This is a genomic window from Terribacillus halophilus, from assembly GCF_900162685.1.
GTDB lineage: Bacteria > Bacillota > Bacilli > Bacillales > Amphibacillaceae > Terribacillus > Terribacillus halophilus_A.
This window is the reverse complement of the sequence record NZ_LT727828.1, coordinates 1797549-1848229: the sequence shown is the minus strand read 5'-3', so window position 1 is coordinate 1848229 and position 50681 is coordinate 1797549. Positions and strand designations below refer to the sequence as shown.

The 50681-nt window shown below is 41.2% G+C and carries 48 protein-coding genes and 6 pseudogenes (1 of these 54 only partly in view); 38 read left to right on the top strand and 16 right to left on the bottom strand.

All coding sequences use genetic code 11. From position 1 onward, the window contains the following. Positions 1-464 precede the first annotated feature (464 nt). Together B1K52_RS13995 and B1K52_RS13990 are read left to right on the top strand one after the other, a co-directional pair. Entirely contained in the window at positions 465-998 is a 534-nt protein-coding gene (locus B1K52_RS13995) for an RNA polymerase sigma factor (RefSeq protein ID WP_256855924.1), read from the top strand. Then, positions 982-2037, top strand: a complete 1056-nt coding sequence (locus B1K52_RS13990; RefSeq protein WP_077309260.1) for a DUF4179 domain-containing protein — start codon at positions 982-984, stop codon at positions 2035-2037. The genes B1K52_RS13995 and B1K52_RS13990 overlap by 17 nt, the downstream gene beginning before the upstream one ends. 98 nt (positions 2038-2135) lie before the next feature. Here B1K52_RS13990 and B1K52_RS13985 read toward each other — a convergent pair whose 3' ends face one another. Further along, positions 2136-2771, bottom strand: a complete 636-nt coding sequence (locus tag B1K52_RS13985) for a hypothetical protein (protein WP_077309258.1) — start codon at positions 2769-2771, stop codon at positions 2136-2138. Between the two features lie 164 nt (positions 2772-2935). Here B1K52_RS13985 and B1K52_RS13980 point away from each other — a divergent pair, with 164 nt between their 5' ends. The 5 genes and pseudogenes from B1K52_RS13980 to B1K52_RS13965 all read left to right on the top strand — a co-directional run bounded on the left by B1K52_RS13980 (position 2936) and on the right by B1K52_RS13965 (position 6658). Then, on the top strand, positions 2936-3895 hold the full coding sequence (locus B1K52_RS13980; RefSeq protein ID WP_373022650.1) for a TRM11 family SAM-dependent methyltransferase: 960 nt from the start codon (positions 2936-2938) through the stop codon (positions 3893-3895). Positions 3896-4699: 804 nt separating this feature from the next. Further along, positions 4700-4816 (top strand): aminopeptidase, encoded by a 117-nt coding sequence (locus B1K52_RS18330; protein WP_256855923.1) that lies wholly within the window; start codon positions 4700-4702, stop codon positions 4814-4816. Positions 4817-4946: 130 nt separating this feature from the next. After that, positions 4947-5099, top strand: a pseudogene (locus tag B1K52_RS18325) (aminopeptidase); the annotation flags it as partial. 179 nt (positions 5100-5278) lie between these two features. Then, a pseudogene (locus B1K52_RS18320) lies at positions 5279-5707 on the top strand (aminopeptidase). Between the two features lie 249 nt (positions 5708-5956). After that, complete coding sequence (locus B1K52_RS13965; RefSeq protein ID WP_077310607.1) at positions 5957-6658, top strand: cupin domain-containing protein; 702 nt, start codon at positions 5957-5959, stop codon at positions 6656-6658. 102 nt (positions 6659-6760) lie between these two features. On the opposite strand, the gene B1K52_RS13960 is transcribed toward B1K52_RS13965, so the two are convergent. From B1K52_RS13960 to B1K52_RS13945, 4 genes are all read right to left on the bottom strand, one after another. Then, entirely contained in the window at positions 6761-7123 is a 363-nt protein-coding gene (locus B1K52_RS13960) for a rhodanese-like domain-containing protein (protein ID WP_077309252.1), read from the bottom strand. Positions 7124-7143: 20 nt separating this feature from the next. Continuing rightward, entirely contained in the window at positions 7144-7623 is a 480-nt protein-coding gene (locus B1K52_RS13955; RefSeq protein WP_077309250.1) for a DsrE/DsrF/DrsH-like family protein, read from the bottom strand. A 44-nt stretch (positions 7624-7667) separates the two neighbouring features. Then, on the bottom strand, positions 7668-7895 hold the full coding sequence (locus B1K52_RS13950; protein WP_077309248.1) for a sulfurtransferase TusA family protein: 228 nt from the start codon (positions 7893-7895) through the stop codon (positions 7668-7670). A 125-nt stretch (positions 7896-8020) separates the two neighbouring features. Then, positions 8021-8281 (bottom strand): metal-sensitive transcriptional regulator, encoded by a 261-nt coding sequence (locus B1K52_RS13945; protein WP_077309246.1) that lies wholly within the window; start codon positions 8279-8281, stop codon positions 8021-8023. Positions 8282-8866: 585 nt separating this feature from the next. On the opposite strand from B1K52_RS13945, the gene B1K52_RS13940 reads away from it, so the two are divergent. The 6 genes and pseudogenes from B1K52_RS13940 (at position 8867) to B1K52_RS13915 (ending at position 12418) form a co-directional block, all read left to right on the top strand. Continuing rightward, complete coding sequence (locus B1K52_RS13940) at positions 8867-9181, top strand: rhodanese-like domain-containing protein (RefSeq protein ID WP_077309244.1); 315 nt, start codon at positions 8867-8869, stop codon at positions 9179-9181. 20 nt (positions 9182-9201) lie between these two features. After that, positions 9202-9774 (top strand): sulfurtransferase TusA family protein, encoded by a 573-nt coding sequence (locus B1K52_RS13935; protein ID WP_077309242.1) that lies wholly within the window; start codon positions 9202-9204, stop codon positions 9772-9774. Between the two features lie 24 nt (positions 9775-9798). After that, positions 9799-10193, top strand: a pseudogene (locus B1K52_RS13930) (DsrE/DsrF/DrsH-like family protein). A gap of 14 nt (positions 10194-10207) precedes the next feature. After that, a complete protein-coding gene (locus tag B1K52_RS13925) occupies positions 10208-11332 on the top strand; it encodes an MBL fold metallo-hydrolase (RefSeq protein ID WP_077309240.1) in 1125 nt (374 codons plus the stop codon). Positions 11333-11358: 26 nt separating this feature from the next. Further along, positions 11359-11586 (top strand): sulfurtransferase TusA family protein, encoded by a 228-nt coding sequence (locus B1K52_RS13920; RefSeq protein WP_077309238.1) that lies wholly within the window; start codon positions 11359-11361, stop codon positions 11584-11586. Between the two features lie 52 nt (positions 11587-11638). Beyond that, entirely contained in the window at positions 11639-12418 is a 780-nt protein-coding gene (locus B1K52_RS13915) for a sulfite exporter TauE/SafE family protein (protein ID WP_077309235.1), read from the top strand. 289 nt (positions 12419-12707) lie between these two features. On the opposite strand, the gene B1K52_RS13910 is transcribed toward B1K52_RS13915, so the two are convergent. Further along, positions 12708-13121, bottom strand: a complete 414-nt coding sequence (locus tag B1K52_RS13910; RefSeq protein WP_077309233.1) for a MarR family winged helix-turn-helix transcriptional regulator — start codon at positions 13119-13121, stop codon at positions 12708-12710. 147 nt (positions 13122-13268) lie between these two features. Between B1K52_RS13910 and B1K52_RS13905 the strand changes: the two are divergent. The 3 genes and pseudogenes from B1K52_RS13905 to B1K52_RS13895 all read left to right on the top strand — a co-directional run bounded on the left by B1K52_RS13905 (position 13269) and on the right by B1K52_RS13895 (position 15437). Beyond that, positions 13269-14396, top strand: a pseudogene (locus tag B1K52_RS13905) (NADH-dependent flavin oxidoreductase). 71 nt (positions 14397-14467) lie between these two features. Further along, the gene (locus tag B1K52_RS13900) at positions 14468-14872 is read left to right on the top strand and encodes a DoxX family protein (RefSeq protein ID WP_077309231.1); all 405 of its coding nucleotides are present in this window, start codon (positions 14468-14470) and stop codon (positions 14870-14872) included. A gap of 31 nt (positions 14873-14903) precedes the next feature. Then, on the top strand, positions 14904-15437 hold the full coding sequence (locus tag B1K52_RS13895) for a VOC family protein (protein WP_077309229.1): 534 nt from the start codon (positions 14904-14906) through the stop codon (positions 15435-15437). Positions 15438-15499: 62 nt separating this feature from the next. Here the strand turns inward: B1K52_RS13895 and B1K52_RS13890 are convergent, their stop codons facing one another. The 3 genes from B1K52_RS13890 to B1K52_RS13880 all read right to left on the bottom strand — a co-directional run bounded on the left by B1K52_RS13890 (position 15500) and on the right by B1K52_RS13880 (position 19963). Further along, positions 15500-16546: an NADH:flavin oxidoreductase/NADH oxidase gene (locus B1K52_RS13890; RefSeq protein ID WP_077309227.1), complete on the bottom strand. Its 1047-nt coding sequence runs from the start codon at positions 16544-16546 to the stop codon at positions 15500-15502. A gap of 413 nt (positions 16547-16959) precedes the next feature. Continuing rightward, positions 16960-19584: a heavy metal translocating P-type ATPase gene (locus B1K52_RS13885; RefSeq protein ID WP_077309225.1), complete on the bottom strand. Its 2625-nt coding sequence runs from the start codon at positions 19582-19584 to the stop codon at positions 16960-16962. A gap of 13 nt (positions 19585-19597) precedes the next feature. Continuing rightward, positions 19598-19963 carry an ArsR/SmtB family transcription factor gene (locus B1K52_RS13880; RefSeq protein WP_077309223.1) on the bottom strand — a complete coding sequence of 122 codons (366 nt, stop codon included), beginning with the start codon at positions 19961-19963 and terminating at the stop codon, positions 19598-19600. A gap of 310 nt (positions 19964-20273) precedes the next feature. On the opposite strand from B1K52_RS13880, the gene B1K52_RS13875 reads away from it, so the two are divergent. After that, positions 20274-21602 (top strand): LLM class flavin-dependent oxidoreductase, encoded by a 1329-nt coding sequence (locus B1K52_RS13875; RefSeq protein ID WP_077309221.1) that lies wholly within the window; start codon positions 20274-20276, stop codon positions 21600-21602. A 58-nt stretch (positions 21603-21660) separates the two neighbouring features. Here B1K52_RS13875 and B1K52_RS13870 read toward each other — a convergent pair. Both B1K52_RS13870 and B1K52_RS13865 read right to left on the bottom strand, forming a co-directional pair. Further along, positions 21661-22541, bottom strand: a pseudogene (locus B1K52_RS13870) (IS3 family transposase). 121 nt (positions 22542-22662) lie between these two features. Continuing rightward, positions 22663-23577, bottom strand: a complete 915-nt coding sequence (locus tag B1K52_RS13865) for a LysR family transcriptional regulator (RefSeq protein WP_077309219.1) — start codon at positions 23575-23577, stop codon at positions 22663-22665. A gap of 145 nt (positions 23578-23722) precedes the next feature. Here B1K52_RS13865 and ssuE point away from each other — a divergent pair, with 145 nt between their 5' ends. From ssuE to B1K52_RS13825, 8 genes are read left to right on the top strand one after another with little or no spacing between them, the layout of a single operon-like run. Then, the gene (gene ssuE, locus B1K52_RS13860) at positions 23723-24283 is read left to right on the top strand and encodes an NADPH-dependent FMN reductase (protein ID WP_077309217.1); all 561 of its coding nucleotides are present in this window, start codon (positions 23723-23725) and stop codon (positions 24281-24283) included. Beyond that, a complete protein-coding gene (locus tag B1K52_RS13855; protein ID WP_077309215.1) occupies positions 24258-25289 on the top strand; it encodes an LLM class flavin-dependent oxidoreductase in 1032 nt (343 codons plus the stop codon). Before ssuE ends, B1K52_RS13855 begins: the two co-directional genes overlap by 26 nt. Beyond that, the gene (locus B1K52_RS13850) at positions 25289-25552 is read left to right on the top strand and encodes a glutaredoxin family protein (RefSeq protein ID WP_077309213.1); all 264 of its coding nucleotides are present in this window, start codon (positions 25289-25291) and stop codon (positions 25550-25552) included. Before B1K52_RS13855 ends, B1K52_RS13850 begins: the two co-directional genes overlap by 1 nt. Positions 25553-25566: 14 nt before the next feature. Beyond that, positions 25567-26133: a GNAT family N-acetyltransferase gene (locus B1K52_RS13845; protein WP_077309211.1), complete on the top strand. Its 567-nt coding sequence runs from the start codon at positions 25567-25569 to the stop codon at positions 26131-26133. 15 nt (positions 26134-26148) lie between these two features. Further along, the gene (locus tag B1K52_RS13840) at positions 26149-26910 is read left to right on the top strand and encodes an amino acid ABC transporter permease (protein ID WP_077309209.1); all 762 of its coding nucleotides are present in this window, start codon (positions 26149-26151) and stop codon (positions 26908-26910) included. Between the two features lie 21 nt (positions 26911-26931). Next, entirely contained in the window at positions 26932-27765 is an 834-nt protein-coding gene (locus tag B1K52_RS13835; protein ID WP_077309207.1) for a transporter substrate-binding domain-containing protein, read from the top strand. A gap of 15 nt (positions 27766-27780) precedes the next feature. Next, positions 27781-28491 (top strand): amino acid ABC transporter permease, encoded by a 711-nt coding sequence (locus B1K52_RS13830; protein WP_077309205.1) that lies wholly within the window; start codon positions 27781-27783, stop codon positions 28489-28491. Continuing rightward, positions 28488-29222: an amino acid ABC transporter ATP-binding protein gene (locus tag B1K52_RS13825; protein ID WP_077309203.1), complete on the top strand. Its 735-nt coding sequence runs from the start codon at positions 28488-28490 to the stop codon at positions 29220-29222. The genes B1K52_RS13830 and B1K52_RS13825 overlap by 4 nt, the downstream gene beginning before the upstream one ends. Positions 29223-29784: 562 nt before the next feature. Here B1K52_RS13825 and B1K52_RS13820 read toward each other — a convergent pair. Then, positions 29785-30183, bottom strand: a complete 399-nt coding sequence (locus tag B1K52_RS13820; protein ID WP_077309201.1) for a helix-turn-helix domain-containing protein — start codon at positions 30181-30183, stop codon at positions 29785-29787. Between the two features lie 968 nt (positions 30184-31151). On the opposite strand from B1K52_RS13820, the gene B1K52_RS13815 reads away from it, so the two are divergent. Beyond that, on the top strand, positions 31152-32156 hold the full coding sequence (locus B1K52_RS13815; RefSeq protein ID WP_077310606.1) for an LLM class flavin-dependent oxidoreductase: 1005 nt from the start codon (positions 31152-31154) through the stop codon (positions 32154-32156). A 41-nt stretch (positions 32157-32197) separates the two neighbouring features. Here B1K52_RS13815 and msrA read toward each other — a convergent pair whose 3' ends face one another. Beyond that, positions 32198-32728 (bottom strand): peptide-methionine (S)-S-oxide reductase MsrA, encoded by a 531-nt coding sequence (msrA, locus tag B1K52_RS13810; protein ID WP_077309199.1) that lies wholly within the window; start codon positions 32726-32728, stop codon positions 32198-32200. Between the two features lie 65 nt (positions 32729-32793). On the opposite strand from msrA, the gene B1K52_RS13805 reads away from it, so the two are divergent. From B1K52_RS13805 to B1K52_RS13795, 3 genes are read left to right on the top strand one after another with little or no spacing between them, the layout of a single operon-like run. Then, positions 32794-33312: a 5'-3' exonuclease gene (locus B1K52_RS13805; protein ID WP_444851938.1), complete on the top strand. Its 519-nt coding sequence runs from the start codon at positions 32794-32796 to the stop codon at positions 33310-33312. A 26-nt stretch (positions 33313-33338) separates the two neighbouring features. Next, the gene (locus B1K52_RS13800) at positions 33339-34202 is read left to right on the top strand and encodes a glutamate synthase central domain-containing protein (RefSeq protein ID WP_077309195.1); all 864 of its coding nucleotides are present in this window, start codon (positions 33339-33341) and stop codon (positions 34200-34202) included. Beyond that, positions 34142-34825, top strand: coding sequence for a 5'-3' exonuclease (locus B1K52_RS13795; RefSeq protein WP_077309193.1), 684 nt, complete (start codon positions 34142-34144; stop codon positions 34823-34825). The genes B1K52_RS13800 and B1K52_RS13795 overlap by 61 nt, the downstream gene beginning before the upstream one ends. A 37-nt stretch (positions 34826-34862) precedes the next feature. On the opposite strand, the gene B1K52_RS13790 is transcribed toward B1K52_RS13795, so the two are convergent. Continuing rightward, positions 34863-35765 carry a glutamate biosynthesis transcriptional regulator GltC gene (locus B1K52_RS13790; RefSeq protein WP_077309191.1) on the bottom strand — a complete coding sequence of 301 codons (903 nt, stop codon included), beginning with the start codon at positions 35763-35765 and terminating at the stop codon, positions 34863-34865. Between the two features lie 82 nt (positions 35766-35847). Between B1K52_RS13790 and B1K52_RS13785 the strand changes: the two genes are divergently transcribed. The 3 genes from B1K52_RS13785 (at position 35848) to B1K52_RS13775 (ending at position 42488) form a co-directional block, all read left to right on the top strand. Continuing rightward, positions 35848-39525 (top strand): glutamate synthase-related protein, encoded by a 3678-nt coding sequence (locus B1K52_RS13785; RefSeq protein WP_373022504.1) that lies wholly within the window; start codon positions 35848-35850, stop codon positions 39523-39525. A gap of 15 nt (positions 39526-39540) precedes the next feature. Then, positions 39541-41025, top strand: a complete 1485-nt coding sequence (locus B1K52_RS13780) for a glutamate synthase subunit beta (RefSeq protein WP_077309187.1) — start codon at positions 39541-39543, stop codon at positions 41023-41025. A 167-nt stretch (positions 41026-41192) separates the two neighbouring features. Beyond that, positions 41193-42488 (top strand): globin-coupled sensor protein, encoded by a 1296-nt coding sequence (locus B1K52_RS13775; RefSeq protein ID WP_179106560.1) that lies wholly within the window; start codon positions 41193-41195, stop codon positions 42486-42488. 28 nt (positions 42489-42516) lie between these two features. Here B1K52_RS13775 and B1K52_RS13770 read toward each other — a convergent pair whose 3' ends face one another. Continuing rightward, positions 42517-42834: a hypothetical protein gene (locus B1K52_RS13770; RefSeq protein ID WP_077309183.1), complete on the bottom strand. Its 318-nt coding sequence runs from the start codon at positions 42832-42834 to the stop codon at positions 42517-42519. Positions 42835-43048: 214 nt separating this feature from the next. Here B1K52_RS13770 and B1K52_RS13765 point away from each other — a divergent pair, with 214 nt between their 5' ends. From B1K52_RS13765 to B1K52_RS13750, 5 genes are all read left to right on the top strand, one after another. After that, on the top strand, positions 43049-44122 hold the full coding sequence (locus tag B1K52_RS13765; RefSeq protein WP_077309181.1) for a branched-chain amino acid aminotransferase: 1074 nt from the start codon (positions 43049-43051) through the stop codon (positions 44120-44122). 309 nt (positions 44123-44431) lie between these two features. Then, positions 44432-45868: a serine hydrolase domain-containing protein gene (locus tag B1K52_RS13760; protein ID WP_077309179.1), complete on the top strand. Its 1437-nt coding sequence runs from the start codon at positions 44432-44434 to the stop codon at positions 45866-45868. A gap of 188 nt (positions 45869-46056) precedes the next feature. Next, positions 46057-47154: a glutamate 5-kinase gene (gene proB / locus B1K52_RS13755; RefSeq protein ID WP_077309177.1), complete on the top strand. Its 1098-nt coding sequence runs from the start codon at positions 46057-46059 to the stop codon at positions 47152-47154. Positions 47155-47222: 68 nt separating this feature from the next. Further along, positions 47223-47351 carry a hypothetical protein gene (locus tag B1K52_RS18315; RefSeq protein ID WP_256855921.1) on the top strand — a complete coding sequence of 43 codons (129 nt, stop codon included), beginning with the start codon at positions 47223-47225 and terminating at the stop codon, positions 47349-47351. A gap of 12 nt (positions 47352-47363) precedes the next feature. After that, on the top strand, positions 47364-48158 hold the full coding sequence (locus B1K52_RS13750) for an SDR family oxidoreductase (protein ID WP_077309175.1): 795 nt from the start codon (positions 47364-47366) through the stop codon (positions 48156-48158). On the opposite strand, the pseudogene B1K52_RS13745 reads toward B1K52_RS13750, so the two are convergent. Next, positions 48152-50081: pseudogene (locus B1K52_RS13745) on the bottom strand (terpene cyclase/mutase family protein). The gene B1K52_RS13750 and the pseudogene B1K52_RS13745 sit on opposite strands and share 7 nt — an antisense overlap. Before the next feature lie 120 nt (positions 50082-50201). Between B1K52_RS13745 and B1K52_RS13740 the strand changes: the two are divergent. Then, positions 50202-50681, top strand: partial view of a quinone oxidoreductase family protein gene (locus tag B1K52_RS13740; RefSeq protein ID WP_077309173.1) — the 5' end (the start) only. The gene runs 492 nt beyond the window's last position; 480 of the gene's 972 nt are visible here — the first part of the coding sequence; it begins with the start codon at positions 50202-50204; the stop codon falls past the right edge of the window.

The window sequence follows — 50681 nt, the reverse complement described above, 5'->3', positions numbered from 1 at the left end:
CGTCTTTCCTGTTTTTTTTAACTTACTATTCTTTAGCGCTTCAGGAACAGAGAAAAGTGTAAATTTAAATGCTAGTGATTGCAATTTGTTCTGATGGGAGGCTTGTTATCATCGCTATTGTATAAGGTTTTTCGGAAAAAGAGTTTAGGGTAACCGTGCCTTAAGTGGATTACATATGAATCCCAGCGCCTAACAACATCTAAGCCGAAATAAAGAGCATAGAAGGGTTTTACTAAAAGCATTTAAAGGATTGTTTTGCTCCCGCTGGCTTGCGACTTGGCAATTAACCTAACTTACACATGGAAGTACAGACTTAATAAAGCACTGTAGGTGGAACGCTAGGGTGCAGTCATCTATCTTATTGTTTACTTTAGAGGCTGTCGATAAAAATATCGACAGTTTTTTCTTTTTTTTACAACCAACAGCTTCGTAATTCGTCTATTGTATGAAAGGGGTGAAACAGATTGATAGATAGAGATAAGAAAGACTTAATTGAAGAATGGTACGACCAGTTTAGTGAACCAATTATTAAATATATTGTACTAATGACAAAGGATTATCAGCTAGCTGAAGACATCATGCAAGAGACTTTTATAAGAGCTTATCGAACAATTGCTACTTATCGAAATGAAGCAAGTCCTAAAACATGGCTATTCCGTATTGCTCATAATTTGACTGTAGACTATTTCAGAATGAAAAAGCCAACAATTCAAGAAATGAATTTCTTTACTCGATATAAGGATAACGGGATCGGGCCAGATGATCAGGTATACATAAAAGAAAAGTCACAGCAAATAACAAAGGCAATTTTGAGCTTAAAAAAAGCCTATAAAGAGGTGATTGTATTGCGGAAAGTTCACCATTTTAATACGAAAGAAACCGCTGAAATACTTAACTGGTCAGATAGTAAGGTGAAGTCAAAGTTAAAGCAAGCTTTAAAAGCACTCGAAAAACAGCTGGAAAAGGAGGATGGGAAGCACTATGCGAAAGCGAGATAGTGAGAGAGAGTTAAAGGTACTAGAAGATGATATGCAGTGGAACGAAAATAGAAAAGATGAAATTAGATTCAGACTTTTAAGTAATTTGGATGATAACGGCTCTTTACTCGTTAGACGAAAAAGAAGCAGAAAACGTCGTTTATATGTGTCCATTCCTGCACTAATAGCTGCGCTTTGCTTGCTAATTGTAGGTACTGGATACATATCACCTGCATTGGCTGATAAAATTTTTCGTGTACCAGTTATTGGAGAACTAGTGAGAGAAAATTCTATTGTTTCAATAATTCAGGAAGGGATGAGTAAAGCGGATTACAATTATGATGGGATTCATATTTCTTATCCAGACAAAAGCATAGGCATTACACTAAATAACGAAGAGACCGAATCTAAACAGCAAATTAAGAATTATATAGAAGAAACTCTTCATAAAGAGAATGTGCAGGGGTTCGACGTGCATATAGAACAGGCGGTTAAGCAAGAGCAAGAAGACATAGTAGACAATGTAGATGAACAGCAAATGGGAGCTGAAGAACTGTTTACTGAAGAACTTAGTGATATTTTAAATAAAAATGACCTATCAGATCTGATACTCAAGTCGGGTACTAACCATACAAAAGAGGGATCATTAGACATAAAATACCAAGTTAATAATATTGCTGCAAAGGAGGATATAAATAAAATAAAAGACTTTACCACACAGGCGGGTAAATCAACAGGTGTGGAAATAGGAAAAATCGAGATAAACCGTGAAACGAAAAAAGAGGATCAGGATATGCGTTGGACAGTTATAACGAGTCTTCTAGGAGATATGTTAATGAGTAATCCATCCTACCATGTGGAAGGCATTGCATATTCCGTATATCCATCTATTGAATTAACCATTAAGACAAACATAGAATCAACAAAGGATAAGAAAACACAGCTATATACCGCTGATCTTGAGAAGAAGATTAGGCAAGTAATAGAAGATTCAGAGGAAGCAGTCCAGGAAGACTATCAAGTTATAATAGAAGATAAAAACCATCACCGTATTAATTAGTATGTATTTGTTTAAAGGAGAGTAACTCTTAAAAAGTGGTTACTCTCCTTATTTGTAGTATAAAACGTAATAACTTTAGTTGGTTGGCTAGCTTTTGGTTACTTAAGTGTAAGGTGGAATTCTCTCTTTAAGTAAATAGTTAGAGCATTAATAGGGGTTATTAATTTTACATCTAACTTAGCTTCAATAAGTGTTGCGGCACCAACCATAGATAACTGTGGAAAAGCAATAACTTCAGTAGCTTCTGCAGCAAGTACATGATCCATTATCGCTTCCGTATAATCTTTTTTTCTGTTAGCCATAATGAGCTGAAACGCGTTAGGGATAGTTTCAAATGAATACCTCTTGCGGCTGGATTTTACGAATAAATGCAGCCGTTCCATGGTTCCTTGTACTGTATCTGGATTCGTAAAGTACAACTTGGCAGTTTCATATCGGTCTAATTCATGAAAGAATGGCTCATCAATTTTAATAATTGGAATTTCTATTTTAATGTTAGCTGGTAAATAAAGAATATAATTCGTACAGGTAATAAGGATAGCGTCTGGATTAGTTGAGCGTATCCAATTTATTTGTTCCTCGACCTTACGATATGGATTAAATGATTGATTTTCTTTAATATGATCCATCAGGGCTGGGTCTACAAAGTGTGTTAATGCAACATCGTAGGGAGCCAAAGCCTTCTCAATATAGTTTATATTCGTGTGGTGGGCATGTAAGCATGCTATATTCAATTGATCACTCCGCTGATTTGTGTCATGTCTATATTCTCTAGAATTTCTTCCGAGGGACAATAAAACCTTCGACAAGCTCTGTCAGGAAACCTCTATAAAAATAGCTATTGCTAATTCTCTGTTATAATAGACTTAAATAGTGGTCAAGAAAGGCTTATATTATGATAACTCAAAACGAAGCACAACCAGAATACCTATATACGTACGCACATGGACTCGAAGAAGATTCTCTCTGTGGATTAGAACAAAGAGCGCTTTTCGGGGAAGAGTCAGATAATCTTATTAGAAGTACGAAAAGCATAGATCCAAGTAGAAGCCCGTTCATAAAGGGAAGACTATCAATTCTTTATACAGGTGATAATGTGGAGTCTATTTCCAAACAAGTGGAACAGATAGAGCTTCATGACCAAACGTTTAAGGTACTTTACCTAAAAATAAATGACCTTTCTAATGACCAGAAAATTGAATTTGCAGAACGACGTGAAATTGAGAGAGAAATTGGCTGGAACATCATCGGAGAGGCAGATATGCATAACCCTGACATTCTTTTCGGTATTGTTCCGTTTCAAGGACGCTGGTATTTTGGTGCCTACCTGGAAAGCGAATCGGTGTGGCTGCATCATGTAAAGAAACCGCAGGAATACTCAACTGCGCTAAGCACACGTTTGGCCAGAGCTGTTGTCAATATAGCAGTTCCAGATCCAACAGGTGTCAGTGTTATCGATCCTTGCTGCGGGATAGGGACGGTGCTCGTTGAAGCGCTCTCGATGAATATTCCAATTATCGGCTCAGACCGAAACCCTTTAGTAGTAAAAGGAGCCAGAGAGAATATTGTCCATTTTGACTACCAAGGGCAAGCAGAAGTGAAGGACATTGCTGACGAACAAGGCCATTATGATGTGGCGATTGTAGATATGCCCTACAATATCTATTCCCGCGCAACTGCGGAGGAGCAGTACACAATTATCAAGCATGCCAGAAGAATAGCGGATAAAATGGTTATTCTAACTATTGAAGATATGGACGAGATGATTCTAAAAGCAGGCTTTACGATAGTGGATCGCGGTGTTGCCAATAAGGGTGTGAAGGCACTATTTTCGAGGCAGGTACTTGTTTGCGAATAAAAAACTACTTTAACGATTATCTAAACATAAATGGAGGTAAATCCCTGATGAGCTATAGCTATCAGGGGTTTTTTATGCATTAATTAGTTTTTTTTACACAACGGTTACAACATTGACATAACAACATAGCGTTGGTATAAATTGGTTACACATTTAAATGTGGGGGTATTCTCTTGAGTTATAAGGACTTCTTTAAAGGTCGTGCTGCTATAAGTACTATGTGCGCTTTATGTTTGTTAACTTTAGGACTAACAAATCTCTTGCTCATAAAGTTAACTTCTGAATTCTGGAAGCAATTAAGATTTCTTCTTGATAGCGTCATCACCATTATACTAATCACCACCCTGGTTGCCTTTTAGTTTTCCTTTTTTGCCCATGATAGGAAAGTGAGACTAACACTCATTTTGTCAACAGCAACTATTGGTCTTGTATTAGCTCCTCCTACAATTATAACTGGTATTTTTTTAGACATAACTACATTTTAAGGTGTTTATTTAAAGAGACAACTAGAAGAAAGGACAATATTAACAGTATTTGATCTTATATGAGTTTGTAAGCCATAGAATGTTTCTCTCATCGAGTTATTTCTAATTTTTGGTTCGTCCCAACAACTCAAGAAGTAATACGTATTATTTGATAGGAGTAAAATTCATTTATTCATAGCTAAATGAGCTTATCTGGTTAAGAATTTCTTACTTATTCGATCAACTTATAAGGCAACATCATATCCATAACGATACTTTTCTAACTTAATTTTACAATTTAATATTTTATCAAGGAATAAAAAGTTAGGAGCTGAGTGTGATGATGAAAGGAATATATGAGCTTGTTAGTGTAGAACATTTGCAAAAGTATGCAGAGCTTGCGGTACGAATTGGTGTAAATGTGCAAAAAAAATCAATTAGTGGTTATTCATATTGACTTAATAAAACGTAACTTCTGCACGTCTTATCCAAACTGCAGCCTATGAAGCGGGGGCTTCAAATGTGGTGATGGAATAGAAGGACGAACAGTCTACCCAAGTATTTTATATACATGCAACAGATGATGCATCGATCACTTTCTCGACTGGCAGCATGCGCGCTTTAAGGAGTGGGACGAAGCAGGTGCTGCTTACATCCATATTATTTCGGAAAACTTCGATGTCTTTAAGGATGTTTCCCCAGAACGGATTAGCCGCTTTCAAAAGGCCTTCCGCACCAAGTTGGAATATCATTATGCAAAGGTTAGGTCTCATGAGGTACGCTGGCGTCTTCTAGCAATTGTTATGGCAAGTCATCTTAAGTGGAGCGCGGGCAAATGGCATAAATCCAATCAAAGACTGGAAAATCATAACCAAGCCCTTGAGTTCCGTAAAACGTTTCTTAACGATGGCCAGTTTGACTGGCGAGGAACGAATCTTATTATCGGCGGGGGAGAGTCATCCATGATGTTTCCCTCAATTTTCACGATGGACGGATTCCGTCCTATGATGCTGCCACTGGCCAGCAAGCGTTACAACGTCTCATCGAAACAGATAAGGGAGATTGCCTTGGTCTCTAACCATTCTCCACTGGCTCAGGCGATATGCTCTTTTACAACACTTTGTTTGATGAAAATACGACCTGCCATATTGGCCTTGGTAATGCTTCTCCTTCCAACCTACAACATGCCAGCAACCTATCGGGAAAAGCGTTGAGGGAAGCAGGACTGAATACGTCCCTCTTATTAGTCAATGTGGCCTTTGGTACGGAAGATATGAACGTGGTAGGGAGGAAAGAAGATGGAACGGAAGTATTATTAATAAAAGAAGATGGTGATTTTCAATTCTAATTATAAGTTAAAAGGGTTAAATGGTAATTATGAACGAAGGGATATGAAAAATTTCTCTTCTAAAATTACAATTTCTTATATATGCCTCAGTAGTTAGATGTACCTCTTTTAAATATTTGAATAAACTATGTTTGAACAAGAAAGGGGAGAAGCATGTATTACTCATATAACCAATTAAACCAAAATACAGGAGGATATACGTATCATCCAAATTCGAGACATTCCGTTAATGTGTTGAATCAACGTCAGATGATGTATCCAACAGGGTATAATCTCACTCAAGGATACTACTCACAAGTTCAAGATCATGGCAAGCAGCCATTCGTATTCAATATCAACGATGCAACAAAGTATAACAACACATTTCGCAGTGCGGTATGGACGGGTGATCATCTACAGGTCACATTAATGAGTATTAATCCAGGTGAAGACATCGGATTAGAAATGCATCCAGATGTTGATCAGTTTTTACGTATTGAACAAGGTCAGGGTTTTACGCAAATGGGAGACAGCAAAGATAACCTAGTATTTCAGAGATACGCTAAAGATGATGATGCCATTTTGATACCAGCTGGCAAGTGGCACAACCTTACGAATATAGGGAATATCCCCCTAAAGCTTTACTCTATATATGCTCCACCGAATCATCCTTTTGGGACTGTGCATAACACAAAAGCTGATGCTCTTGCAGCGGAACATAATGGACATAATGACAAGCTAACAGTTTCCGGTAAAACTCCAGATGAATGGATACAGCACACACAATTCTTAGTTAATGAAGGGCTCGAGGACGTAAGGAAGGGAGTTAATTCGCTGCACATCCTTCAAGAATTTATATTAATGGGTGTGCTAGTCGGAAAAGGCTATTCTCCTGAAGAGGCTTATGAAACCGTTGAATCATGGGAGAGAACCGGAGTATCTAAATTGCTTCAAGAAAGTAAAAACTTATAAGCAATTGAAGTTCATAGCAATAAAAATAGAAAAAGAGCGTGAGTGTTTAACACTCACGCTCCTTTTCTTTTGATGGGCACTATTTGATTTGTGTTCTAACAATTAACGCCAAGTATTCATACCACCTCGGACATTGGTTATGCTATTGAATCCCATTTTTTTAAGCATTTTTGCAGCTTGCAAACTTCGCATACCACTTTGACAGATTACAACCACTTCTTTATTTTGATCTAAGCTCGAAGCTTTGCTATTCAATTCATGAAGTGGAATATTCTTGAATTGCTTAATATGGTTTGCTTTATATTCACCAGAGGTACGGACATCGATAAACTGTTTATTCTTATCTTTTAAAATCCCTTTCAGTTCAGCGGTACTGATTTGTGTAGCTGCTTTGTTCGAAAAGCGATTCCTTATAACAAAATAGATTATTAGAGCAATAAGAATGTATAGGAGGATAAATTCCAAAGTTCTCTCTCCAATCAATATTAGATAAATAGATTTACATTGCCGTCTTCAGCATCACCAAGATATGCAGCAACACCTGCATACTCAATGTCATCTAACAATTCTTCTTTTTGCAGACCCAGTAAATCCATTGTCATCGTACAAGCAACGAGTTTAACGTCTTGCTCCTGTGCCATTTCAATGAGCTGCGGAAGGGTCATTGCATTGTGTTTTTTCATTACTTTTTTAATCATTTTAGGACCCATTCCAGCCATGTTCATCTTAGAAAGACCCATTTTATCTGCACCTTTAGGCATCATCTTTGCAAACATCTTCTCCAAAAATCCTTTATTGACCGTAACATCTTCCGCTTTGCGAAGTGCATTTAATCCCCAAAACGTGTGGAATATTGTAACCTCATGGTCATAAGCTGCAGCACCATTGGCTATTATATATGCTGCCATTGCTTTATCATAATCACCGCTAAATAAAACGATAGTCGTACGTTTCGTTTCTGACATTTTCATTTCTCCTATTCTTTGATACCTATATAGGTATAATTTTGTTATGCTTTTTTAATCCAAAACTTCAATACGCCATCTTCTTCTGTATCTTTTAGTAACGCATGGCCGCCGGATTTCGCCCATGCGCTGAGATCAGCTTTTGCCCCTTTGTCAGTCGCATGTACTTCCAACGCATCTCCTGCATTTAGCTCATTTATCGCTTTTCTTGTTTTGACGATCGGCATTGGACAAGCTAGTCCTTTTGCATCTAACACTTTATTACTTTGCATAAGTTAATTCCTCCAATATTTCGATTTACCCATGGGGGTATTATTCATTTCAAAAAAATATCTAAATTACCCATAGGGGTATATTACAGGGTGTGAGGATGAAAGTCAACCTCACTACTATTTACTTATCGGCTTTTAACTAATAAATTTACTGCCTCTTTCACCAATTCGTCAGCTTCTGTCCCGTTCTCGTTAGCTTCTCGAACACATTCCACCAGGTTAGAGCTCACAATTACACCAATAGTGCGGTCAATCGCAGTTCTTGTAGCGCTCAGCTGTGTAATAACGTCCTTGCAGTCTTTATCTTCTTCCATCATTTTTAATATACCGCGTAACTGTCCCTCGATACGTTTTATTCTATTTTTACTTTGATTATCATATTTCATAAGGTTTCCTCCTTAAGTAAGTTTTAGTATATTGCAATTACAATACGTATTCCGTGCATATACCGTTTAAGATACACTACTGGAATTTGAATTGTATCGTCTACATAAGTTACGTAATATTTTTTATAATAGCGTAAGTCTATTTTAACCACTTGATCTATTGGTGAATATAATTCATCGCTACAAGGAACATTTAATACAGGAAAGTATCTTCTATAAAGGCTGAAAGAGACAAGCAGCGCGAAGATTAGAAACGCAGTGATCATTATTACCAATTATCTGGTAATAATTAAAAAACAGAGTGTTACTCAACTCAATATATACCCTTATAGGTATCAAGTCAATGTTTTGTAATCTTAGCTTATATTAGGTAAAGAATGAAGATACCATGAATAATTAGGTATGAAATTAAATACAGATTTTCGTTGTTGACATTAATTTTTTTGTCTGCTAATATACCCTCATGGGTATTTTAGTTCTTAACAAAGCTCATTCTCAAGTTATTTTTTTATTTTATATAATACCCATGTGGGTATATGGGTGAGGGATAAGTTCTTACCACTCTAACAATAAAGGAGGAGCAAAATGAGTACAAAACCAGAAATCGAAGCAATTTTGCCATCAAAAGTGGCTGAGAGTCTAGGGAAGAAAGAGAAACTTCACATTATTGATGTAAGAGAACAGAATGAAGTGGCTCTGGGTAAAATTCCAGGTGCTAAACACATTCCATTAGGAGAGGTTCTGACACGCTTAGACGAATTGGATAAAGATAAGGAATACATCATGGTGTGCAGATCCGGAAACCGTAGTGGACTGGCTTCAGAGTGGTTAACAGATAAAGGGTTCAAAGTGATGAATATGACCGGTGGCATGAATGACTGGGAAAGTGAAACAGAATAAACCTAAATGGGGGATGAAAAATGAGTATTAAAACAGATCATGTATTGGATGCGAAAGGACTAGCTTGTCCGATGCCAATCGTCAAAACAAAGAAAGCAATGAAAGAGGTCATGCCAGGACAGGTTATCGAGGTTCAGGCCACTGACAAAGGTTCTCTAGCAGATATTCAAGCTTGGGCAAAAAGCAGCGGTCACCAGTATCTCGGTTCAACAGAAGAAGGAGAGGTATTGAAACACTACCTTCGTAAATCAGGTGATGCAGAAGCGAAAGAAGATAAAAACTTCCCGCATACCGTTCAAAACGAAGAAATTATTCAGAAACTGGATGCAGGTGAAGATGTCGTAATTCTGGATGTTCGGGAGCCAGCTGAATATACCTTTGGCCATATACCAGGAGCAGTATCTATTCCATTAGGAGAACTGGAAGATCGTATGGACGAGATCAGCAAAGATAAAGAAATATACGTTGTCTGCCGAACAGGTAGTCGCAGTGATTTGGCTTCTAAGCAAATGGAGGAAAAAGGATTCAAAAATATCAAGAATGTTGTCCAGGGTATGGTGGAATGGTCTGGCCCATTAGAAAAGAATCAATAATAACTCAAATAGGAGGAATTGAAAATGGCAACTAAAGTAGCAATCATCGCAAGTAATGGAAGTTTGTTTGATGCATATAAAGTATTCAACGTAGCAACTGCTGCAGCAGCAAGCGACGCAGAAGTAGGGATTTTCTTCACTTTTGAGGGATTGAATTTAATTCATAAAGAAGCACATAAGCAGCTTCCAATTCCAGCAGGAAATGAACATTTTGAAGAAGGTTTTAAGCGGGAAAATGTGCCTTCCATTCCTGAACTAGTGGAAATGGCTCAAGAGTTAGGTGTGAAAATCATTGCATGCCAAATGACAATGGATGTAATGAGTTTAGATAAAGATCAGTTTATAGAAGGCATTGAAGTCGGGGAGCAGCGAGCTTCATCCATTATGCGTCCGATGCCAATATCAGTTTGACATTCTAAGGAGGAAAGGGAATATGAAATTAATTACGGCAAAAGAAGCAGCAGAAAAGGTATTAAGCAAAGAACCTTTATTTATTCTGGATGTAAGGAACCAAGATGCATTTGGTGATTGGAAAATTGAAGGCTTTCATATTGAACATTTGAACGTGCCGTACTTCGATTTAATAGAAGGTGTCGAAGAAATCGTTGATAAAATTCCAAAAGATAAAGACTTGCTAGTCGTATGTGCTAAACAAGGATCATCCGAAATGGTAGCAGAAATGTTGGATGAAGCTGGTTTTGAAGATGTGCTCGTCTTGCAGGGTGGAATGAGAGCTTGGAGCGAGTATCTTAAACCCGTTAAGATTGGGGACCTTAGCAATGGTGGATCCATCTATCAGTTTGTCCGCGTTGGTAAAGGCTGTCTCTCGTACTTCATCGAATCGGATGGCGAGGCACTCATCGTTGACAGCAGCAGATCTGTAGATAGTTATATTGGTTTCGCTAAAGAGAAGAACATCACAATCAAGCATGTTGTAGATACGCATCTTCATGCTGACCATATTTCCGGAGGGCGTCTGTTACGTGAAAAAACTGAAGCAGTTTATCATTTACCTCCAAAAGATGCGGAGGAAGTTCAGTTTGCCTATGAGCCGTTAGAAGAAGGGAAAGATTTGCAAGTAGGTGGAGCGACTGTACGAGTTCAGTCTATCTACTCTCCAGGCCATACAATCGGAAGTACCAGCTTAATTGTGGATGATAAATACTTGCTGACCGGTGATACCTTGTTTGTGGAATCCATTGGACGTCCGGATCTTGCTGGAAAAGCAGGTGACTGGGCAGATAATTTACGTAATACGCTTTATAACACGTATGAACAACTAAATGATGAGCTTATCGTCCTTCCTGCACATTTCAGCAATACAAGTGAGCTAGGAGATAATGGAGCAGTTCAGGCAAAACTGGGTGATTTATTTGAAAAGAATGATGGTTTAAATATGGATGAAGAAACATTCCGTAAAGCTGTATCAGAAAATCTACCACCTCAGCCGAATGCTTATCAAGAAATTCGTCAAACAAATATGGGTAAAATCAGCCCAGAAGCAAACGAGCAAAGTGAAATGGAAATTGGGCCGAACCGCTGTGCCATTCATGGTTAAATCAAGAAATAAAGGAGCTTATAAAAATGAACAGTGATAAAGTGTTAGACGCGAAAGGACTAGCTTGTCCAATGCCGATCGTCAAAACAAAGAAAGCGATAAATGAGTTAAATGTAGGAGATGTGTTGGAAGTACATGCGACTGACAAAGGGGCAAAAGCCGACCTTCGCGCATGGGCGAAATCTGGCGGCCATGACTTACTGCAGGATACAGAGGAAGATGGCGTATTGAAATTTTGGATAAAAAAAGGTTAATCCTGAGGAGGGAGAATTACTCCCTCTTTTTTAGTAAGAGAGGAGCAGCAGAATGGATGTCACTTTCATTTTGATCCTATTCGTCATAGGTCTGATTGGTTCGCTGCTGTCCGGTATGCTCGGAGTCGGCGGGGCAATCATAAACTACCCCTTGCTATTATATGTCCCTGTCTTATTGGGTTTTACAGGTTTCAACGCTTACCAAGTATCCGGTATTGTGGCTGTTCAGGTATTCTTTTCGACACTTTCCGGAGTATTTGCTTATCGTAAGGGGAATTACTTGAATAAACGTCTCATACTGACCATGGGGATTGCTGTCTTGGTTGGAAGTTTTATTGGAAGCTTTGGTTCACGTCTTTTAGCTGAGGAAGGCATCAACCTTGTATATGGAATATTAGCTATCATTGCATCAATAATGATGTTTGTCCCTAAGAAAGGTAAAGATGATCTGGAGCTGTCCAACGTTACATTTTCTACAGGATTGGCAGCAGGTTTATCCTTCTTAGTGGGGATAGGAGCAGGGATTGTAGGAGCTGGAGGAGCATTTCTTCTCGTGCCAATCATGTTAGTTGTGTTGAAAATACCTACTCGTATGACAATCGCCACATCCCTGGCTGTTACATTCATTTCTTCTATAGGGGCTGTTGCGGGAAAGCTCTCAACAGGTCAGGTACCGTTGATTCCTTCTATTATTATTGTAGTCGCAAGTCTTATTGCTTCACCGATAGGGGCTGCATTAGGAAAGAGGATGAATGTTAAACTGCTTCAGGTAATACTCGCAGTGCTGATTATAGCTACAACTATTAAAATATGGACGGATATCCTTAACTAACATGCACGTAGAACAAACAAAAGGGAGCTGAAAGATTATGTTTCATTATACTGTGGATACTTCCAAGACTGTAGAAGAAGCTATTGAATCTATGGAGAATCTGAAAAAAGAATAATTCGGTGTACTTTGGCAGATTGACGTCTACTAAGTATTTAAAATATGCAGCTTCCATCTTCGATTCGAAAATGACTCCTATCTTAAATTCTCGCGTAATTGGGACAAAATTAAGGAAAGTGATAAATTTGATAGCAATTAAATTTTAAATAAGGAAGGGGATAATTCCCCTTCCTTATTTAATCAATTCCTCTATATTTGATATATCTTTTGGTAATAAGGATTTGTGTAATGCTTCATCAATAGTCTTTAACATGGATTTTAATAATTCCTCTCCCGTTTCTGACAAAACTATATAAGCACTTCTTTTATCATCAGGAGAGGTTACTCGGGATACAAGTTCTCCATCTTTATAATTTTGCAATCTGGATGCCATTCTCGACAAAGCACTTAAGCTTAAATCAATTTTCGAATGCAGTTCCTGTAATCGTAGTTTTTTTTCATTCACTTCAGAAAGAGTATAGAGTAAAGTAAACTCTTTTATATCCAACCCAAAATGATCTTTTAATGTATAGTCAATTGCGTTTGAGATTCTATTGTAGTATTTGGAAAAGTTGAACCAAGTTTCAATTAAGTTCTCAGTTTTCATAGCGTGCCCCTAATTTTAGTATCTTAACTTAAGAATACCTTATTGAATTAGCGGCTGCAAACTAAAACATGTTTAAGAAATATAAGAGAGGATAATATATAGTTATTAAATTGCTTGCGCAAGCAAATAAAAGAACTGTGTTGGAATATAAATAAAAAGTATACCAAGTTGTTTGAACCTTTTACTTTTCCAAATGGAGCATCTGTAAATAACAGAATAGTCATGGCACCAATGACAACCCAATCGTCCTTTGAGAATGGCATGGTAACAACGGATGAACACAATTACTTTAAACGCCGCACTAATGGAGTCGGACTAGTTATTACTTCCTGTGCCCATGTAATGGATAACGGTAGATTTCCTGGATCGTTAAGTGCAGCTTCAGATAAGCATATTCCAAGCCTTACAAAGTTAGCTGACACGATAAAGGCCAGTGGTTAAAAACCAATATTGCAAATATTTCATGTGGGCCGGATGGGAACGAGTACATCAATCGGGGGAGAACAGTTGGTTAGTGCGAGTTCCGTATCTGTATATCGTGATGATGCTGAAAAGCCGAGAGAGCTTACACAAGAAGAAGTAAGTAAAATGGTCAAAGCATTTGGACAAGCTACGCGTCGCGCAATTCTTGCTGGATTTGATGGGGTAGAAATTCACGGTGCAAATACGTACCTAATACAGCAATTCTTTTCCCCGCATTCTAATCTTCGTAACGATGAATGGGGAGGTTCTCTTAGCAATAGAATGAGATTTCCGTTAGAAGTGACAAGAGAGGTAAAGGCAACTATAGAAAAGTATGCTAAAAATCCGTTTATCTTTGGATATCGAATTTCTCCAGAAGAGATAGAAGAACCAGGGATTACATTGGAGCAGACTTTGCAGTTATTAACCACACTTAAAAAAGAAAATTTAGACTATATCCATATCTCGTTAGGGCATTTCATGCAAAGTTCCTTGAGAGATAAAGAGGATTCAACACCGGTCATTCAAACAATCAAGAGACATCTTGGGGAAGACATCCCACTTATTACTGTAGGACAAATTAAAACACCTGATGAAGCAATTAAAGCATTGAACACTGGCGTACCATTGGTTGCTATGGGAAGAGCATTACTAGTAGAACCAGATTGGATAGAGAAAGTAAGCAATGGAGATGAGTCGTTGATCCGAACTGAAATTAAGACTAATGACTGGGATGATTTAACTTTACCAGACGCAATGTGGGAATACGTGCAAAGTCGACCTGGTTGGTTACCGTTCTCTACTTTAGATTAACTTAACACTACTATTTATAGTGTTGATAGCCACAAAGAGAGTCGGTGTAAGGTTAGAGTAGTGAGAAAGAGGTGACGGTATTGAGTATAGCTATTTTGTTAATCCGTATCTTATTAGGACTTACTTTCATTGGACATGGATTACAAAAAACCATAGGTTGGTTTGGGGGAAACGGATGGAATAAGACTATAGCGAGTTTTCGCAATATGGGATTAAAGCCTCCTAAGTTAATGGCTTTCTTAGCAGCACTTTCTGAAATTGGAGGAGGATTGCTATTAGCCCTTGGTCTTTTAACACCACTTGCTTCCATCATGATTATAGCTGCCATGGTAGCAGCGATAATCACGGTAACAGGAAGAAACGGTTATTGGATTACCAATAATGGCGCTGAATATAACGTACTTATTATTTTTGTTGCCATCGCCATAATTATTATTGGACCAGGTGTTTATTCATTGGATTATTTATTATTTTAGATTTTATATACTAGAAAGGTAGTGTGTCACTATGAGTAACTTCATTAGAGGTATTGATCACATCGGTATTACAGTTCCGGATATGGAAGAAGCGACTGAATTTCTACAAAATGCATTTGACGCTAAAGTAGCTTATGATTCCAAGAAGCCTGAAGAGGGAGCTATGGGCGGAGAAGAAATCGAGAAGATTCTTGGATTAAAGAACGGATCAGAAGTAGTTCACATGAGAGTAGTGTCTATAGGAAGAAGTATTAGTATGGAGCTATTTCAATATCAAGGTATAGAACAAAGAAAACCGAACAATCCAGATGATTTGGGTATTCAGCACTTTGCTGTATATGTTGATGATATGGGGGAAGCTGTTAAAAAGTTTGAACAAGCTGGTGGTCAATTAAATACGAAACCCACGAAAATTTTAAATGAGATAGAGGGAAATGATGAGGCGAATCAATTTGCCTATGGTACAGCTCCATGGGGGATGGTAATTGAGCTAATAACCTATCCTAATGGGATAGAGTATCCAAATGATAGTAATGCAAAAAGATTTATCCCTCCAAAGAGATAAGAATTATAAGAAAAACAACCAATCCAGTTTGGATTGGTTGTTTTAAGATGTACATATAAAAATTATCGTATACCTCTACTATACTGTACTGGAGGTGTAACCTTGTGTGCGATAGCTTTTATAGCGTGTAATCCCCAGTAAGGATCGTTTAGCATGCCCCTAGCGATTGCTACAAGATCAGCATCTTCATTTGCTAATGCTGCCTCTGCAACTTGGGGAATACTCAACTTGCCTACGGCTATAACAGGAATTTGCAAAGCTTCTTTAAATGCACGAGCAAAAGGAACCTGGTATGCAGGGTGATTACCGGGCTTTTTCTTTCCAGGAAGACCTTCTCCACCACTTGATACGTGGAACATATCTACCCCAGCATTTTTAAAGCGTTTGGCCATCTTTATTGCATGATCTATTTCATAACCTCCATCAATATATTCAATCGCTGACATTCTCATGATAAGCGGCATATCTTCTGGCATTACGGAACGAACAGCTTTGACTACTTCTTCTCCAAATAGAGCAAGGTCCTTACCGTAAGCATCCTCTCTGTTATTGATAGCAGGGGACATAAATTGATGTAACAAATAACCATGTGCTCCATGCAATTCTATAGTGTCAAATCCAGCTTTTACTGCTCGACTTGCAGCATCTTTGAATTGCGTAATTATAGTCTGGATTTCTTTAATATCCAAAGCTCTAGGCGGCTTGAGGCTGCCATTTTTTGTCTCCTCAGGTAATACTTCGACTGGTATATCCGATGGGCCGACAGGCTGTTTAGCATCCTCAGCTTTTCGACCAGCATGAGCAATCTGTATAGCTGCTTTTGTTCCGTATTTATGAATTTCATCAATGATTCGTTTATATGCAGGTACTGAATCATCAGACCATAACCCTAAGTCACCATTGGTGATCCTACCTTCTGGAGTAACACTTGTCATTTCCATAATGATTAATCCTGTACCACCAATAGCTCTTGAAACATAATGGACAAAATGCCAATCATTAGGGATACCGTCTTCTTTTTCGACAGAGTATTGGCACATCGGAGCCATAACTATTCTATTTTTAAGTTCGAGATCTTTCACTTTAAAAGGCGTTGTAATTATTGCCAATTTTATCACTCCTCACATAATTAATTTGCTTGCGCACGCAAATAAATATATATTATTTATCCTATATAGTCAATTCAGCTGTTTATAAAGTATATAGCTGTAGTCAGAATATAAGTCTTTTAAAAATATTTAAGTTGGAAGTATAGGTAGACAAAACAAAAGCCTCTAACAGTTTTAAGTATTTTAGAGGCTTAGTCCGTACATTTGGAGTGTTTTTTGTACTTAAATCAGACCAGAAAAATAATAGTGTCATTTGCCTTTTTGATTTAATGATTTTTTTGGTTACATCTGATACAGATGACATTATACAAATAATTGGTATTGAGAATGAGTTAGGATTCTAAATTGGAAGAAGCACTAGTTAATAGGCTCTACCGGACAATATTCTGTCAACTAGAGCCTTATTGTTTTTGTTATTTAATCTTAAACAACCTTAAACTATTCAATATAACCAGAATCGCAGCTCCCGTGTCACTCAAGACAGCTAACCACAGTGTCAGCCAGCCTGGAACAATGAATGCTAGAGCTGCTACCTTAATTAAAACTGAGAACCAGATGTTCTGTTTAATGATGTTCATAGCTTTTTTACTGAGTTTAAAGGTGAATGGCAGTTTCTCTAAGTTATCGGCCATCAGAACAATGTCGGCTGTTTCGATTGCAGTGTCTGTTCCGGCGCCGCCCATGGCAATTCCTAGGTCGGCTGTGGCAAGAGCAGGTGCGTCGTTGATGCCGTCTCCGCCCATGGCGGTTTTGTGATTTTCCTGCTGCAGCTTTTTAATGCTGGATACTTTATCTTCTGGCATTAAGTTAGCGAAATAACGTGTTACCTTTGATTTTTCAGCCATCAGTGCGGCTGTTTGTTCATTATCTCCAGTAAGCATTACCATTTCATTTAAGCCGTCTGCTTCAAGCTCCTGGATTGCAGTGACGGTTGTATGGCGGATTGTATCTTCTACACAGATGACACCAAGGATTTCTGTGTTACTGCCGACAATGATGATTGTCTTGGCTTGCTGCTGCAGGTTATAAACAGCAGCAGGAACAGCTAGTTTCATTTCTTCAAATAACTTCGCATTCCCGGCATAAAAGGTGGTCCCTCCAATACGAGCAGACACGCCTTTACCGGCAATACTTTCGAACTTTTCACCTTGTAATTCAGTGATTTGCTGTTCGTCTGTGTAATCGACAATTGCTTTCGCGATTGGGTGATTTGAGTAAGATTCCAGCGTCTTGGCAATCTCCAGCAAGGACTCTTGGGTGCCTGCGAACACGTCTATATCGGTAACATTCGGTTTTCCTTCTGTAATGGTTCCGGTTTTATCGAGTGCAATTGCACTAATTTTACTGGCAGTTTCTAAAGCGGTTCCACCTTTGATTAAGACCCCATTTTTCGCGGCGTTCCCGATAGCTGAAACGATTGCGACAGGAGTAGAGATAACCAAGGCGCAAGGACAGGCGATAACAAGCAGCTCAAGCCCGCGGTAAATCCATTCACTCCAAGCTCCCCAACCTAAAAGAGGAGGAATAGCGATTACGAGAAGAGCAAGGACAAACACGACAGGGGTATAAACATTTGCAAATCGATCAATGAACGCTTGGGTAGGTGCTTGCTTGCCCTGTGCTTCTTCTACCATTTCAATGATCTTAGCAATAGTTGTATCTTCTGCTAGTTTGGTAACGTTAATTTCTAGCGTCCCGTTTTCATTGACGGTGCCTGCAAAGACACTGTCATGGATTGTTTTATCTACCGGAATTGATTCGCCAGTAATGGACGCTTGGTTGACACTTGATTCGCCTTTGATAATTTCACCGTCCAGCGGTATAAGGTCGCCGGGTTTGACGATAATTGTATCGCCCAGGGACACATCTTCTACAGCGACTTTTACGACATCGCCATTTTTTCTTACCCATGCTTCAGCCGGAGTGAGTTTCATTAGTTCTTTAATACTGTTTCGTGTACGGTTGACCGATTTTATTTGGAGAACCGCTCCTAAAGCGAACAGCCAAACGACGACCGCGCCCTCCAGCCACTCGCCAATAATGGCAGCGCCTATTGCAGCTGCCGACATAAGCACATTCATATCGAGTGATCCGCTTTTTATCGCATAATAAGAACTCTTCACAGGTTTAAATCCACTGATTCCCATGACAGCTGCATACAGAAGGATAGATACCAGATTAGGAATAGCAGTGAAACTTAAGCCAAACCCAAGGGCAAGCAGGAAACCAGATAAAGCAACAGCAATGGTAACAGAGTCAAATCCTTTCTGTTCCTCAGCTTGAGTTCCGCTTCGCTTGGAAGCTAAAGTTGCTTTGTAACCAGCTTTTTTTACTTCTTGTAGAATTGTCTCTTTCTCAGTATTATGATCAATGTTCATTTTTCCAGTCGAGAAGTTTACTTCCACATCTTTGACTTCTGGTAATTTCCTTAGGTGATTTTCCAATGTTTTAGCGCAAGCGCCGCAATCCATTCCATCAACTACATATATTTCTGCACTTTTAGACTTAGAAGGAACCTCAACAGCACTATAGCCAAGCTTGGAAACGGTTTTCGGAATTGGTTGCAAAGCTGTCTCATTTTCAGCGGCAACCTTCATTTTCCCGGCAGGAAACTGCACGTCAACTGTTTGAATTCCCGGAAGCTTTTGGATTGATTTCTCAATTGTCTTTGCACATGATCCACAATCCATGCCAGAGACATTGTAATCAAGGGTAAGGTTATTGGTTTGCGTGAATTGCTGTACTGAAGGAGAACTGCAAGTGCCGCCTTCACAGCAGTTGTCTTGTTCTTCCGCTATGACGTTAGCAGAAGAACAGCAGGAGTCACTACTATCTGATTCGTCCGGGTCGTCACCAGAGCAGCAAGCGTCTTTCTTCTCGACTCTTTCTTCTACATTAACCGCGCTGTTTGGTTCCGTAACAGTAGCGTTAGGGGTTATCGATACAGCAGACATAGTTTGCTTATTTGTACTGCAGCAACCGTTTGGCTGCTGCTCTGCTCCTTGGCAGCAGGAGCTTTTTTGATGATTATTGGTCATTTCGTCTTCTCCTTTACAGTGCTTTTTCTTTTTGCTGAGAAATTGCTTGCATGATGAAGTCAGCCATATAATGATCGCTTAGTTTATAGTAAACGGTTGTGCCTTCTTTTCTCGTAGTTGTGAGTCCTGCTTTTTTTAGTGTCCGCAGGTGGTGGGATGTACTAGCAACACTGCAATTTAGAATATTGGCCATGTCGCACACACACAATTCAGGTTCGATAGTTAATGCAGAGATGATCTTTACACGTGTCTGATCTGCGACTGCTTTTAGCAGAGCAGTAACCTCGTGCATATGCTCATCGGACAAATTTTCCTTCACTCGGTTAACCTTATCCTCATGGAGGCAAGTGACATTACATACTGCGGTATCTTTCGTCATTTTGTTGTCCCCCTTATTCAAATGTTGTCTTGAATAACAGTATATAAGAAGGTGATACGTTATTCAAATAATTGTTAGAATATTATATGAAACGTACATAACAATTTCCAAATGAAAAACCTAGCTTTAGAGATGATTGTGCTTGTTCCCTTATTTTAAGAAACCTCCGTATTTCTCCAGACTCAGTATCACTATCCTTTCTAACTATTACATTTAATAAAGCGTGACTTTATAAATACCAATTATACTTACTTGTCAATCTGCCTTATGATAAAAATATTACAATTACATTCAGAAGGGGTAGATGCGCATGGCAGGGAAGAAGCAAATTCAGTTTGGATTGATGCTGCATGGTCCGGGTGGACATATGAATGCATGGAAGGACGAATCGGTGCCGGCGGATGCCAGTGTGAACATTGATTATTATCAATCGATAACGAAACAGGCAGAGGAGTCAGGGTTTCGATTTGTTTTTGTCGCGGATGGTCTTTATATAAATGAAAAGTCGATTCCGCATTTTCTAAATCGGTTTGAGCCGTTAACCATTTTATCTGCGCTTGCGTCTGTAACAAAACATATTGGTCTTGTTGGGACCGTTTCGACTTCCTACAGCGAGCCTTTTACTATTGCGCGTCAGTTTGCATCGCTCGATAAACTAAGTAAGGGGCGGGCAGGATGGAATTTGGTCACGTCACCGCTTGAGGGATCGGCTGAAAATCATACAATCAGAAATCATCCCAATCATGCGCTAAGGTATGAGATTGCAGAGGAGTACTTGGAAGTTGTGAATGGGCTTTGGAGTTCGTGGGAAGATGATGCTTTTGTTAGAGACCGTACAACAGGTACGTTTTTTAATAAAGAAAAACTTCATACGCTGAATCATGAAGGCAATCATTTCTCCGTAAAAGGTCCGTTAAATATTGAACGGTCGGATCAAGGGCAGCCGGTTGTTTTCCAGGCGGGATCTTCCGAAGCGGGAAAAAATCTCGCAGCAAAGGGGGCGGATGCTGTCTTTATGAATGCAGACTCCCTGGCAAAAGCGCAGGCCTTTTATAAAGATGTGAAGAATCGTGCTGCGGCTATGGGAAGGGAGAAGTCTGCAATAAAGATATTCCCTGGAATACACCCGATAGTTGGAAGTACCGTAGATGAGGCAGAGAAAAAATATGATGCCATCAAAAATTTAGTATCCATTGAGGAAGCGTTAAATTATTTAGGAAGATTTTTTGATCATTATGATTTTAGTCAATTCCCATTGGATGAGCCATTCCCGGATATTGGAGAGATTGGGTCAAACAGCTTCAAATCGACAACGGATGGAATCAAAAAACTAGCAAAAGACAATCAGCTTACATTGCGGGAAGTGGCCTTACAAGTGACTACTCCTAAAAGTGCGTTTTTCGGCACGTATGAACAGGTTGCAAATCAGCTGATACAATGGGTGGAAGAAGAAGCTGCCGATGGCTTTATTTTTGGGGCTCCTATTCTTGCCAGCGGCCTGGACGAATGGGTAGAGCATGTGATTCCGATATTAGAGGAAAAGGGTTATTGCGATAAAAGTTACAAAGCTGAAACGCTGCGGGGGAATCTTGGATTGGCATATAAAGAGAATGTTCATCTTAAAGAAACTGTAAGGTAATAGAAAAGAAGTTAGCCTGGTTGAACTGTACCCTTTGTAAAGGACATTTTAAAAAAGACTAGGCAACTTTCTGTAAGAGGTGATTCCTGTATGATACAGGGGTCACCTTTTTTAGATTCCACTGCCCTCTGTAATGATTGTAGTAGGTCATATAGCTTTTCACTTTTTTCTGAAGCTCTTTCAACGTTTTACAGGACTTTATATTTGTTCATCTTTAAAGTGGCCAAAAAATGATTCTTGAGGAGCATTGTCCCAACGTTCCCTCGTCGGGACATAGATTGTCCGATTCCATAGTGCTTTAATAATTTTTGATAAACTGGATGTGTGTAATGCACACCTTGGTCGGAATGGATGAATGCTCCTTTGGCTAATTTGATGTTGTTATTCTTCTTCAATTTTTCTATCGTAATGGTCGCAATATCTAATGTTAGAGCTCAAGAAAGGTGATAAGCAAGCACCTCATTGGTTGAGCCATCCAGAATAGTAGATAGGCTTTTCTTCCATTGGCATCATAAAGATAAGTGATATCTGTTAATAGTATCTTTCTCGGTCCCCCTTTCCATCATGTCGAGCTTTTTTAGGAGCTCGTTCTCTGCTTCCAATAGACGTACTTTCGACTCTAAACGCTTTAATTCTCCTCGGCAGATAGCTTCTTTTCAGATGGACGCCCTGAATTATCTTTACAGTTATCTTGGAGACCCGCAATACCTCTCTTCCGATAAGCATCTCTCCAACGTTTACTCGGTGATTGAACCCGTTTATTACCAATCATCTCCACATCAAAACCTTGTCTTCGCTAAATATTTGCCCAGATGTTTTGCCTTCGTTCTCTGCAATGAATAATCGCTTAAACTCATCGGTATAAGTAATCCCTTTGGAAGCATACGGGTTCTCCTGTAATTTTTGTATATCTTTATCATTAAATATCTTTTTACTCATCGTTTCTCAACTTCGTACATTTGAATTTGTCCCCATTATACAGAAAAGTACCCTATAGAGTAGACTTTTATCAAAGTGTCTACTCTATAGGGTACAGTCTAGGTTCGGCTAACCTCTTTTTTTAGTTACTAACTGCACGAGCAATGCCAGCAGCCGACTTGTTATGAAAGGCATCTTCTATTAAATCAATTAACTGTGTGGCAGCTTTTCCTGGCGTGTCATGTGTTCTTCTAAGCAGACCGATCGGCGGGGAAACCGTCATCCCGTTTATTTCGACCACTTTAGTACCGGGGATGGAGAAGGAATGGGCAGTGCGTGTAAATAGAGAGACGCCCAAACCTGCCTGCACGTAGTGTTTATGAGACATACTGCTCGTTATTTCAATTTTTTTATAAGCTGTCCCGATTGCTTCCACGATATTTTGTTCAATTTGAATGCGTATCGGACAATTATGCGGTGTGAATAAAATGGTTTCATGCTGCAGTTCCGTTATGTCTGCAGTACTCTTTTCTGCAAGTGGGTGGGAAGAGGGCACTAACAACACAATATCATCTTGATACAAGGGTTTAAACACATTCTTCATGGAAACTTCCGGGGCTCCGCAAATGGCAAAGTCAATCTCGTCATTATACAGCAGCGAGCTTAATGTGTTGGCATCTGCTACTTGTATCGATAATTCTACATGTGGATACTTCTCTTTAAAGTCAGCAATGATGCTAGGAAACTCTAAGCTGGCAGTAGGCTCCGATATGCCTATTCGAATCAATCCTGCCATACCAACTTCTAAATCTTGCAGCGTATTCGTCAGTTTTTCGTACTCTTGCAGCACGGATTTAGCTCGCTCGTAGAAGACTCGGCCAGATTCGGTCAATTTTAACGTTTTTCCTCTTTCAAGCAGTTTCTCACCAATTTCTTCTTCTAAATGTTTGATGTGCAAGGTGATTGTTGGTTGCGAATAATTTAAAACTTCGGCAGCTTTTAAAAAGTTGCCCTGTTTGACGATTGTAGCAAAAGTTCGGATAGCGCGAATCTCCATGATAACCCCTCGTTCCTCTCTGATTTCAAAGTTCTGAATTGCGCATTTACTAAAACTAATTATACTTTTTTGATTGTTTGCCTTATTATAATTTACATGAGCAACTATTCCAAGTGGTTTAGGTGGAATTAAAAGGAGGATCACGATGACAAGAGTTACCCTAGTGGCCGGCGGAAATTCTGTTCATTCCCGACTTACGGGCGTACTGCAGCATGTACAACGTTCTTTGGAAGCAGGAGGAGCGGAGCTGAACGTCATCCAAGTGCACCAGCTGCCAAGTAAAGCCTTACTGACTGCTGATTTTTCTAACAAAAACATGAAAGAAGCAATTGAGCGAGTGGAAGCTAGTGATGGTGTCGTCTTCTTGTCGCCTGTATACAAAGCAGCTTACTCCGGTATTTTAAAAACATTTTTAGATATGCTTCCGCAGAAAAGTTTAACAGGTAAGCCGGTGCTGCCGCTCATTTTAGGCGGAACCAATGCGCATTTGCTTGTCCTTGATTATGCACTCAAACCAGTTATTCATAATTTGGGAGCCACTGCGGTTCATACGGGCGTTTTCGTATTAGACAAACAAGTTACAAAACTTGAAGAAAATCAATACGTGCTGGATTCAGAAGCAGTAACGCGGCTAAACAACGCGCTTGCATTGTATAAAAGTTCTTTAGGAGGGAAGATGGATGTCTATCACACTCAATATTCTTGATCAAAGTCTTGTAGGAGAAGAAGAACAAGCAGAGCAGGCAATTCAGAATACGGTAAGACTCGCACAGGTCGCAGAAGAACTTGGATACCACAGATTTTGGGTATCCGAGCATCATAACAGCAGAGAGGTAGCGGGGTCGGCTCCAGAAGCGCTTATCGGCTACCTATTGGCGAAAACAAGTACTTTAAAAATTGGCTCAGGCGGCGTTATGCTGCAGCATTATAGCCCCTACAAGGTGGCAGAGCTATTTCATGTGTTAGCATCACTTGCTCCGGGCAGAGTAAATCTTGGCGTCGGCAAGGCGCCTGGCGGTTTAAATTTATCTACGCAAGCATTACAGGAAGATGTAAAGCCAGCTCATAAAGGCTTTACACAAAAATTACTCGACCTGAAAGCATACTTCAATAAAGCGGAACGGACAGAAAAATTAGAAGCGACGCCAGTTCCAAGCTCTGCACCCGAAATGTTTTTGTTAGGTGGAAGCGCCGAGAGTGCGGAACTTGCGGCAAAACAAGGCATATCCTTTGTATTTGCTTATTTTATAAACGGAGACAATGCGGCATTACAAGAAGCTAGAGAGTCCTTTGAAAAACACAGCCCTAAAGGTGCGAAGCATAAATTTCTTCTGGCGCTCACTGTCGCTGTGGCAGAAGACGAAGAAAAGGCGCTTTCGTACATAAAACAAAGAGAATCTGTTAAGATAACATTCTCTGATGGAAGAAAGCTTAATGTCGGATCAATACAAGATGCAAAGGAGCTTGTGAAAGACGCCGATAAGGCAGACTACTTTATAAAAATCCAGAAAGCAGGCTATCTTTCAGGAACGAAAGAAACAGTAAGCAAAAACTTGCATGCATTATCTCGAACATATGACATTGACGAAGTGATTGTACTATCACCAATTGCAGAAATCGAGCAAAGAATTGCAATGTTTACATCGCTTAAAGAAGCATTAGACACCGACGACAATTATAATCAAAAATTTACTGGTGAGGTGGGTATTTGATGGCCGCGGAGAAAAGAATAGTAGTATGGAGCAAGCAAGGCTGCAGTTATTGTGAGACAGTGAAAGCATTTTTAACAGAGAAAGAAATTCCTTTTTCAACAATTGATGTAACAGGAAATGACGCATTTCGCGATATCTTGGAGGTGAAATATGACATTCGCTATGTTCCTGTTGTGGAAATAGGTACGGGAACATCATCCTATCAAGCGGTGTTGAAACCCGATATAGAAGCTTTGAAAGAAGCTTTAACATTGTATATTTAAACTGGAGGATCATAATGAGTAAAGACATTTTTCGTATTGCAACCGAAGCCGATGCACCGGCATTTTTAGAACTGCTTTCTAGTGCTTTTAAACCACTTGGAGAGATGGGAATTGATTGGCCGTCAACGAGAGCTACATTGGAGATGGTGACAGACAACATTAAAAATTCGACAGCGGTCGTCCTGGAACGAGACGGCAGATTGCTATCGACTATTACGATTCGTTTCCCATGGGAAAGCACGACGCCGGTTTCAGGCTACCCATTCGTATGGTGGTTTGCCACAGATCCAGATTTAGCCGGTCAAGGGATTGGTAACAAATTACTGAACTATGTGGAGAACACATTGTTAATCGACACATTCAAAGCACCCGCTTATACATTAGGAACTTCTGGTCGGAAACACCCTTGGCTGCTGCAGATGTATGAGGGCAAAGGGTATAAGCGATATTTTGAGCATGAAAATGATAATGGAGACTTAGGCGTACTTATGTACAAAGTTCTTATTCCTGAGCGATTTGATGCTAATGTATTGGGTACTCCGCCATTTGCTGATAAGCAAGTTGAACAATCTTCTAAGTAAAGAGGAGGGACAACAGTGAATGAGTTCTTCAAATGGGAATATGTTATCACTTTATTTCCGAAAGTGTTGTCGGCATTGCCGACAACATTATTCATTGTCTTATTTGCTACGCTGATTGGCAGTTTCTTAGGCATGATCATTGCTTATTGCAGGATTGAAAGGATACCGATTGTAAATCAAATTAGTGCCGTTTATGTTTCTTTTATCCGAGGAACGCCTATTCTAGTCCAGATGTTCATTGTATTTTATGGAGTTCCAAGCTTACTTGGCGTAATAGGTATTGATATTTCAAATTGGAATAGGCTGTATTTTATTTATATTACTTATGGAATCAATACATCCGCATATTTTTCGGAAATCTTCCGTTCAGCAATATCAAGTGTTCCTGCATCGCAGTATGAAGCAGCTGCATCCATAGGATTGACTAAGTGGCAGACGTATCGGCGAACGTTAATTCCACAAGCGGGAAAAATTGCGTTTCCGAACCTTGGTGTTTCTATTGTAAACCTTCTGCAAAATACGTCGCTAGCCTTCTCTTTAGGTGTGCTGGATATTATGGGCAAAGTGCAAACCTTGGGAGCTTTATATTATCGCGTGTTAGAAGGGTACTTTATTGCTGCCATCATCTTTATTGTCCTGAGTATCTCCTTGGAGAAACTGTTCAATATGCTGGAAAAAAGGATGCATGCACCTAAAAGAAGCAGACAGGTTACCATGCAGCCATTAGCGTTAGAGAGAGCCGAGAGTGCAATGACAGTACAAAAAAGCATAAAGTAAAGCCAAACAGGAGGTAAGATCATGAAAATTTATTCAATATTCAAAATATACAGTATATTAGGTATTGCTGTTCTTATGACGCTTCTGCTTACCGCTTGCGGAAGTGCAGATACTGCAGAAGAAGCGAGTGCTGCTAACAATGATCCGGATGCGAAAGAGTTGGTGATTGGAACAGGGAACGCCTACCAGCCATTTGTGTATTTGGATGAAAACGGGAAGCTGACAGGGTATGAGAAAGCTGTTTTGGAGGAAGTAGATAATTTGCTGCCACAATATAAATTTAAATATGAGTCATTTGAATTTAAGAATGTGCTGCCTGCATTGGATGCAAACAAAGTAGATTTAGCAGCACATCAATACGAAATCAACGAAGAAAGGCAAGAAAAGTACCTATTTGGAACAGTCGGCTATACAGATTATACAAGCTATGTAGTTGTAGATGGAGATTCCAAAAATGATTTCCAAACGCTGGACGATCTGGCGGGAAAGAAAGTGCACACATCAGCGGGAAGCAACTTTGCTTACCTTTTAGAGCAGTATAACAAAGAACATAACAATAAAATTGAAATTGTCTATGGTGATGGCGGGAATGAAGTGCTCATTAACAACCTTCAAAATGGGACAGTGGATGCAGCGTTATTAACCAAATATGATGTCGATAAATTAAACAAACAATTTAGCGCAAATCTTGTTACATCAGGTGAGCCAGTGAATGTGTCTAAAACATATTATCTCTATCAAAAAGATAATACAAAACTTCAAAAGGAGATAGATGGAGCTTTACAAGAATTAATTGACAACGGAAAATTGGCCGAGCTTTCAGAAGAATATCTTGGAGGAGACTTTACCAAATAGGAAGGAGCTCAGTGTATGGATTTTGATTTTGCATTTATGTTTGAAGCTTCTCTGGCTGCGTTGCACTATTTACCTATTACACTGTTATTAGGGTTTCTGCCGCTTATATTTGGCTCGGCTATTGGGTTGGGCATCGCGTTAATACGTCATTATAAGATACCGATACTCGCTGTATTCTTTAAATGGTTTGTAACGATATTTAAAGCTATACCAGTCGTGTTAATTTTGCTCGTTTCCTACCTTGTTTTTTCAGACGTATTTGATACAATGGCAGACTCTCTTGCCCTGTCTATCTCTTTCAGTGACATAGATAGAAGATGGATTGCTATTTTTGCACTCACTTTATACGCGACAAGCGGTTTATCGGAAATATTCAGAGGCGCTTTAGCTTCAATTCCAAAAGGGCAGACTGATGCAGCCTCTTCTGTTGGCTTGACTAACTTACAGGTTTTACGAAGAGTGATGATTCCGCAAGTCATTCCGCTGGCATTGCCTTTAGTGAATAATATGCTAATCAGTTTAATTAAAGCTTCTTCTCTTGTCTCGATGGTATCTGTCGTAGATATTCTCAATGGTGCGGTAATTGAAGCAAATGTGAATTATCGTTATCTGGAAGCATATGTAGCCGTGTCGATCATTTATTGGGGAGTATGTGCGTCTATCGAAGCAGTAACGGCAGGATACGAGAAATACGCACATAGAAGCAGAAGGAGACAATTTGCATGATAGAAATTAAGAATATATCCAAATCCTTCGGTAAAAACGCTATCTTAAAGGGAATGAACGTGAGAATAGACAAAGGAGAAGTAGTAGTGATATTAGGACCGAGCGGCTCCGGAAAATCCACGTTCTTAAGATGCATCAACTTCCTGGAAAGAGCTGATGCAGGAGAAATCAGCATCGGTCAGACAAAAGTAGAATTCAAGAAAGCAAAATCGAAAGAAATACTCGCAGTACGCAGACAAACAGCAATGGTCTTTCAACAATATGATCTTTTTCATCATAAATCAGCAATTGAGAATATTGTAGAAGGCCTTATTGTTGCACGAAAAGTGCCTAAAGAAGAAGCTTATGAAAAAGGCCTGGAGTTATTAAGTAAAGTAGGCTTGAAGGATAAAAGAGACGCTTACCCGCGTCAATTATCTGGAGGACAGCAGCAGCGAGTCGGAATAGCCCGCGCACTCGCGCTAAATCCGGAAGTAATATTATTCGATGAGCCTACATCAGCACTAGATCCCGAATTAGTTGGAGAAACATTGGATGTCATAAAAAAAGTCGCACAAACCGGTGTAACGATGATTATCGTAACGCATGAAATGAGCTTTGCTTATGAAATTGCAGATCGCGTCATCTTCATGGAAGATGGGATAATAGTGGAACAAGGTTCACCAAAAGAATTATTTGAACAAACGAAGGAGGAAAGGACAAAGCAATTTTTGGCTAGGTTTAGCAGATAGTGAAGAAGTTGCGGACATAGGGACTGACCCATTCTCAGACAGCGATCAAAAGCCCTTCAAACAGCCGATTGCCGATATGTATTGATGATTGGTTTATAGATAGTAATTGAAAAGGGATCAAATGTTGTATGTAAGAAGTAATTCGTAACCGATAGAGAGTAGCAAAGGTGTAAACGTCACTATTGTGTTACTCTCAGGGTTACAATTCAATCTCTGTATATGCTTTTTTCACACTCATTTTTGTATAAGAAAGACAAAAATTACATATATTTCTGCGACACCGTATATTTTCGGAACAAATAAGAAGCCCGACGCCAATAACTCCAGATAAAGCAATTAAAAATTACACCGTTCCAAGCATTTTCGGGCATTGGGATCTAGACTGGGTATACCGAGATACAGAATCTGGCTACAACCTCGTGTTAGTTTTGTCATGTGATCAGCAGGTTTTATGATAAGTACGTAACTAAGTATTAGAGTCTTCGTTTAAGAAGGATTGTCAGATGAAAAGGTTACTGTTACTCCATTTATTGTATTTGAATTTTTTAGGTGTGGTTCCGGTTTACTTTTTAAAAACTTTTGTAAAATGGCTTTGATCGTGAAAATTAAGCAAGGTATAAATTTCAGAAATTTGATATTCAGTTTGAGTAAGAAGCCTTTTTGCTTCTTCTACTTTTTGGTTAAGAATATATTCCGTTATAGCCATGCCTAGCTCTTTCTTAAACAATGCTGATAAATAGTTTTGATGCATATTCACTAACTTTGCCATTTGTCCCAATTTAATTTCCTCATAAAGGTGTTTGAAGATATAGGATTGGCACTTATTAATAGGAGGAGTGTATTTTTGCTGTTTAATCTCATCTACACGATCTGTAAAAGCATATAGGACTTCATTAAGATAAGACTCCATACCTAACACTTGTTTAAAGTCTTCCACCCCTTGTATATAGTGATCATTCATGGTGTAAGCCAATTTATGATGAAGTTCGCTCTCAATGGCAAACGCATTGCAAGAGTGATAGATGTTATAACCAATTTTTTTGACTTCTTAAATGACTTTTTTTTGAAAGAATTCCTAAATGCTCATCAAAATCAGGGTATTTAAATAGTTTTTGAGGTTATCTTTATCACCCTCATTTACGCATTTCATCACCCTTTGTTCCCACTTGTAAGAATTGTGAAAAAAGTTTTCTTGTCGATTTTTAGATATATGTAACTCAGGATTCTCTTCTAGGGTGGCATTTTTTGATAAATGGTTGTTCCTTTGAATAACTTCATTAACTGTAAGGCGCTCATCATACAGAAGATTAGCAGCTATAACGCTTATGTGCAGAAGAGTACGCTGATTTATCACTCATAAAGATGCATAATAATTTGCCAAGGTGTCCATTGAGAATCTCAGTTGACTATCATTTATTAACCTGTTTCATTACTAATAGACGAATAGATGGAGGGGCCTAAAACCCAAACTCCATGTAATTTATCATTGTCTCCAACCTTGAAGAAGATATAGTTCTCCAATAAGCTTTTGGTGCATAAAACGGGAACATTTAAAGGAGCAGTAAAAAATCTAGTTGTTGTAATAATTTATCATAAGATGGATAAATGAGATTGCTCGTTACATTTTCCGGAAAACTTGTAACAACCTTAAAGTTCTTATTAAATAAAAAGCAGGTGTGTGCATTGTTCCATAAAAATTCTTTGGAGTAACTGCACTCATTAATAAGATATCTTTCATTTTAAAACGCTGTGACTATTTAATTACAAGAAAAGATAATGAGATATTAATAACGTACTATGAAAGCGGAAAACTCAAATTAGATCATAAATAGCCAACAGAATGCCGGTGTCTATGAGCGGATACCTTGTATGCTTGCTGTCATTTTCCCTACAATAAAGAAAGAGTATGAGAAGAGGGCAGGTGGGCGTATGAAGCTCAGTGTATTAGATCAGGCACCAATCAGGAGAGGTGTTTCGCCGGAAGAAGCACTGCAGGAGAGTGTTGAATTAGCGCAGTATGCAGAGAGATTAGGTTATGAGCGCTATTGGTTGGCGGAGCATCATAATACAAACGGATTGGTAAGCGTGGCGCCTGAAATTATGGCAACACGGATTGCTAGTGCGACGAATACAATTAAAGTTGGAACTGGCGGTGTTTTGCTGCCTCAATATAGTCCGCTGAAGGTAGCGGAAACATTTCATACATTGGCTGGTCTATTTCCCGGACGAGTTGATCTGGGCGTTGGTCGATCTCCTGGAGGGACGGAGCAAACGAGACGTGCTTTAGCTGATGGGGCGGAAAGTGGGATGAGAGCGTTTCCGAGAAAACTGGAGGAACTGCAAGGATTCCTATATAATACGCTGCCTCGTGAGCATCCTTATCGCTCGGTAAAAGCATCTCCTCGTATAACAGAAGCAGCGCCATTATGGGTGCTCGGGTTATCGGAAGGAAGTGCGAAGCGGGCTGCTGATTTAGGAATCGGTTTTGTATTCGGTCATTTTATTAGTCCTGCTAAGCCGAAAGCGATGCCTTTATATAAGGAAGCATTCCGTCCGTCTAAAACGAGAAAAAAGCCATATGGCATTGTTTGTATTTTTGTTGTGTGTGCAGAAACAGAAGAAGAAGCAGAAGCATTAGCGGAAAGTCAAGATCATTGGCTGCTTAGTGTCGGGAAAGGACGCGATACGCAAATCCCATCCCCTGAGCTGATAAGCAAACGTGAACTAACAGAAGCGGATAAAGAGGCGATACGAAAAAATCGCCAACGCTGTGTGATTGGAACGCCGGAAAAGGTAAGAATGGAGTTGGAAAGGCTGCAAGAGGTTTATCAAGCAGATGAGTTTATGCTGATTACTAATATCTATAATAAAGAAGCAAAATGGAAATCATATGAACTGATTAAACAAGAGGTTGATCATAATAGTATTATGTAAACAATTGTGTGTGAAAAAGGAGCGAAAAATTCTCGCTCCTTTTATTTGTTCCAATGCGCTTCAATAAAATCATCACGGCCAGATTTTGCACGGTCTTCTTCATACGCTTCTGTTTCTTTCTTATAGAAGTCCTGGTGATAATCCTCGGCAGGATAGAAGACGGCTGCCGGCAATACTTCGGTGACAATCGGCTGTTTAAATTTGCCGCTTTCCTCAAGTGCTTTCTTCGAGAAATTTGCTAATTCTTCTTGTGCAGCATCATGATAAAAGATGGCAGTCCGGTACTGGTCGCCGCGATCGTGGAATTGACCGCCTGCATCGGTTGGGTCAACCTGCGGCCAGTAGAGGTCTAATATTTGCTGGTACGCTATTTTTGTTGGGTCATACGTGATTTCGACAGCTTCATAATGACCTGTTGTGCCTGTTTTCACTTGTTCGTATGTCGGGTTTTCGACATGGCCTCCTGTATAGCCGGAGATAACCGATTCTACGCCGTCCCATTGATCAAACGGCTTCACCATACACCAGAAGCATCCTCCTGCGAATGTTGCTTTAGCAAAGTTTGTTGTCATGGTTCCTAGCTCCTTCCTGGTGTTCATATGACTTATTTTACCCCATTTAATCTGCTTGTACTAGTATGGTAAACTATAAGGATGAAAGATATGAAGGAGACAAAGATATCATTATGAAAAATCATATATTATTAGTAGACGGCATGGCGATCTTGTTCCGTGCATTTCACGCTACTGCTTACCGCAATTATTTTATGGTGAATTCGAAAGGCATGCCGACGAACGGCTTGCATGGCTTTATTCGTCACTTAGCCGCGGCTGTCGATCATTTTGAGCCGACACATGTTGCCGCTTGTTGGGATATGGGTTCAAAAACGTTCCGCAGTGAGATGTTGGATACGTATAAAGGAAACCGCGAAGCACCGCCTGTTGAGTTAATCCCGCAATTTGATGCAGTAAAGCAAGTTGCGGCGGGTTATGGTATTCCGAATATCGGTCTGAAAAATTATGAAGCAGATGACTGTATTGGCACATTGGCTTGTTTGTATGCGGAAGAAGGGCACCATGTGACAGTTCTTACCGGAGACCAAGACATGCTGCAGCTGGTTCGCCCGAATGTAGATATTGNGAGCAGGGCCGCTTAATTCCAGACGAAGAAATCAAACAGGAAATGGCTGCTGAAGCACCATATCAAGATTGGCTGGATAACAATATGGTATCGCTGGAAGATCAGACTAAAACGGATGACAGCGCAGTAGAAGATTTGGTCACCAAACAGAGAGCTTTCGGTTATACGTATGAAGATGTTCAAAAATACATCGTACCGCTAGTTTCTGAAGGCAAGGACCCAATCGGTGCTATGGGAAATGATACACCACTAAGCGTATTGTCTGATCGCCCGCAATCTTTATTCAATTACTTTAAACAGCTGTTCGCACAAGTAACAAACCCGCCGATTGACGCGTATCGTGAACAAATCGTTACGAGCACGCTTTCTTATCTTGGGAAGGAAGGCAATCTGCTGCATCCTAATGAAGCCAACTGCCGACGGATCAAGTTAGCATCTCCTATTATAACGAATAACCAGCTGGAGCAGCTTGTTGCTGAACCAAGCGGCGATTTCAAACTGCAGGAGATCCACACCTTATTCGGCGAAGATTTGAAGAAGAGCATGCAGCGAATTTTCCAAGAAGCAGAAGAAGCAATCAGCAAAGGAGTCAGCGTTCTTGTATTAACAGATCGTTTGATGTCGGATATTTATGTACCAGTACCGACACTTCTTGCCGTAAGCGGCTTGCATCAGCACCTTGTTCGGAAGGGATTGCGCACAAAAGTTAGCTTGATTGCTTCTGCCGGAGAAGTGCGGGAAGTACATCATGTTGCGACACTGCTTGGCTATGGCGCAGATGCCATTCATCCTTATTTGGCTTATGCTACGCTGAAAGAAAGTATTGATAACGAAGATATTAAGCTATCTTATCCGGAAGCTGTGAAACAATATGCAGCAGNCGCGAAGCACCGCCTGTTGAGTTAATCCCGCAATTTGATGCAGTAAAGCAAGTTGCGGCGGGTTATGGTATTCCGAATATCGGTCTGAAAAATTATGAAGCAGATGACTGTATTGGCACATTGGCTTGTTTGTATGCGGAAGAAGGGCACCATGTGACAGTTCTTACCGGAGACCAAGACATGCTGCAGCTGGTTCGCCCGAATGTAGATATTGCTATCATGCGAAAAGGTGAGGGCAACTACGAAGTATTTCAGGAAGATAGCTTTTTTGAACAAAAAGGGCTGACACCAGCCCAAATCATTGATATGAAGGGCTTGATGGGGGATAGCTCCGATAATTACCCAGGCGTAAAAGGGATTGGTGAAAAGACAGCAATCAAACTGCTTACGCAATATGAAACAATTGATCAGCTCCTAGAGAAGTTAGAAGAACTGCCGAATGGCGTACGAAAGAAAATTGAATCTGACTTAGATAACCTGCATTTAAGCAGAAAGCTTGCTGCTATTCATTGTGAAGTGCCGATCAGCTGTTCACTTGAAGATGCGAAATGGGAAGTAGACGAGAAGCAGAAGCAGACTATGCTTGAGGAATTCGAATTAACAAAGCTGAGCCGTTTGCTGCGTCCGGCTGACAGTTTAACAAACTAAAAAGAGTAATTGTGCATCTTGCACAATTACTCTTTTTTTATCTGAACTGCTGCAAGCGAGAAAAGAACTCGCGGACAAAATCATAAAATAAGCGTTCGGAAGGGGCCACCTGTCTTTCTTTCGGCATGATAATGCCGACAGATCTTCTGACTTCTGGGAACGTGATTGGAATTTTCGTCGTAAGCCGGGGTGTCGCATCATAAAATGTACTTTCCGGCAAAATGCTGATGCCGATATTAGCTGCGACAAGTCCTTTAATCGCATCCAAATCTTCCCCTTCTGACGACACTTTTGGCACGAAACCTGCTTTTTTACATCCGTCCATCACGAGCTGCCGTAATTTAAATCCGTGGGGAAAGAGAACAAATTGCTCGTTTTGTAAATCTTTTAATTGCAGCTGTTCGCGTTCTGCGAATTGGTGTGCAACTGGTACGAGGGCAGAAAAACTTTCGGTAAACAGAATTTCGCCTTCGATACGATCATGTTCTCTTGGTACGGGACCGATAAAGGCGACATCAATATCACCGCGTGATACTTGCTCAATTAAAAATTGGTATGTTCCCTGCCGAAGCTGGAATTGTATATTCGGGTAGGCCTCTTTAAAGGAATAAATAACAGTTGGCAGCAGCTGACCTGCTAAGCTGGTTGGAAAGCCGATCTTAATGGAACCTCGTTCTGGATCCAAATGCTCATCAATTTGTTTTTTCGCGTAATCAATTGCGTGCATGGCTTTTTCAATATGATTCAAAAATGTCCGGCCGATTTTAGTCAGTTTTACATTTCTGCCTTCCCGTTCAAACAGATCGACACCCAGTTCATCCTCTAAATTGCTGATTTGTCGACTGATGGCTGACTGTGCAACAAGTAAATATTCAGCAGCTTCCGACATATGCTCCCGCTTGGCAACCTCGATAAAATAGCGCAGTTGACGCAATTCCATGGTGTTTTCCTCCTACCTATCTCAATATGAGATTGATTCTATCTAAATTATATATTGTTTCGATTAATTAGAAAACCTTACAATGGTTAATAAGACAACATGTCGGTTCGAGACAGAGAGTGAGGGATTAATAATGGCATTTCATTTTCTACCAAAAGCACAAGGCTTATATCGCCCGGAATTTGAGCACGATGCATGCGGTATCGGCTTATACGCGCATATGAAAGGGGAAGCCGCCCATTATATCGTTCAAAAAGGATTGCAGCTATTATGCCAGCTGGATCACCGCGGCGGACAGGGGAGCGATCCTGCATCCGGAGATGGTGCTGGAATTATGGTTCAGCTTCCACACCGTTATTTTTCCGAAAAGACAGAATATTCATTACCTGAACCAGGTGCCTATGGTGTGGCAATGGTATTCTTCAACACACAAGATACACAGCAAGAAGAGCTGGAAAGCAAAATAAACGCACTTGTAGAAGCAGAAGGGCAGCAGGTAATTGGCTGGCGCACTGTTCCTGTCGATGACACACATATCGGAACAATGGCGAGTGATGTGAAGCCTTTCGTCCGTCAGCTTTTTGTTGGAATTGGAGAAAGAACAGAAAAAGGGCTTCCGTTCGAACGGAAACTTTACGTGATCCGCAAACAGGCCGAACAAGAAGCAAAAGAGATGCAGCAGCATTTGTATTTCGCCAGCTTCTCCAGTGAGACAATTGTCTACAAAGGGATGCTCACATCTGTTCAAGTGGACCAGTTCTACCTTGATCTGCAAGATCCGCTTTTTGAAAGTGCATTTGCACTTGTGCACTCTCGCTTTAGCACGAATACGTTCCCGAGCTGGGAACGTGCACATCCAAACCGTTATCTTATTCATAATGGAGAAATTAACACGCTGCAGGGGAACGTTAACTGGATGCGTGCCCGTCAGAAGCAGCTTGTATCCAAAGCATTTGGAGCAGATACAGCAAAGATTCTTCCTATATTAGACACAGACGGCAGTGATTCCTCCATCATGGATAATGCTTTTGAATTCTTTGTGCTAGCTGGCCGTAAACCAGCGCATGCTGCCATGATGATGATACCGGAACCATGGGATAAGAATCCATACATGGATGCAGAAAAACGAGCTTTTTATGCTTATCATAGCACATTGATGGAACCGTGGGATGGCCCGACTGCCATTTCCTTTACAAATGGCAAACAAATTGGTGCTGTTCTCGACCGAAACGGATTACGTCCAGGTCGCTATTATGTGACGAAGGATGATCATCTTATCCTTTCTTCTGAAGTAGGCGTCCTAGATGTGGAAGAGGAAAATNATGCAGCAGCAATGACGGAGGGTGTCGTTAAAGTAATGTCGAAGATGGGCATCAGTACGGTACAAAGCTATCGCGGTGCACAGATTTTCGAAGCAGTCGGCATTAGTCATGCTGTTATCTCTAAGTATTTTACTGGAACAACTTCCCAAATAGACGGGATTGATTTGAATACAATTGCTGCCGAAGCGAAAAAACGTCATCAAGCTGCCTACAAAGCAGCAGCTTCTGCCCTGGATACAGGCAGCGAGTTCCAATGGCGTGCAAATGGCGAGCATCATGCATTCAACCCGAAAACAATCCATACGCTGCAATGGGCCTGCCGTCAAAATAACTATGATTTATTTAAAGAATATACCGAGGCGGCTGATCAGGAACGTTTAGGATTCTTAAGAAACTTATTTGATTTTAAAAACGTCAATTCTATTCCGATTGATGAAGTGGAATCAGTTGAAAGCATTGTAACGCGATTCAAAACAGGAGCGATGTCATTCGGTTCTATTAGTGAAGAAGCACATGAAGCACTCGCTATCGCGATGAACCGTCTTGGCGGTAAAAGTAACAGCGGAGAAGGCGGCGAGAATGCCAAGCGTTATCATTTGGACGAAAACGGCGATTCCAGACGAAGTGCGATTAAACAAATCGCTTCCGGCCGCTTTGGCGTGATGAGTTCTTACCTTGTCCAGGCAAATGAGCTGCAGATTAAAGTGGCACAAGGAGCAAAACCAGGAGAAGGCGGTCAGCTTCCAGGGAAGAAAGTATATCCATGGGTAGCCGATGTACGTAAATCAACACCTGGGGTGAACTTGATTTCACCACCGCCTCACCATGATATTTACAGCATTGAGGATTTGGCGCAGCTAATCCACGATCTGAAAAATGCGAATCGCGATGCGCGAATCAGTGTTAAATTGGTTGCAAAAGGCGGCGTTGGCACGATTGCTGCCGGTGTAGCAAAAGGCAGCGCGGACGTTATTGTTATTAGCGGATACGACGGCGGAACTGGCGCATCACCGAAAACAAGTATTAAACATGCCGGCCTTCCATGGGAGATCGGACTAGCGGAAGCACATCAGACACTCATGCTGAATGGGTTGCGTGACCGCGTCCGTTTGGAAACCGATGGCAAGCTGATGACTGGCCGTGATGTCGTGATGGCAGCATTGCTTGGAGCGGAGGAATATGGCTTCGCGACAGCTCCGCTCGTTGTACTTGGTTGTGTGATGATGCGCGTCTGTCACATTGACACATGCCCAGTTGGAATAGCTACACAGAATCCAGAGCTGCGGAAGAAGTTTATCGGAGACCCAGATCATGTTGTTAACTTTATGACTTTCATCGCGCAAGAAGTTCGCGAAATCATGGCTGAACTTGGTTTCCGAAACATGGAAGAAATGGTTGGACGTACCGATGTATTAGAAGTATCTAATCGCGCTAAAACACACTGGAAAGCTGGTCAGCTTGATTTGAGCAGACTGCTGCATCAAATTGACGGTACGCGTACGTACACAACACCGCAAAACCATAAAATCGACATCGCATTGGATACAACCGATATTCTGCCACATATGGAAAAAGCACTCGCTGGCAAAGAACAAGTGCATCTTGAGCTGCCGATCCGTAACATTAATCGTGTGGCAGGAACGATTGCCGGTAGTGAAATCAGCAAGAAATTTGCTGAAGCTGGGCTGCCGGAAGACGCTGTTAACTTACACTTCAACGGCTCCGCTGGGCAAAGCTTTGGTGCTTTTACACCAAAAGGCATGACCTTGACTGTGACAGGAGACGCCAATGACTATGTAGGAAAAGGCTTATCGGGAGCGAAGTTGATCGTCAAAAAACCAGTTGATTTCCGGGTTACAGCTGCTCAGCATGTTATTGCTGGGAACGTAGCTCTATACGGAGCAACTTCCGGTGAAGCATATATCAACGGTATGGCTGGTGAGCGTTTCGCCGTTCGGAACAGTGGTGCCACTGCAGTTGTCGAAGGCATCGGGGAGCATGGGTGTGAATATATGACTGGCGGTAAAGTTGTTATTCTTGGAGAAGTAGGCAAGAACTTCGCTGCAGGTATGTCTGGCGGAATTGCTTATATCCATTCAACGGATCGTGCAGCGTTCAAGCAGTTGTGCAACACGGAAATGATTGATTTTGAACAGCTAACAGATAAAAAGGAAATTGCTGTGCTGCGCAGTATGATTGAGAAGCATGCGGCGTATACCAATAGCGAAAAAGCAACCGTCATTTTGGAAAACTGGGAAGCAGAACTTGCAAGCTTTGTAAAAGTAATTCCGATTGACTACCGCAGCATGCTGCACCAAATCGAAGAGCAGCAAGAGCGCGGACTTACGCAGGAGGAAGCAGTCATGGAGGCGTTTGTGCTGAAGAACCAGCAGCCGCGTCCAGTGAAGGAATCCGAAAAGCCTGCAGCAGTACATTAAGAGAGAGGTGTAAGTATGGGGAAAGCAACCGGATTTATTGACTACAAAAGAGAAGAAGCAAATGAACGTGATCCTAAAATACGTATCCGGGACTGGAACGAATACGCCGCTCCTTTCTCTGATGCTACGCTGAAGACACAAGGTGCCCGCTGTATGGATTGCGGTACGCCATTCTGTCACATCGGCATGGAAATCGGCGGCAGCACATCCGGCTGTCCGATTTATAACTTGATTCCAGAGTGGAATGACCTTGTGTATAAAGGGAAGTGGAAGGAAGCATTGGAACGATTAATGCTGACGAATAACTTCCCAGAATTCACTGGTCGTGTCTGTCCAGCTCCGTGTGAAGGTTCTTGTACCGTTGCGATTAGCGACCCAGCAGTTGCGATCAAGAATATTGAACGTGCCATTATCGACAAAGGGTTTGAAAACGGCTGGATCACACCACGCATCCCTGCGAAGCGTACGGGTAAGAAAGTTGCCATCATCGGTTCGGGCCCAGCGGGTCTTGCCAGTGCTGATCAGTTGAACCAAGCAGGTCACGCTGTAACGGTATATGAACGTGCTGATCGTGCTGGCGGACTGCTGATGTATGGTATTCCTAACATGAAGTTAGAAAAAGATGTCGTAGAGCGCCGTGTCAATTTGCTGCGCCAAGAAGGAATCGACTTTATCTTGAATACCGAAATCGGGAAAGATATTCTGGCAGATGACCTTCGCGCACAATACGATGCTGTGATTCTCTGCACGGGTGCTCAGCAGCAGCGCGATCTCGTCATTCAAGGAAGAGAAGCGAAAGGTATCCATATTGCAATGGACTATCTGACTGTATCAACAAAAGCGTTGCTGGATGGTAAGCAAGATGCGCAGCCAGAATTTAACGCCGCTGGTAAAGACGTTATTGTGATCGGTGGCGGCGACACAGGAGCAGACTGTATTGCAACAGCTGTCCGTCAAGGCGCAAAAAGCGTGACGCAATTCGGTAAGCATCCATCGCTTCCGCTTGCCCGCAGTGCAGATAATCAATGGCCGGAATATCCGCATGTATTTGGTTTGGAATACGCACACAAAGAAGCTAAAGCTGCGTATGGCGAGGATCCTCGTCAATATAGCATTCAGACAACCAAATTTGTGAAGGATGAACAGGGCAATTTAAAAGAATTGCATACAATAGATATGCAAAAAGTACGTAATGATAAAGGGATGTTTGTCTACCAAGAAGTTGAAGGCTCCGAAAAAGTATGGCCTGCAGAGCTCGTTTTGATTGCAATTGGTTTTGAAGGAACAGAAACGCCGTTGCTTACTGAATTTGGCGTAAATGTAACCCCAAACAAACGAGTAGATGCGGCTTACGGAGATTATCGTACAAATGTAGATAATGTCTACGCTGCCGGTGACAGCCGACGCGGTCAAAGTTTGATCGTTTGGGCAATCAACGAAGGCAGAGATGTTGCCAAGCAAGTAGATCTTCAGCTCATGGGTGAGACTGTTTTACCTTAATATTCAGCAGAACTTCCAATCTAGGAGGTTCTGCTTTTATTATGCCGTCAGAATCATGTGCTATCCAGTAACTTGTTAGATTGTTTACCAGTATTTTGACAGAATACCTTCAGATAGCTGGTAATGTGCCGATATACAAGTAATGGGGATCAATGAGGAGGAAGTGTATGTTTACGAAACGCAAAAGAGAGAGAAATGCAGAAACAGGGCAGAACAGCCTAGATACACAAAGAGCAGAAGTAGTATTAAAAATTGATGGCGAACTAAAAAAACAACTGGATATGATTCACCTGACAAAGGAAGACCTGCGTATTCTAACCGAATTAGAGCCTGTCATTTGCCAAAAGATAGACAGAATTGTAAGCAGTTTTTATCAAAACATTATGAATCAAGATAACTTGCTGCATATAATTGAAAGCAACAGTACAGTGGAACGACTGAAAGGCACATTAAAACAACATATCCAGGAAATGTTCAATGGCCGAGTAGATCATGATTATATTGAAAAACGAAAGCGAATTGCCTTGATTCATGCCAAAATTGGACTAGAGCCAAAGTGGTATATGGGTGCGTTTCAAGATTTACTGCAGCAAATGCTGCACATCTTTGAAAATGAGCAAATGGATTTTCCGGCTTATCGAAGAGCAGTGCTAGCGACAACTAAGATATTCAACATCGAGCAGCAAATTGTGCTGGATGCGTACAACACGGAACATGAGCGGGTACATATCGAACATATAGCAAATCAGGATCAGCTGCACGGTAGTATTCAGCATACGTCTGAAACGCTCACCAGTATTTTTACACAAGTGAATCGAGCTGTTGAGGGATTGGTTGCTTCTTCTGAATCGCTGACAGAGCAAAGCGTGGAAACGAAGCAGACGGCAAAGGAAGTTGTCACACACTCAGAAGAAGGACAGGCAGGGCTTATCTCCCAGCAAGAACGTATGCAGCGGATCGCTACACAGATGAGTGCGGTACAAGAAGAACTTGCGACGCTAGAAGAAGCAGCTGCGAAAATTGGAAGCATTGTGGAGTTGGTGGAAGGAATTGCGGAACAAACAAACTTGCTTTCGCTCAATGCCTCCATTGAATCTGCTCGGGCAGGTGAGCAAGGAAAAGGGTTTGCCGTCGTGGCGAGTGAAGTCCGGAAATTAGCGGAAGAAACGAAAGCATCCGTTTCCGATGTTACGGGGCTTATTCAAGAAACGCATGAACAAATACGCAATGTGAACCAGTTCATGGGCACTGCGGAGGAACTGATCAAAAGCGGTACTGTGCAATTAGGGGATGTTACTTCACAGTTTGATACAATCATGAGCCATTCACAGAATAATGAGCAAGTCAGCAGCCGAACGGAAGAAAGTATACAGCGCTTTTCGAACGAGCTTATTGATGTAAGGAAAGCGATGCACCAAGCAGAAAGTGTGCTGCGCCAATTGAATGATTTAACCGAGGCATAAAAAAACCAGCAGTCGAGATGACTGCTGGTTATTTGCCTTCCAGCTGTGTTTCTTTGAATTGTTTCTTCATAGCTGCAGGTGCTTCTTTTACAGATGTAATAATTGTTTTCGTGCCTTCGGTAATGGATTGGACATTTGTTTGTATCTCTTTTTGGTGCTGCTGCAGAACAGTCTGCTCTTGTTTGATTGTCTGCATATCCGCTTGCATCGGTGCCATCGTCTTATTGATATCATTCTTCGTTGCAAGCATTGACTTGGTAGCTTTTGCAATCATAACAGCAGCAACCGCCAGCGCTCCGATAACAATAACACCGCACACAATCCACATGATTGTACCCATTTCCATATAGCGTGCCTCCTTCAATTCTCTATGTATCTTTACCCTAATATGCGTCTATCGTAACATACACTCGACAACTTTGTTAAAATTTTAGGTTGAAACTGTGCGCCATCTCCTTTATAATTCTTTGATAAGATATTGTTGTCGCAATATTCTATTATTAGGAACAATTTAGGAGAAAAAAAGAAAGAAAAATTTAAAATGACAGGGAGTCCTAGCTTTGAAACAACAAACTTTTGCTTTTACACGCAGCGAAAACCTAAAACAGAAACCGGAAGCGAGTACACTAGAATTCGGGAAGGTGTTTACTGACCACATGTTTACAATGGATTATTCAGCTGAGACTGGCTGGCATGATCCGCAGATTATACCGTATGCACCGCTTGAGCTAGATCCAGCAGCGATGTGCTTTCATTACGGGCAGACGGTTTTTGAAGGCTTGAAAGCCTATGTTACGGAGGAAGGAAAAGTATTGCTGTTCCGTCCAGACAAAAACTTTGAACGTCTTAATCGTTCAAATGACAGATTGTGTATTCCGAGAATAGATGAAGAATTGGCTTTAGAAGCATTGCGACAGCTTATTTCGGTCGAGAAGGATTGGATTCCGACTGCAGAAGGAACTTCGCTCTACATTCGTCCATTTATTATTTCGACGGAGCCGTTCCTTGGAGTAGCTGCATCGATCAGCTACAAGTTCATCATCATTTTGTCTCCTGTGGGCGCTTACTATAAGGAAGGAATTAACCCAGTAAGCATCGCAGTAGAGAATGACTATGTACGCGCAGTCAAAGGCGGCACAGGCGATGCCAAAACTGGCGGAAACTATGCTGCAAGCCTGAAAGCACAAGAAGTCGCTGCAGCATCTGGTTTTTCGCAAGTTTTGTGGCTGGATGGTGTGGAGAAGAAATATGTTGAGGAAGTCGGCAGCATGAACGTCTTCTTCAAAATTGATGGCGAAATTGTCACACCGCAGCTTAACGGAAGCATTTTGCAAGGTGTCACGCGTGATAGTGTGCTGCACCTGTTGCATCACTGGGGCTATCCAGTTACAGAGCGCCGCATAGCAATTGCAGAAGTTGTGCAAGCACAGAAGGAAGGCAGACTGGAAGAGGTATTCGGCACAGGCACAGCAGCGATTATTTCACCTGTCGGCAAACTTTCCTACGAAGGAGAAACATACGAAATCAACAACGGCGTAACTGGAGAAGTTGCCAAGCGTATTTACGATACAATCACAGGCATCCAAAAAGGCGAACTGGAAGATACGTTCGGCTGGACTGTGGAAGTAAAATAAAATTATAGCTAACTCTGCGAGAAACCAAACGGTGCTGTGACAATATAAGCATCGTTTGGTTTTTTAGCATTAGATAAGAAGCTTAATCAAACTTACATACATGCAGGACTATAGATGTTACAATATTTTGGTATGATTGTATGACATATGCAAATGGCGGGGTTAATGCTCAATAATTACTTCAAAGGTCTTTGTCAACATATATTGGTCTGAAGTCTTAGGAAATTCTGTTCTAATAGAGATAGAAGAGCTGCCTAACATACTCAAAAACGAACGTGAAGACAATAAAAAGAGAGAAGGGTTTACTTCATGAAACAAGGAACAGAAGTTTATGAATATGAACGATATTCCAATGAGTTGTTGGAGAAATACAAAGTACCTGGTTTTGTAATCGGCTTAGCTAAAGATGGTGAATTATGTTATGAGAAAGAGTTTGGTCATCGTGACGTAGAAGCACAGCTTCCGTTAACATCAGATACCGTTTTTGGTGTTGGTTCCATTACGAAGGCCTTTACAGCTATAGCTATTCTTCAATTGCAAGAAAAAAGTGAACTATCAGTAGAAGACTGTGTCATTACATACTTACCGGAATTTAAAACATCAAATGAAGCGTACACAAATCAAATGACGATTCATCATTTCTTGACACATACATCAGGTATACCGCCATTACTCACCTTAATCGGCTCAATTAAGAAGAGCATGGAAAAGGACCCGAAATTCGGGGGAGATGAACAGCAAGGTAATCCTTTGGATGCGATTCCGTCAATTGATACATTTTCTGACTTAATAGATTCTATTTCTAAGACAGAATTTTCACCGCTTGGAGCTCCGGGAACACAATTCAGTTATTCTAATGACGCCTATGCCCTTTTGGGTGCAATAATCGAACAGGTCAGTGGTACGACGTATGAACAGTATGTGCAAGAGAATATTTTAGAGCCTGCCGGCATGCATAACAGTGGTTTCCATTACAAGGCTGCTATGGACGCGGAGGAAGACATAGCTGTTTTATATGACATCCGAGAGCAAGATGGTGAAAAAGTTATCTTTAGATCCAATAATCCTTGGGACGCTCCTGCGATGCGCCCGGCAGGATTCTTAAAATCAACAGTGAATGATATGCTCAAGTTTACAGAAATTATTCGTAACGCTGGGAAGGTTGGTCTTGTGCAAATCTTGAAACCTGAAAGTGTGGAATTAATGACAACACCGCATATTCAATCTGCGCATGAAAGTTTTTACGGTTACGGATTAACTATCATTCCTGATTTCTTTGGTTATAAACTTATTCATCATGGCGGAGATCTGAAGGGTGTAACTGCCCAGATGAATATCTTACCTGAACTTGATCTGACGGGAATTTCGCTTGCAAATATAGCAGGAGCTCCATCTTCGAAATTGCTTTTTAGTGCATTTGCCAGTCTTCATCTGGATAAAACAATTCATGCATCGCACTTAAACATTCAAACTGCAGATATAGCTTCTGAAGATTTAATGGAATATGAGGGAACTTTCCTATCAGGGGACGGTATGATGAATAAATTGTATGTAGAAGATGGAAAGCTGCATGTAGCAACAGCTGGAATGCCTGCTGCATTGCTTGAGCCAATCGGAAACGACGAGTTTCAGCTTACTATAAGAGAAATGCCATCCACCCTTCGTTTTATAAGAGATGAGAACAAGAAGATTGATCGAATGGAGTTTGTTTTACGTCAAATTCCAAAGTTAGAACATAGTGAGTAAGAGAATCATTCAATAAAGGGTTTTGCAAGACGTACTTAATTGCATATCCTATTTCTTATTCCGCCTCTTCTTTTAAGCAGCCTACTAACGCTTTTCATTTCTGTTTGTCTAGAAAATCTATTACATCCTACGTCAATTTGCTATATAATCATTAATAATAAAATTTGATTTGCAAGATGAAAAGGTGAATGAAGATGAAAAGGATAATTGTGAAAATAGGCAGCAGCATGCTGTCAGAAGCGGGCGGCGGAATGAGTGAACAAAAGATTCGCCGGCATACGGAACAGATTGCGATGCTTGTAAAAGAAGGCTATGAAGTGATTCTAGTTTCTTCCGGTGCGGTGGCTGCGGGATTTCGTCAGCTTGGCTATCCGTCCAGGCCGGTAACAATCGAGGGAAAACAGGCGGCGGCAGCGATAGGACAAGGACTGCTTGTACAAGCATATACGGACGCTTTCTCCAAGCACGATATGAAGTGTGCCCAGCTGCTTTTGACACGAGATGTGTTTACTAATGCAGATCAATATAACAATAGCTATAATACCTTACAGGAGCTGCTGAAGCGAAACATCGTCCCAATTATCAACGAAAATGATTCAATCTCTATTCGGGAATTGACATTTGGAGATAATGATATGCTTTCTGCTTATGTGAGTGGCTTAGTCAAAGCAGATCTGCTGATTTTAATTACGGATGTGGACGGTATTTACGACAAAAATCCGAATACGTATCCTGATGCTAAACGATATGATCGGCTAAAATCAATCCCTTCAGAAATGCAAGCTTCCATCGAACAAGTATCAGGATCGAAAGTAGGTACTGGCGGTATGTATTCGAAGGTGCTGGCTGCACAGACAGCATTGGAATTAGGGGTTCCTGTTTTTATCGGCACAACAAATGAAGCTTCTACGTTACTGGCAATTTCTCAAGGTGAAGGTGCTGGAACGTATATTGGTGATGAAGCTGCAGAAGTACAGCGGAAAACCAAACAATGGCTTTCGCATCACGCAAGAGCAACAGGTACTCTGACTGTCGATGAAGGAGCAGTACAAGCACTGCTTGAACAAGGGAAGAGCTTGCTGCCAATTGGCGTCACCGAAGTAGAAGGTACCTTTTCACCTTCAGCAGTTGTTGATATTATGACAGAAGAGAAACAACTGCTTGCCCGCGGAATAAGTGATATTTCTTCTGCTGATTTGCGAGAGATGCTCGAGCGAAGAGATCATGCGCCTGCTTCCACTTGGCATAAAGCAGTCGTACATCGAAATTATATCGTATTATTTTAAACAAGCCGCCCAGCCTGTCAGCTAGGGCGGCTTCGGTGTATAATGGCCATAGGAAGGGGGAAGAGCAAATGAAAGTAATGATGCTCGTCCAGACGATGTATAAAAACAACCTGCTTCGTGAAGGCGGTACATATGAAGTTCCGGAAGAAACAGCAAAACGCTGGATACGAAGTAAGATTGCTAAACTAGCAGAATAAGGAGGGATAAAGATGGATTTAGGTATGAAAGGAAAAACGGCATTAGTTGTTGCAGCAAGTAAAGGTTTAGGAAAGGCTACAGCTATGCAGTTAGCAGAAGAAGGTGCAGTCGTCCATATTTTGAGCCGTGATGAACAAACACTCAAACAGACCAAAGAGGAAATCATTAAAGTCTCTGGCAACAGCCTTGTTTTTTATTCTGTTTGTGATGTAACAGATGCGCAGGCGATAACGCGGGCAGTGGAAGCAGCGAAACAGCATACCGGTTCCATCGACATCCTGGTTAATAACGCCGGCGGTCCGCCAGCTGGTAAGTTAGCCGATTTTGAGGATCAAGACTGGCAGCAGGCTTTTGAACTGAATTTGCTTAGTTTTGTTCGTTTCATGCGTGCTATTGTGCCGGTTATGAAAGAAAACGGAGGAGGTCATATTTTAAATATCGCCTCCTCATCTATCAAACAGTCCATCGATAACTTGCTTCTATCTAATACTTTTCGAGCTGGCATCGTTGGCTTAGCAAAATCGCTGTCGCAGGAATTGGCACCAGATCATATTCTGATTAACACGTTAGGACCTGGGAAAATTCATACCGAACGCGTAGATCAGCTTGATCAAAAATCCGCAGACCAGCTAGGTAAGCGTTTGGAAGAAGTCCAAAAAGAAAGCCAGGCAGCGATTCCAATCGGCCGATACGGCAAGCCGGAGGAGTTTGCGAAAATGGCTGCCTTTCTTGTCTCCTCAGCGAATACGTATGTAACGGGCCAAGCCTTTGTCGTCGATGGCGGTATGGTAAAGTCCATTCAATGATGCTTCATTTTAATATGATAATGACTTAAAGCGAGCAGCGGATAAATATACGGATAACTTTCATAGCGGATATAAAACTGACCCGGCAAACCGATACCGGTCGGATAGTCGACGGCGGCTTGCTGGTATTCTGCTGTAAGCAAAAACCGGATTCCTTGCTGCACCTCTTCGCTATGCTGTTCTCTGCATGCAAGCAGGGCGTCTACTGCCCAGGCTGTTTGGACTACCGTACTGATTGGCAAATCCACAAATGTGCCAACTTCCGCACTGCGGCATGATTCTCCCCAGCCGCCGTCATCATGCTGAACAGCTTTCAGCCAATTGACAGCACGCTTCACACATCGTGCGCTAGGCTCCACTCCGGCAGCTGTGAGTCCGGTAAGAGCAGCCCATGTACCGTATAAATAGCAGACCCCCCCNCACTCCGGCAGCTGTGAGTCCGGTAAGAGCAGCCCATGTACCGTATAAATAGCAGACACCCCACCTGCCATACCACGACCCATTCAATTCCTGATGCTTCTGCAGCCATTTGATTGCTTTTTTCATACTATAATGATCTTGCTTCAGGCTGGCATACGTTCCGAGAAATTCTAGTACGCGGCCGGTCAGGTCTGCAGTGGACGGATCAATCGCAGCATCCCGCGCATTTTCAATCGGAAGCTTTGTCAGCAGCCGCCAATCCGTATCTTTTTCAAACGCCGCCCAGCCTCCATCTTTGTTTTGCATCGCTAGTAAATAATCGCTGCCTTTTTTCCATGCTCGCTTGACATTCATATTATCCCGGGCAGATCTTGTAAGCGCCCGGAGAGCAGCGGCAGTATCATCGTGATCTGGGTGATTAGTATTAATATCAGAAAATCCCCAGCCTCCAGGTTCCACGTTTGGCTCATGAATTTGCCAGTCAGCTTTCTGACTGTGCTGCCGTTGCAGCAAATAATGCGTAGCAGAACGAATCATCGTACTTTTGCTGGAAACACCTGCTTGCTGCAAGCTGTAGCTAAGCAATGCAGTATCCCAAACTGTAGAGGTAGAGTTCTCCACATGGAGACCGTTGCAATCTTCATTAACCATCGAGTGTATGCCAGTCAGCGCATCCTGTATTCTTGAATTCTTCTCTTCGTATCCTAGTGCCAGATATGCATAAATCATAAAAAAGGTTGCACTGGCGTAGCTGTAAAGCGTTCCATCTGATTCTGTGCGTTCCTGCATGTACTGTTCAGCATAATTGTAACCAGCTCGGTGCAGACGCGCTGGCAGCCGAGCAAGCCGGCTCCATTCATTTGTTATCGTCCGCCAAGGTGACCCATCATCTGTTCGCTCATCCCATTCATCTTCGTACAAAAGGTGGTCAAGTGAAACAGTATGCTTACTAATCCGTTTGAACTTTTTATTTAAAAGCAGCAGCATTGGAACAAAGTGAATTCTGGCATAAGAACTGAACTGGAAGAAGTTAATTGGAAATGTTGTTGGTACGAGCAAGGCAGTCATCGGAAACTTAAGAAATGGCGGCCAAGGAATCATGCCATGCACAGCCAGCATAAAGCGAATCATAAAATGCGCTTTATTGATTCCGCCGTTATGGTTAATATACTGCTCTGCTTGTCGCAAACGACTTGCTTCTACACCCGAAAAACGAAGCGCAGCAAACGCGAGAACCGTAGCAGACAGGTTTCCGTTCCTCTCTCCCGGATAGTTTGCCCAGCTGCCATCGTCACGCTGTTTTTGAAGCAAATGCGCCTTCAGTTTTTCCACAGTCTCTAATTCTCTATGAAATGATGTGAAAGTCATTATATAAAAGCAATCTGTCAATATAGCACCTTCAAAACACATCCGCCAAGCGCCATCTTTTTCCTGCTTGGCTTCGAGATTTGCGACGTATTTATCAATTGTCGCTTTTACGTCATTAAGATGAACGGTATTCATTGTACAGCTCCTTTTCCTAAGAGTTTTGGGACGGAAAACATGCTGCAATATGATAAAATATGCGGAGAAAAGTAAATTATGACTTTAGGTTCCGTATCTCATATCAAAGGAGAATGAGCGATGCGTGCAATTGTAGCTGAAACGACAGGCGGTCCGGAGGTGCTGGTATACAGACAAGCAATGCTGCCAGAACCTGCAGCTGGGGAAGTTCGCATAAGAGTATTAAAAGCAAGCGTGCATTTTGCAGATATAAAGAAACGAAAAGGAACAAAGGGGAAAGGAAACCCTGGTATTCTAGGACTAGATGCAGTCGGAATCATAGACAAAGTCGGATCGGCAGTTGCAGAGTTTCGACCAGGGCAGCGTGTGATAGCCTTTGTCAAAGATGGGTCTTATGCAGAATATGCAATCGCAAGCGCGAAACTCACTTATCCCATTGCCGACCATGTCGACACAACTGTTGCGGCAGCAAGTCCGATTCCGTCCTTTCTGTCTTTTATGCTGCTGCAGCGAGTTGGTAGATTGGAGAAAGAGGAGACGGTTGTCGTTCACGCGGCTGCAGGTGGTACCGGGCTGACTTTAATTCAGCTTGCTAAGTTA

Excerpts from the sequence above, each read along its gene's own strand:
- B1K52_RS13990 (WP_077309260.1), top strand. The coding sequence starts at position 982 with ATGCGAAAGCGAGATAGTGAGAGAGAGTTAAAGGTACTAGAAGATGAT.
- B1K52_RS18330 (WP_256855923.1), top strand. The coding sequence starts at position 4,700 with ATGATGAAAGGAATATATGAGCTTGTTAGTGTAGAACATTTGCAAAAG.
- B1K52_RS13965 (WP_077310607.1), top strand. The coding sequence starts at position 5,957 with ATGATGTATCCAACAGGGTATAATCTCACTCAAGGATACTACTCACAA.
- B1K52_RS13955 (WP_077309250.1), bottom strand. The coding sequence starts at position 7,623 with ATGTCAGAAACGAAACGTACGACTATCGTTTTATTTAGCGGTGATTAT.
- B1K52_RS13950 (WP_077309248.1), bottom strand. The coding sequence starts at position 7,895 with ATGCAAAGTAATAAAGTGTTAGATGCAAAAGGACTAGCTTGTCCAATG.
- B1K52_RS13945 (WP_077309246.1), bottom strand. The coding sequence starts at position 8,281 with ATGAAATATGATAATCAAAGTAAAAATAGAATAAAACGTATCGAGGGA.
- B1K52_RS13940 (WP_077309244.1), top strand. The coding sequence starts at position 8,867 with ATGAGTACAAAACCAGAAATCGAAGCAATTTTGCCATCAAAAGTGGCT.
- B1K52_RS13935 (WP_077309242.1), top strand. The coding sequence starts at position 9,202 with ATGAGTATTAAAACAGATCATGTATTGGATGCGAAAGGACTAGCTTGT.
- B1K52_RS13925 (WP_077309240.1), top strand. The coding sequence starts at position 10,208 with ATGAAATTAATTACGGCAAAAGAAGCAGCAGAAAAGGTATTAAGCAAA.
- B1K52_RS13920 (WP_077309238.1), top strand. The coding sequence starts at position 11,359 with ATGAACAGTGATAAAGTGTTAGACGCGAAAGGACTAGCTTGTCCAATG.
- B1K52_RS13915 (WP_077309235.1), top strand. The coding sequence starts at position 11,639 with ATGGATGTCACTTTCATTTTGATCCTATTCGTCATAGGTCTGATTGGT.
- B1K52_RS13910 (WP_077309233.1), bottom strand. The coding sequence starts at position 13,121 with ATGAAAACTGAGAACTTAATTGAAACTTGGTTCAACTTTTCCAAATAC.
- B1K52_RS13895 (WP_077309229.1), top strand. The coding sequence starts at position 14,904 with ATGAGTAACTTCATTAGAGGTATTGATCACATCGGTATTACAGTTCCG.
- B1K52_RS13885 (WP_077309225.1), bottom strand. The coding sequence starts at position 19,584 with ATGACCAATAATCATCAAAAAAGCTCCTGCTGCCAAGGAGCAGAGCAG.
- B1K52_RS13880 (WP_077309223.1), bottom strand. The coding sequence starts at position 19,963 with ATGACGAAAGATACCGCAGTATGTAATGTCACTTGCCTCCATGAGGAT.
- B1K52_RS13875 (WP_077309221.1), top strand. The coding sequence starts at position 20,274 with ATGGCAGGGAAGAAGCAAATTCAGTTTGGATTGATGCTGCATGGTCCG.
- B1K52_RS13865 (WP_077309219.1), bottom strand. The coding sequence starts at position 23,577 with ATGGAGATTCGCGCTATCCGAACTTTTGCTACAATCGTCAAACAGGGC.
- ssuE (WP_077309217.1), top strand. The coding sequence starts at position 23,723 with ATGACAAGAGTTACCCTAGTGGCCGGCGGAAATTCTGTTCATTCCCGA.
- B1K52_RS13855 (WP_077309215.1), top strand. The coding sequence starts at position 24,258 with ATGTCTATCACACTCAATATTCTTGATCAAAGTCTTGTAGGAGAAGAA.
- B1K52_RS13850 (WP_077309213.1), top strand. The coding sequence starts at position 25,289 with ATGGCCGCGGAGAAAAGAATAGTAGTATGGAGCAAGCAAGGCTGCAGT.
- B1K52_RS13845 (WP_077309211.1), top strand. The coding sequence starts at position 25,567 with ATGAGTAAAGACATTTTTCGTATTGCAACCGAAGCCGATGCACCGGCA.
- B1K52_RS13835 (WP_077309207.1), top strand. The coding sequence starts at position 26,932 with ATGAAAATTTATTCAATATTCAAAATATACAGTATATTAGGTATTGCT.
- B1K52_RS13830 (WP_077309205.1), top strand. The coding sequence starts at position 27,781 with ATGGATTTTGATTTTGCATTTATGTTTGAAGCTTCTCTGGCTGCGTTG.
- B1K52_RS13825 (WP_077309203.1), top strand. The coding sequence starts at position 28,488 with ATGATAGAAATTAAGAATATATCCAAATCCTTCGGTAAAAACGCTATC.
- B1K52_RS13820 (WP_077309201.1), bottom strand. The coding sequence starts at position 30,183 with ATGAATGATCACTATATACAAGGGGTGGAAGACTTTAAACAAGTGTTA.
- B1K52_RS13815 (WP_077310606.1), top strand. The coding sequence starts at position 31,152 with ATGAAGCTCAGTGTATTAGATCAGGCACCAATCAGGAGAGGTGTTTCG.
- msrA (WP_077309199.1), bottom strand. The coding sequence starts at position 32,728 with ATGACAACAAACTTTGCTAAAGCAACATTCGCAGGAGGATGCTTCTGG.
- B1K52_RS13790 (WP_077309191.1), bottom strand. The coding sequence starts at position 35,765 with ATGGAATTGCGTCAACTGCGCTATTTTATCGAGGTTGCCAAGCGGGAG.
- B1K52_RS13780 (WP_077309187.1), top strand. The coding sequence starts at position 39,541 with ATGGGGAAAGCAACCGGATTTATTGACTACAAAAGAGAAGAAGCAAAT.
- B1K52_RS13775 (WP_179106560.1), top strand. The coding sequence starts at position 41,193 with ATGTTTACGAAACGCAAAAGAGAGAGAAATGCAGAAACAGGGCAGAAC.
- B1K52_RS13770 (WP_077309183.1), bottom strand. The coding sequence starts at position 42,834 with ATGGAAATGGGTACAATCATGTGGATTGTGTGCGGTGTTATTGTTATC.
- B1K52_RS13760 (WP_077309179.1), top strand. The coding sequence starts at position 44,432 with ATGAAACAAGGAACAGAAGTTTATGAATATGAACGATATTCCAATGAG.
- proB (WP_077309177.1), top strand. The coding sequence starts at position 46,057 with ATGAAGATGAAAAGGATAATTGTGAAAATAGGCAGCAGCATGCTGTCA.
- B1K52_RS18315 (WP_256855921.1), top strand. The coding sequence starts at position 47,223 with ATGAAAGTAATGATGCTCGTCCAGACGATGTATAAAAACAACCTGCTT.
- B1K52_RS13750 (WP_077309175.1), top strand. The coding sequence starts at position 47,364 with ATGGATTTAGGTATGAAAGGAAAAACGGCATTAGTTGTTGCAGCAAGT.